Origin of the sequence: Algoriphagus vanfongensis DSM 17529 (genome assembly GCF_000429465.1) — a bacterium.
GTDB classification, from domain to species: Bacteria; Bacteroidota; Bacteroidia; order Cytophagales; family Cyclobacteriaceae; genus Algoriphagus; species Algoriphagus vanfongensis.
Window position 1 is genome coordinate 115,344 of the sequence record NZ_AUBX01000018.1, and the last position, 53,852, is coordinate 169,195.

At 42.0% G+C, this 53,852-nt stretch carries 41 protein-coding genes and 1 tRNA gene (1 of these 42 only partly in view); 19 read left to right on the plus strand and 23 right to left on the minus strand.

Features of this window, described 5'->3' with window-relative positions; genetic code table 11:
• Nucleotides 1–272, minus strand: partial view of a GSCFA domain-containing protein gene (locus G460_RS0118700; RefSeq protein ID WP_026956786.1) — the start only. It extends 712 nt beyond the left edge of the window; 272 of the gene's 984 nt are visible here — the first part of the coding sequence; it begins with the start codon at nt 270–272; its stop codon lies beyond the left edge, outside the window.
• A 120-nt stretch (nt 273–392) separates the two neighbouring features.
• Between G460_RS0118700 and G460_RS0118705 the strand changes: the two genes are divergently transcribed.
• Both G460_RS0118705 and G460_RS0118710 read left to right on the plus strand, forming a co-directional pair.
• Entirely contained in the window at nt 393–881 is a 489-nt protein-coding gene (locus tag G460_RS0118705; protein ID WP_026956787.1) for an RNA polymerase sigma factor, read from the plus strand.
• 12 nt (nt 882–893) lie between these two features.
• On the plus strand, nt 894–1,487 hold the full coding sequence (locus G460_RS0118710; protein WP_157366965.1) for a hypothetical protein: 594 nt from the start codon (nt 894–896) through the stop codon (nt 1,485–1,487).
• Nucleotides 1,488–1,508: 21 nt separating this feature from the next.
• Here G460_RS0118710 and G460_RS0118715 read toward each other — a convergent pair whose 3' ends face one another.
• The 9 genes from G460_RS0118715 to G460_RS0118760 form a co-directional block, all read right to left on the minus strand.
• Entirely contained in the window at nt 1,509–2,243 is a 735-nt protein-coding gene (locus G460_RS0118715; RefSeq protein WP_035464771.1) for a DUF1835 domain-containing protein, read from the minus strand.
• Entirely contained in the window at nt 2,240–2,665 is a 426-nt protein-coding gene (locus tag G460_RS0118720; protein WP_026956790.1) for a DUF1801 domain-containing protein, read from the minus strand. Before G460_RS0118720 ends, G460_RS0118715 begins: the two co-directional genes overlap by 4 nt.
• Nucleotides 2,666–2,667: 2 nt before the next feature.
• On the minus strand, nt 2,668–3,057 hold the full coding sequence (gene gloA2, locus G460_RS0118725) for an SMU1112c/YaeR family gloxylase I-like metalloprotein (RefSeq protein ID WP_026956791.1): 390 nt from the start codon (nt 3,055–3,057) through the stop codon (nt 2,668–2,670).
• Nucleotides 3,058–3,129: 72 nt separating this feature from the next.
• A complete protein-coding gene (locus G460_RS0118730; RefSeq protein WP_026956792.1) occupies nt 3,130–5,202 on the minus strand; it encodes a S9 family peptidase in 2,073 nt (690 codons plus the stop codon).
• A gap of 3 nt (nt 5,203–5,205) precedes the next feature.
• Complete coding sequence (locus tag G460_RS0118735; protein ID WP_026956793.1) at nt 5,206–6,513, minus strand: D-alanyl-D-alanine carboxypeptidase; 1,308 nt, start codon at nt 6,511–6,513, stop codon at nt 5,206–5,208.
• Nucleotides 6,514–6,573: 60 nt separating this feature from the next.
• On the minus strand, nt 6,574–7,986 hold the full coding sequence (locus G460_RS0118740; protein ID WP_026956794.1) for a SusD/RagB family nutrient-binding outer membrane lipoprotein: 1,413 nt from the start codon (nt 7,984–7,986) through the stop codon (nt 6,574–6,576).
• A 19-nt stretch (nt 7,987–8,005) separates the two neighbouring features.
• Nucleotides 8,006–11,092 carry a SusC/RagA family TonB-linked outer membrane protein gene (locus G460_RS0118745; protein WP_026956795.1) on the minus strand — a complete coding sequence of 1,029 codons (3,087 nt, stop codon included), beginning with the start codon at nt 11,090–11,092 and terminating at the stop codon, nt 8,006–8,008.
• Nucleotides 11,093–11,519: 427 nt separating this feature from the next.
• Nucleotides 11,520–13,727 (minus strand): sodium-translocating pyrophosphatase, encoded by a 2,208-nt coding sequence (locus G460_RS0118755; RefSeq protein WP_026956796.1) that lies wholly within the window; start codon nt 13,725–13,727, stop codon nt 11,520–11,522.
• A gap of 230 nt (nt 13,728–13,957) precedes the next feature.
• Nucleotides 13,958–14,827 (minus strand): serine hydrolase, encoded by an 870-nt coding sequence (locus tag G460_RS0118760; protein WP_245578756.1) that lies wholly within the window; start codon nt 14,825–14,827, stop codon nt 13,958–13,960.
• A 129-nt stretch (nt 14,828–14,956) separates the two neighbouring features.
• Here G460_RS0118760 and G460_RS0118765 point away from each other — a divergent pair, with 129 nt between their 5' ends.
• The 6 genes from G460_RS0118765 (at nt 14,957) to G460_RS0118790 (ending at nt 18,724) form a co-directional block, all read left to right on the plus strand.
• Nucleotides 14,957–15,235, plus strand: coding sequence for a hypothetical protein (locus G460_RS0118765; RefSeq protein ID WP_026956798.1), 279 nt, complete (start codon nt 14,957–14,959; stop codon nt 15,233–15,235).
• Nucleotides 15,236–15,364: 129 nt separating this feature from the next.
• Complete coding sequence (locus G460_RS22205; RefSeq protein WP_051316123.1) at nt 15,365–15,604, plus strand: hypothetical protein; 240 nt, start codon at nt 15,365–15,367, stop codon at nt 15,602–15,604.
• Nucleotides 15,605–15,667: 63 nt separating this feature from the next.
• Complete coding sequence (locus G460_RS0118775) at nt 15,668–17,254, plus strand: sulfatase (protein WP_035464773.1); 1,587 nt, start codon at nt 15,668–15,670, stop codon at nt 17,252–17,254.
• A gap of 56 nt (nt 17,255–17,310) precedes the next feature.
• Nucleotides 17,311–17,385, plus strand: a tRNA-Pro gene (locus tag G460_RS0118780).
• Between the two features lie 116 nt (nt 17,386–17,501).
• On the plus strand, nt 17,502–18,077 hold the full coding sequence (locus G460_RS0118785; RefSeq protein WP_026956800.1) for a Crp/Fnr family transcriptional regulator: 576 nt from the start codon (nt 17,502–17,504) through the stop codon (nt 18,075–18,077).
• A 62-nt stretch (nt 18,078–18,139) separates the two neighbouring features.
• The gene (locus tag G460_RS0118790; protein ID WP_035464775.1) at nt 18,140–18,724 is read left to right on the plus strand and encodes an NAD(P)H-dependent oxidoreductase; all 585 of its coding nucleotides are present in this window, start codon (nt 18,140–18,142) and stop codon (nt 18,722–18,724) included.
• A 203-nt stretch (nt 18,725–18,927) separates the two neighbouring features.
• On the opposite strand, the gene G460_RS22210 is transcribed toward G460_RS0118790, so the two are convergent.
• Together G460_RS22210 and G460_RS0118800 are read right to left on the minus strand one after the other, a co-directional pair.
• The gene (locus tag G460_RS22210) at nt 18,928–20,439 is read right to left on the minus strand and encodes a S41 family peptidase (protein WP_051316124.1); all 1,512 of its coding nucleotides are present in this window, start codon (nt 20,437–20,439) and stop codon (nt 18,928–18,930) included.
• 382 nt (nt 20,440–20,821) lie between these two features.
• Entirely contained in the window at nt 20,822–22,048 is a 1,227-nt protein-coding gene (locus G460_RS0118800) for a hypothetical protein (protein WP_026956802.1), read from the minus strand.
• Nucleotides 22,049–22,453: 405 nt separating this feature from the next.
• Here G460_RS0118800 and G460_RS0118805 point away from each other — a divergent pair, with 405 nt between their 5' ends.
• Together G460_RS0118805 and G460_RS0118810 are read left to right on the plus strand one after the other, a co-directional pair.
• Nucleotides 22,454–23,557, plus strand: coding sequence for a sensor histidine kinase (locus G460_RS0118805; protein WP_157366966.1), 1,104 nt, complete (start codon nt 22,454–22,456; stop codon nt 23,555–23,557).
• Nucleotides 23,554–24,000, plus strand: coding sequence for a response regulator (locus tag G460_RS0118810; protein ID WP_026956804.1), 447 nt, complete (start codon nt 23,554–23,556; stop codon nt 23,998–24,000). Before G460_RS0118805 ends, G460_RS0118810 begins: the two co-directional genes overlap by 4 nt.
• Before the next feature lie 126 nt (nt 24,001–24,126).
• Here G460_RS0118810 and G460_RS0118815 read toward each other — a convergent pair whose 3' ends face one another.
• The 4 genes from G460_RS0118815 to kefF form a co-directional block, all read right to left on the minus strand.
• Nucleotides 24,127–24,540, minus strand: a complete 414-nt coding sequence (locus tag G460_RS0118815; protein WP_026956805.1) for a response regulator — start codon at nt 24,538–24,540, stop codon at nt 24,127–24,129.
• Nucleotides 24,530–27,136 (minus strand): ligand-binding sensor domain-containing protein, encoded by a 2,607-nt coding sequence (locus G460_RS0118820; RefSeq protein ID WP_169817533.1) that lies wholly within the window; start codon nt 27,134–27,136, stop codon nt 24,530–24,532. The genes G460_RS0118815 and G460_RS0118820 overlap by 11 nt, the downstream gene beginning before the upstream one ends.
• Nucleotides 27,137–27,583: 447 nt before the next feature.
• Nucleotides 27,584–29,482: a monovalent cation:proton antiporter-2 (CPA2) family protein gene (locus G460_RS0118825; RefSeq protein ID WP_035464777.1), complete on the minus strand. Its 1,899-nt coding sequence runs from the start codon at nt 29,480–29,482 to the stop codon at nt 27,584–27,586.
• A complete protein-coding gene (kefF, locus tag G460_RS0118830; protein ID WP_026956808.1) occupies nt 29,479–30,054 on the minus strand; it encodes a glutathione-regulated potassium-efflux system oxidoreductase KefF in 576 nt (191 codons plus the stop codon). The genes G460_RS0118825 and kefF overlap by 4 nt, the downstream gene beginning before the upstream one ends.
• 281 nt (nt 30,055–30,335) lie before the next feature.
• Between kefF and G460_RS0118835 the strand changes: the two genes are divergently transcribed.
• On the plus strand, nt 30,336–30,707 hold the full coding sequence (locus tag G460_RS0118835; RefSeq protein ID WP_026956809.1) for a hypothetical protein: 372 nt from the start codon (nt 30,336–30,338) through the stop codon (nt 30,705–30,707).
• Nucleotides 30,708–30,732: 25 nt separating this feature from the next.
• On the opposite strand, the gene G460_RS23240 is transcribed toward G460_RS0118835, so the two are convergent.
• The 3 genes from G460_RS23240 to dinB all read right to left on the minus strand — a co-directional run bounded on the left by G460_RS23240 (nt 30,733) and on the right by dinB (nt 35,162).
• Nucleotides 30,733–30,909, minus strand: a complete 177-nt coding sequence (locus G460_RS23240) for a hypothetical protein (protein ID WP_342667618.1) — start codon at nt 30,907–30,909, stop codon at nt 30,733–30,735.
• 136 nt (nt 30,910–31,045) lie between these two features.
• Nucleotides 31,046–34,060 carry a DNA polymerase III subunit alpha gene (locus tag G460_RS22215; RefSeq protein WP_245578757.1) on the minus strand — a complete coding sequence of 1,005 codons (3,015 nt, stop codon included), beginning with the start codon at nt 34,058–34,060 and terminating at the stop codon, nt 31,046–31,048.
• A complete protein-coding gene (dinB, locus tag G460_RS0118850) occupies nt 34,014–35,162 on the minus strand; it encodes a DNA polymerase IV (protein WP_026956810.1) in 1,149 nt (382 codons plus the stop codon). Before dinB ends, G460_RS22215 begins: the two co-directional genes overlap by 47 nt.
• Nucleotides 35,163–35,231: 69 nt before the next feature.
• On the opposite strand from dinB, the gene G460_RS0118855 reads away from it, so the two are divergent.
• From G460_RS0118855 to G460_RS0118870, 3 genes are all read left to right on the plus strand, one after another.
• A complete protein-coding gene (locus G460_RS0118855; RefSeq protein ID WP_026956811.1) occupies nt 35,232–36,038 on the plus strand; it encodes an XRE family transcriptional regulator in 807 nt (268 codons plus the stop codon).
• Nucleotides 36,039–36,475: 437 nt separating this feature from the next.
• A complete protein-coding gene (locus G460_RS22220) occupies nt 36,476–37,717 on the plus strand; it encodes a purple acid phosphatase family protein (protein WP_169817534.1) in 1,242 nt (413 codons plus the stop codon).
• A gap of 11 nt (nt 37,718–37,728) precedes the next feature.
• On the plus strand, nt 37,729–39,333 hold the full coding sequence (locus tag G460_RS0118870) for a calcineurin-like phosphoesterase C-terminal domain-containing protein (RefSeq protein WP_026956812.1): 1,605 nt from the start codon (nt 37,729–37,731) through the stop codon (nt 39,331–39,333).
• A 298-nt stretch (nt 39,334–39,631) separates the two neighbouring features.
• On the opposite strand, the gene G460_RS0118875 is transcribed toward G460_RS0118870, so the two are convergent.
• Nucleotides 39,632–41,371, minus strand: a complete 1,740-nt coding sequence (locus tag G460_RS0118875) for a BamA/TamA family outer membrane protein (RefSeq protein ID WP_026956813.1) — start codon at nt 41,369–41,371, stop codon at nt 39,632–39,634.
• A gap of 743 nt (nt 41,372–42,114) precedes the next feature.
• Here G460_RS0118875 and G460_RS0118885 point away from each other — a divergent pair.
• Together G460_RS0118885 and G460_RS22225 are read left to right on the plus strand one after the other, a co-directional pair.
• Nucleotides 42,115–43,515 carry a sulfatase family protein gene (locus G460_RS0118885; protein ID WP_026956814.1) on the plus strand — a complete coding sequence of 467 codons (1,401 nt, stop codon included), beginning with the start codon at nt 42,115–42,117 and terminating at the stop codon, nt 43,513–43,515.
• Between the two features lie 249 nt (nt 43,516–43,764).
• Nucleotides 43,765–45,264, plus strand: coding sequence for a sulfatase family protein (locus G460_RS22225; RefSeq protein WP_084421420.1), 1,500 nt, complete (start codon nt 43,765–43,767; stop codon nt 45,262–45,264).
• 43 nt (nt 45,265–45,307) lie between these two features.
• Here G460_RS22225 and G460_RS0118895 read toward each other — a convergent pair whose 3' ends face one another.
• The 3 genes from G460_RS0118895 to G460_RS0118905 all read right to left on the minus strand — a co-directional run bounded on the left by G460_RS0118895 (nt 45,308) and on the right by G460_RS0118905 (nt 48,843).
• Nucleotides 45,308–46,132, minus strand: a complete 825-nt coding sequence (locus tag G460_RS0118895) for a hypothetical protein (protein ID WP_157366968.1) — start codon at nt 46,130–46,132, stop codon at nt 45,308–45,310.
• Between the two features lie 60 nt (nt 46,133–46,192).
• The gene (locus G460_RS0118900) at nt 46,193–47,659 is read right to left on the minus strand and encodes a DUF1254 domain-containing protein (RefSeq protein ID WP_026956816.1); all 1,467 of its coding nucleotides are present in this window, start codon (nt 47,657–47,659) and stop codon (nt 46,193–46,195) included.
• Nucleotides 47,660–47,769: 110 nt separating this feature from the next.
• The gene (locus G460_RS0118905) at nt 47,770–48,843 is read right to left on the minus strand and encodes a DUF1254 domain-containing protein (RefSeq protein WP_026956817.1); all 1,074 of its coding nucleotides are present in this window, start codon (nt 48,841–48,843) and stop codon (nt 47,770–47,772) included.
• 461 nt (nt 48,844–49,304) lie between these two features.
• Between G460_RS0118905 and G460_RS0118910 the strand changes: the two genes are divergently transcribed.
• From G460_RS0118910 to G460_RS0118920, 3 genes are all read left to right on the plus strand, one after another.
• On the plus strand, nt 49,305–51,557 hold the full coding sequence (locus tag G460_RS0118910; RefSeq protein WP_245578758.1) for an arylsulfatase: 2,253 nt from the start codon (nt 49,305–49,307) through the stop codon (nt 51,555–51,557).
• A 562-nt stretch (nt 51,558–52,119) separates the two neighbouring features.
• Nucleotides 52,120–53,283, plus strand: coding sequence for a tyrosine-type recombinase/integrase (locus tag G460_RS22230; RefSeq protein WP_084421441.1), 1,164 nt, complete (start codon nt 52,120–52,122; stop codon nt 53,281–53,283).
• A gap of 54 nt (nt 53,284–53,337) precedes the next feature.
• Nucleotides 53,338–53,742, plus strand: coding sequence for a hypothetical protein (locus tag G460_RS0118920; RefSeq protein WP_026953540.1), 405 nt, complete (start codon nt 53,338–53,340; stop codon nt 53,740–53,742).
• Nucleotides 53,743–53,852: the final 110 nt, after the last annotated feature.

Sequence of the window (53,852 nt, forward strand, 5' to 3'; positions counted from 1 at the left end):
TCCGAATGAACCCCATAGTGAAAAAAGAGTCCGTCTCTTTGCAAAATGCCATCCAGATCCATTTTGTCTTTGGAAATGGCATGATCCAATAAATCCGCCAAAATCTGAGGATGGAAGATAGTCCCAAACGGATTGACCAAGGTGTCAAACTTGGCATTTTTCATTTTTTCGCCGATCACATCTGCAAAGCAAGAGCCCATGCTGAGGATTTTGCTTTGATGCGTAATCTGAGAAGGAAGAGGAGAAATCGGGAAATCCAGTGACCATTGCATGATGTGAATTTAAGGGATTGTGGAAGCTCAAATCGAAATTTCTATTTAGTTTTTAAGAAAAATGAGAGGCTAGTGTGATTTTTTGCTTTTCCTTCAGACTAATATGTCAAAAGCTAATTCATGAAGCGAGAGGACGAATTTATTCAACTCATTCAGCAAAATCAGGGTCTGATCTTCAAAATTGCGACCATTTATACTCGTGATCGTGAGGAGCAGGAGGATCTGTGTCAGGAGATAGTCTATCAGACCTGGAAGTCTTTTGAGCAATTCAGAAATGCCTCTAAGCCGAGCACTTGGCTTTACCGTGTGGGAATGAATACTGCGATTACCAATCTCAATCGGTCCAAAAAACAGGTGACTGCAGTGCCGATGGATGGGTTGGAATTGAACCTGATGGATGAAGTCGATTCTCAAAAAGAAGAGCAGATCAAGCTAATGTATTCTGAAATCAGAAAGTTGGGTTTGCTGGATAGAGGGATTGTTTTTCTCTATTTGGAGGGGAAAAACCATGAGGAAATCGCGGAAATCGTCGGGATCAGCGTCAGCAATGTGGGAACACGGATTTCTCGCATTAAGGAAAAGCTTAGAAAAGGAGTTCAAACCTATTAATTCAACATGATCATGGAACTCGAAGAAATGAAATCCATCTGGGGCGAACTCAGTGGAAAAGTCGAAAATCAGGAAAAAATCAAGAAAGAAGAACTCATGAAAATGACGAGAGTTAGATATAAGAAAAAAATAGGAAAGATTGCCTTAGCAGAAGTTCTAGGAAGTGTGATCTGTTTTGCTTTTGCCATCTATTGGATTGTTAAATTTCCAGATTTGAAAAATCCAGTCAATCAAGTAATGATGATTTTCAACATCTTATTGGTGATTATTTTGCCAGTTTTTAGTCTGAAATCTATCTGGCAATTGAATCAACTGGATTTAGGGATCAGTCATCCTTCTGAGGTGGTCAATAAGTTTATCAGAGATAAAAAACGATTCTGGATAGTTCAGAAAGCGGGACTCTTTTTGTCTTGTATTCTTCTGATTACAATTTTGCCTCCTTTGGCAGAACTAGGAGGAAATCCTTCGGTAATGACAGAGCCTTGGTTTTGGTGGGCTTATGTGCTTTTCGGCTTCCTGTTTTTTGTGTTTTTTACTAGGATGGTAATCGGTCACTACAAAGGAACACTTAAGAAATCTGAAGATATTCTTCGGGAATTAGATTAGTAATTTGGGGGAGTCTGTTGATCAGCTCCCTTTTTTGATTTCGTTCCAAAGCTTCAGCACCTGAGTGTCTCCAAATCCATAAATGGGCAGTCGCTTATGGAATTCCCTGAAAACGGTTCCAAAGTTCTCAGTTTGAAGCTCCTGATGAATTCGTTTTAATTCTTCTTTTGGCAAACCCTCTGATTTCTCATTGGGGATCATTTGCTGCCAGGCGTTAATGGCTGGAATCAAGAAGGAGAATTTTCTTTCAAAATTTGGAGCTGATTCGAGCGCTTTTTCAGGTTCTGAGTTCTGATAAAAACCCCATAAACTTTGAAGCAGTTGGATGTCTTTTAAGTTTAATTCATTCGCATTTTCCCATTGAGAAATTAGACTTTCGCCCGTGACATGTGCAAAAGAATAGGGGGAATCACTTCCGGGCATTACCAAGAAAGCTTGATGAACGGAGGCTGGTAAAAGCGTGCAGGCTTTCCAGAAATTCACCTGACAAAAAAGGTCTTCCTCAAACCAGAAATAGACTTCTGAGTTGTCAGGAATCTCGGAGATTTTGAGAATTTCAGCTTTGGAATAGGAGTCATAATCCGCTTCTTGAAATTCCGATTCGATAAATTCCTTTCTGATTTCCCAAAAGGCCTCTTCCGAATCCGCTTTGACAGGACCATCCACCAAACACTCCCGGAAAATGATTTTTTCACCGGGGATTTCTTCAGGAAATTGGCCTGAAAGTGAGTCTCCGTTTAGGATGTGAAAAATCATTTTGTCGGATATTTCTCTTTCATGTAGATATAAGCTGTTCTGATCAATTCACGAAGAACCTTCTCATCGATATCAGCTAATTTATTTATATAGACACAGGATGCTCCTGTTTTGTATTTGCCCAGTTTAGCAAATAATTCTTCAAAACTGGTTTCCATACAGCCAAGAAGATAAAGGGATATGGCAGATTTCCTTGGAGCAAAACCAGTGATCAAAAAATCTCCTTCTCTTCCGGATTCATATTTGTAATGATATTGACCGAATCCTACAATGGATGGTCCCCACATCACGGCTTTTTCGCCTGTCTCTTCTTCCATGATTTGTTTGATGCGAAATGCATCTTCCCGTTTTTTGGGAGATTCTGTTTGATTGATAAAATCATCAACAGACGCGTCGGTTGGTTGGGTTTTGTTTTCAGCCATGATTATTCCTGATAGAGTTCTATGGGCAAATCATCCGGATCGGAGAAAAAAGTAAACTTCCTTCCTGTAAACTCATCAATTCGGATGTGTTCTACCGCTATGCCCAAGCTACGCAAATCTTTGACACTTTGCTCGATATCTTTCACACCAAATGCCAAATGGCGAAGGCCGCAAGCTTCTGGCCGCGAGATTCTTTCAGGAGGATTTGGAAATGAAAATAGCTCGATCAAGTATTCGCCATTGAGTGCAAGGTCCAATTTGAAGGAATCCCGCTCTGTTCGATAGACTTCCTGAATGATTTCCAAACCTAGAATTTCGGTATAGAATTTCTTGGATAGCTGGTAATCTGAACAAATAATCGCGATATGATGAAGAGAATTGAGATGTAGCATATTTTTATTGGAAAAAACTCCAGATCAGGTTGAAAAACAGTGGTCTGTTGACTGTGGTCTGTCGTCAAAATCTTAATCCATCAAGTGTTTTTTTAGGAAATCTGCTGTTGCTTGATCTACTCGAATCATATTTTCCCACTTCATCCAATGATGCGTATCCCCCGGAATCAAAATGGATTCGTAAGGTTTTCCCATTTCATCAAATCTTCGAATCAAATCCGTGGTTTGGCTGACCGTGACATTTCTATCGTCATCTGCATGAATGAACAGGACAGGCGATGTCCAAATTTTCAGATCAGGTATAGGGGAGGATTTCCAAGCTATTTCTTTGGCTTTTTCATAGTCAGGAGCCACCTCATAGCCTTCTGGCAGATCATATCGGCCATCCAAATCATGGACACCATGGATATCCACACCGACTTTGAAAAGTTGGGAGTCACGTGCCAATGCCAAGGCAGTCAAATAGCCTCCATAACTTCCTCCATAGATTCCGATTTTGTCTGAATTAACTTGGGCTAAGGAAGCCAAGAATTCTCCTCCGGCTTTGATGTCCTGATACTCGACCGCGCCCTGATAATAGCCATAAGCTGGTCTGTGGAATTCGTAGCCATATCCGATTCCCAAACGGTAATTAACGGAAAGAACTACAAAACCCAATTCCGCCAAATACTGATTGAGAGAATAAGTATTGGAATAATAATCCATATAGCTCCAGCCCAAAAGCATCTGTCTCTGCGGTCCGCCATGAACAAAAACAACTGCTGGTTTCTTGGCTGGTCCTCCTTCCTTTTCGAAAAGTTGTCCATAAACCGTCGTGCCATCCGGAGCCTTGAAACTCACTTGCTTTGGAGTGACTAATTGCTTTTGAGGGAAATCAGAAGGAATGATTTCTTCTTGTAAAAGTTGGGTTTCATTTGAACTTTTGACAGTGACCAAGTGAGATCTTTGAGCATCTGCTGAGAAATAAGCAAGAATTCCATTGTTTCCAACCGCGACTGGGTATGCCTCAATTCCGATTCCCGAAGTTTCCCAAGTAAGTTGTTTGGTCGCCAAATCAATACTACCGATGTGTCTTCTATCTAGGTCTTCTTTGCTTGCTCCTGTATTTGCTGAGAAAAGGACTTTTTTCTTGTCTGAACTTAACTTGATCTGCTCGACCATGTAATCACCCACAGTCAATAGTTTAGCTTCAGAGTTGTCTAAATTCAAAGAATATAGGTGTTGCCAGCCATCCTGATAAGATTCGAAAATCAGTTCCTTTTCGTTGGGATAGGAGAAAAAGAAATAGCGGTAAGATCCTCTCAGGGTTTCAGGAGATTTCCATAGCTTTTTACCTTCGCCTGAAGCTACATCAGCTATCCAGATTTCCCACGGAACATGTCTCGGTTCCAAAAGTGGGAAGGCTTCTCCCTGACCTCCTAGAGTTTTGATAAAAGCGATTTTGCTTCCGTCTGGAGACCATTTGGGCTGTGAATACCTGTGAAATGAAGGCGCAATCCAATGAATAGGAGTCTCTTGATTTTCATAGATTCCCAATAATTGATGGCCTCCTCTGCTGACTGTGAATGCCAGTTTTTTCCCATTTGGAGAAAATTCCAATGAATTAACATTTCCCTTTACCTGGAAAAGTTGGGATGGCTTTTCGATCCCTTCTAGATCAGCTTTCCAAACTTGCCCTCCTTTGAGAAATAGAAGTTGATTTTGAGGTCCAAGAGTATAATCATCTCCCTCCAAAATCGGAGTCGGATGAGGGTCATTGATCGCTATTTTCCAGATCTCTACTTTGGGAAGGGTAGGTAGGTTTTGAGCGTTGACTGTTGAGGAAGCATTTCCCCCTCCATGATCTCCACCTCTTACAAATACTAACCAATTTCCGTCCGCGGTGAATTGCAAACTACTGATTTCCTGCCCATCATCTTCGTTGAATTGAGTCATTTTGACGGGCTTGAAATCTGGGCCTTCGGCGAAATAGATATTCCGTTTTCCCTGTTCATTCATCGCCCAAGCTATTTTTTCACCGGCTGGAGAACTGGTAAGCTCGGAGGGAAAAGAGAATTTTCCCACTTGCTCCATGGTGAATCGTTGAGCCAATGAAGCCATAGAAAAGAATAGGAGGAGTAGGAGGAGTGAGCTGAGCTTTTTCATCAATTAATAGCTGTCATGAATTTGATAAAGTGCCTTTTGTAATTCGGTTTTCAATTCGCTGGATGGAATAACGTAATTGTTGAAAATGCAGGAAAAGTGAAGGATTTTTCCTGATTTGGTGATTAGATAACCACTTAATGCATTGGTCATGCTTAGTGTTCCCGTTTTTGCATAGATATAGGGTTCCTGGCCTTCATCGGCTGGATACCAACTTCGGATCGTACCGGATTCTCCACCTGCCGGAAAATAGGCTTTGATTTTTTCTAATGGAACCTCCGCTCTGATCTTACCCAAAAGTGCAATGATAGAACGCGGCGTAAACATATTTCTAGATGATAAACCCGAGCCATCATACCAAATCGGTTCGTCAGGAAGATCTTTCAACAAGTTTTCTTTTGCGTAGGCAATTGCGTCTCTTGTACTTTGTTTATTGTTCAGCTGATCAGACACCAAAAGCATCAATTGCTCGGCCAGGAAGTTGTCAGAGATTTTCATCATCTGAGCATAAATGCTGTCTGCGGGAGCCGTTTGAAGCTTTTTTGGATCCATTTCCAGATAAGAGGAATTATTAATCAAATTGATTTTTTTACCGCTTTCTTCAGAAAGAAACTGAGCTGCCAATTCCGCTGAGGTGATAAAAGGAATGTCTGTTTCAAACTCTTTGGTATAAGCTTCTGTAGGGATTTGGAAAGTGAAATCATTCGTAAGATGCTCTCTTCGAAATCGGTATCCGTTCCAGTTTTCAGTAGCTTTTCCTTCTACCTTCGAAATGAATTGTTCCGGAATTACTCGGAATTTACTTTCACCTTCTTCTTGCTGGAATCGAACGATATTTCCATAAATCGGCAAAGCTGATCTTTCTGTGGCATAGTAGGCATTGTACCAATCCCAAGACCAACCGGGACCAAATGCATCCACTTGATCAAAATTATCCAGCATATACAATTGTTTGTCAGACTTTTTTAGGAAGTCTATGGCCACATCGTTTTTCAGGTCTGGATGTAGCAAACTGGGGTCGCCTGTGCCCCAGAAAATCAAGGAATCACCTCGCTCGAGATAGTTTAGGCCATTGACCAATTCATCTCCCAAGACGGTGTAGGAAGTGTAAAAAGTAAAAAGTTTGGTATTGGATGCAGGGATGAAATATTTATCCGAATTGATATCCACCAAGACTTTGTCTTTGTCTGGATCCAAAAGCATAAAACCCAAATGGCCTTTGTCGAAGACATCAGATTTGGTGAAAGACTTATTGATTTTTTGAACGGTACAGGAGCTGGCCAATACCGCTAGGGCGAGTAAAACTTTTTTCATACTGTGAAAATAAAAAAGTCTCCTGCACTAATACAGGAGACTTTGATGTAGTGTTAGAATTTATTGATCCCACCAGATTCTGTCTAGTAGAGTCACGGAAGGCACGTTGTTTCCGTTTCGGCTGACTTCACTGGCAGGGTAGGCCAACCTTCTGATGTATTGGTTGTTCAAATCGGGATTCAAGTTTGCAGGCAAATCCATGTCTTTGTATGCATAGTCAAATCTTCTGGCATCATTCCAAGTCTCTGGATGTAAAAACATCGCTACCCACTTTTCTTTCATGATCAGGTCAAGAGTCAAAGCGTCTGCACCAACACTGACACTTGCATCAGCAAGATAGGCGGCTTTATCTTCATCAGAAACTCCCAACATATCCATGTGAGCCTCAATTCCGGCTAAATATGCAGCATAGGCTCTATCCTTATCTGCGTCTAAAGCAGCTTCCGCTTCGATAAACTTCAATTCTGCGAAGGTTGCGATCAACAAAGGAGAAAGCGTAGAAGTATAGTATTGGCCTGGGACCAGTGTAGATCTGGCACCTTGCTCTGGAGCATCTCCACGTCCAGCTCCATTCACAGTTCCGATAAATTCGCCATCGTCAGTTGTACCAATCATCAAAGGAAGTCTAGGGTCGACAGTAGGATAGGTAGTGCCGTCCAAAGCCTGCACAAACTGCTCTGAAATCCAACCTCCTAAGAGTAGATTTTCATTGTTGATTGCTACTTGGGCCCAAGGATTGAATCGTTGCTCAAAGAACACTACTTGCGCATCATCGTCATTGGAAGTAAACCCAGCATCTATTGCAGAAAGAATTTCGCTCGCATTGTAAGCACTTGACCCTTTCGTGTGGAGTAAGAACCTTGCTTTAAGAGAATTTCCAAACTTAATCCATGAAGCTACGTCGCCTCCATATATGAAGTCATCAGCTCCCATAGAAATAGCGGTGCTTCCTTGAAGGTTCGCAATGCCTTCGTCAAGCATGGTCAATATTTGAGAATAAAGCACCTCGTCGCTATCATATGCAGGTGTTACAGTCTCAAAGTTGAAGCTTTCAGAGAATGGAACATCCCCAAAGAAATCAACAGTCATTCCCAAGTTTAGGGCCATCAGGATTTGCGCCGCACCTTTGTAATGACTGGCATCCTGCTCTTCACTTTTCTTGATGATTACGTCCAGATCAGTCATTACATTATAAAGACTGAACCAAGTGCTACTGAAATCAGTCGGGTCCATTATGTCAGAAGAACTACTTGGATTCGGAGAAGCCAGGTATTGAACGTAATTACTGATAGCACTCCCTCCTCTATAGACATTGAGAGAAGTTTCATAGGTACTATTGGTCAACAATCCGGTAATGGGTGCATCTTCCGGGTTGTTGGGGTTTTCATTGACATCCAAAAAGGAGTCGCATGCAGAAGTCATCAGCATCACCGATGCTCCCAATATTGCCGTTAATTTATTTCTATATTTCATCGTTTTCGTGCTTTAAGGTTTACAGTCCCAAGTTCAAAGTGAAGAATACGCTTTGTACGCCTGGGAAGCCCAGACCGGTAAATCCTACGGCATTTCCACCAGCACCGGCAGAGAATGATTCAGGATCAAATCCATCCCAAGGAGTGTAAAGGATGATATTGTTGGCAGCGACAGATAGTCTTGCAGTTCGGAAAGGTGTTCTTTCCAGTACATTTGGCTGAAGATTGTAAGCAAGTGTTACATTTCTCAACTTGATATAGCTAGCGTCATTGACGAAGTTTTCAGAAATGGCTCGGTAAGCATTTCTCCAATATCCAGCGCCATAATCTACGCCGTCAGGTCCAACTCCTTGGCCCAGCCAAACTTCTTTGGTGTTTTCAGACCCATCTGCCAAGACACCAGGAAATACGACGGTATCGTTTCTTCTTTCTGAATCTTTCTGTTTACCAAATGCTGCTAGGAAGTTTCCGAACTGATTATACTGTTGCAGACCAGCTCTGAAATCAACCAAGAAGGAGAATTCGAATCCTTTATAAGAAAATTCATTTCTCAAGCCGCCGAAGAATTTTGGAACTGCATTCCCGAGGATCAATTGATCACCGGTTCTCACAGGGAATCCGTTTGCTCCAATCAACATCGGTAGATCACGGTCCAACTCAGTGGCTCCTTCTGGGGCATCCGGTCTTACATAGCTTGATCCGTAGATGTTGCCATAGGCTTCACCTTCTTTCAAGATCATAGTTACTGTACTGCCCACATATCCGAATTGAGATCCGACTACAATTTGATCGATTCCTTCACGGATAGCTTTGATTTCATTTTTATTGGTCGTCAAGTTTGCTGTCACATCCCAACGGAAGTCACCGCTTTCAATAGGAGTTCCTCCCAATACGATTTCCCATCCTCTGTTTTCGATTTCACCGGCATTGGTGATATAGGAAGAAAATCCTGTTGCATCAGAGATAGGAACAGGGATGATTTGATCCACAGCATTGGACTTGTAGTATGTTACATCCAAATTCGCCTTGTTGTTGAAGAAGGCCAACTGGGTACCAAATTCGATGGAAGTGGTCAATTCAGGCTTCAATTCTGGATCTCCGAAAGTGGAATTTCTTGAGAAACCTACTTGTCCATTTAAAGGGAAGACACTTGGAGAAACGAAGGTAGCTCCCAAGATGTGGGGGTTGGTATCTTTCCCTACTTGAGCCCAAGATGCTCTCAACTTACCAAACGTAATCCAAGAAGGAAGATCAAAGTTTTCGCTGAAGACATATCCCAAGTTTACAGAAGGATAGAAGAAAGAATTGTTTGATTTAGGCAGTGTGGAGGAAATGTCATTTCTACCTGTTACGTTTAGAAACAAGAAGTTTTTGTAGTCTACCATCAGATCACCATAGAAACCAACCAGTCTACGGATGCTTTTGCCTTGGCTTGCAAATACCTGAGTGGTGTTATTTACATTATAAAACCCTGGGATTACGAAGTTGCTTCCTGAAAGCGAAACTCTGTCGTACTTTCTTTCAAAAACATCATTCCCAAGTCTCAATGTAGTGTTCCAGTCTGAATTCCATTGCTTCTTTAAAGTCACGTAGAAGTTGGAAGTAAGGTCTCTAGATACAATTCTGGTTTCCTCAATAAAACCTGTAGAGCTTAGGGCAACTTCACCATCGATGCCTGTAGGACCTGGAGTGATTTCTTCTCTGGAATCGGTGTAGTTGTCAATTCCGACTCTGTAAGACAAAGTCATCCAATCCGTTGGACTGTAGTTGAAGTTCATATTACCAATTACACGATTCACATCATCTTTATAGGTTGCAAATCTTGCGTCATAAATTGGATTGGTGTTTCCGTACGTTTTCATAGTTCCGTCAGGATTGATGTAATCTCTGACATCGGTGGATTCTGACCAATACATCATTCTTTCCAAGAATCTGTCGTGAGGAACACGGTTACCGCCAGAATTGGTGTAATTCATGGATCCTGAGAAGTTGAATTTCTCACTTACTTTGACCGTTCCAGAAAACTTTGCACTTGTTCTATCCCAGGTAGAGAAAGGAATAATTCCTTTTTGGTCAAGTCTTCCTAATGAAGCATAGAATGTAGCTGATTCATTACCACCTGATACACTCAGGGAGTTGTCCACTTGTAGTCCGGTGTCGAATGCTCGGTTCCAATTGTCCTGATAGACATAATTAGGGTCGTTTTCCTCAGCAAAACTTGCTCCCCAAGAAGGCCAAAAGCTTGAATCATCTCTTACTCCGCTGAATCCTTGACCATATTTATCCTGTAATTCTGGCATTTTCACAAGATTGTCTAGACCTACAGAGGAGTTGAAGTTTACTCTTACCTGACCAGCTTTCCCTTTTTTGGTAGTGATGATTACTGCTCCGTTTGCAGCTCTTACACCATAAAGAGCAGTTGCTGCAGCCCCTTTCAATACGGACATCGATTCGATATCATTTGGGTTGATATCTGCAATTCTATTTGACATGCCTCGAGGAGTTCCTGAAGCTTCCACTGTTGAGTTGTCAACGGGTACACCATCTACCACAAATAGCGGCTGGTTGTCAGCTGAAGGATCCAATGAGTTGATCCCTCGGATGATGATTCTGGCTGATTGTCCTGGAGCTCCACCTGAATTGGTTACCTGAACACCCGCAACCTGTCCTTGTAGCGCATTGACGACATTGGGTTGTCGAGTTTTGGTGATTTCATTGGCATCGATGCTTTGTGCAGCATAGCCAAGCGCTTTTTTCTCTTGGGAAATACCAAAAGCCGTGACGATAAATTCATCTAGCTCAGATTCTTCGACACTCAAGACGACATTCAACTGAGTAGATGAGCCGACTGATACCTCCTTGGTCGAATATCCAATAAAGGAATAGACCAGAACTGCATTTGGACCAGGGACAGAGATGGAATAGTTGCCATCGATATCAGAGACAGTCCCCGTTGACGTGCCTTTGATAATGATACTGACTCCAGGTAGACCCGATCCGTCTTCCTGAGCCGTTACTTTTCCAGATACATTCTGCTGGGCATACAGTGGGATGTATGCCATCAAACCTATCAGGAAAAGCAGCATTGTTTTGTAGCTGTTTTTCATAAGAGTTGAGTTTATAGGTACTAAAATTTGAATTCTTCGAAGGTCAATTGCATTTTTTTTCTGTTTTTGATTCTGATAGAATTAGTTTCAAAAACATTTCCAGCATCTAAATGCAATTGAAAATGGCATTTTTGAGATCGTAATCAGGAAAACGTGCTCAATTTCTCACCATAAATACAGCTCTGTTTGACTTTTTTTATAAAACAGAATGCTATTTGAGCTTAATTTAAAAAGATTGATGCAGTAAATTCAAGTCCTTACTCATCTTTTTTATAAAAGGAGGCTGAAAAATTAAGTCTGCCAAATAATATTCTTATTTGCAGTTTTATGCAATAATTTATTTAGGATCTTTGCAATAAGCTGATAATCTGTATAAAAAAAGAAAGACTGCCATTTGAGGCAGTCTTTCATAGCAAAGGCTTCTTAATTACCGTGTGATCCTTTTGGTTTCGGTTACGATTTTCTTTCCGCCTTCATACTTGATTTCTTTTTTGACCTCTATGCGTTGTGCCATTGCGGAGCTATGAGGTTTTTCACTGATGTGGGGGGCAATAATCAAGGCTACGATAGACATGAGCTTGATCAGGATATTCATCGAGGGGCCAGAGGTGTCTTTGAATGGATCTCCCACTGTGTCCCCTGTTACGGAGGCTTTGTGAGGCTCAGACTTTTTGTAAAAAGTCTCTCCATCTATATCAACCCCTTTTTCGAATGATTTTTTTGCATTGTCCCAGGCACCTCCGGCATTGGACTGAAACATCCCCATGAGGACACCTGACACAGTCACACCTGCCAACAATCCCCCTAATACTTCTGGGCCGAAAGCAAAACCGACCAGCAAAGGTGTGATCAGCGCAATCGCTCCGGGAGCAATCATTTCTCTAATAGAAGCTTGGGTGGATATTTGGACGCATTTGTCATACTCTGGCTTGGATTTGTATTCCATGATTCCGGGAATTTCTCGGAATTGTCTCCTTACTTCATTCACCATGTCCATTGCTGCTCTTCCTACTGCGGCAATTGCCAGGGAGGAGAATATAAACGGAATCATACCTCCCACAAACAATCCGGCTAGAACGGGAGCTTTATAGATATCGATCGCATCGATTCCGGCTATTCCTACAAAAGCAGCGAAAAGTGCCAAGGAGGTGAGGGCTGCAGAAGCTATAGCAAACCCTTTGCCTGTGGCAGCAGTAGTGTTGCCGACAGCGTCCAAGATGTCTGTTCTTCCTCTAACTTCTTCAGGTAGCTGACTCATCTCTGCTATTCCACCGGCATTGTCTGCGATAGGACCAAAAGCATCGATGGCTAGCTGCATGGCGGTAGTAGCCATCATCCCAGCCGCTGCGATAGCCACTCCGTAGAGCCCGGCAAATTCATAAGCTCCATATATCCCGCCTGCCAATACCAAAATGGGAAGCACGGTAGATTCCATCCCAACAGAAAGCCCGCCTATAATGTTGGTCGCATGACCTGTGGCGGACTGTTTGACGATGGACGAAACAGGACGCTTGCCCATGGCGGTGTAATATTCTGTGATGATCGACATGAGCGTCCCGACTACCAGTCCCAAGATAATAGCGTAAAACACGTCCATGTTCGTAAAAGTATATCCTCTGATTTCGAGATTTTCTGGGAGCATGTGTTTTACTACAAAAAAAGAGGCAATACCTGTGAAAATGATCGAAGACCAGTTGCCCATATTCAGGGCTTTTTGAACATCTCCTCTTTCATCCTTCACCTGCACAAATGCCATTCCCATAATTGAGAATACAATGCCGAGACCTGCCAAGACCATGGGAAGTAAAATAGGGGCAATACCTCCAAAGTTGTCATTGGAGATGATCTCTCTTCCCAGTACCATGGTGGCTAGGATTGTGGCTACATAAGATCCGAATAAGTCAGCTCCCATGCCTGCGACATCGCCTACATTGTCTCCTACATTATCAGCGATGGTCGCTGGATTTCTTACATCATCTTCCGGAATTCCAGCTTCTACTTTTCCGACCAGATCGGCTCCCACATCTGCTGCTTTGGTATAGATCCCTCCGCCAACACGTGCAAAAAGAGCGATGGACTCAGCTCCCAACGAAAAGCCCGCCAAAACCTCCAGCGCTTTCTCCATTTCCAGACCATTGACACCAGCGCCAACACTTACCACATACATTTGATAAAATAGAATAAATAGCGCTCCCAGACCTAGTACCGCAAGTCCGGCCACTCCTAGTCCCATGACAGATCCTCCTGTGAAAGAAACTTTGAGAGCTTGCTTGAGGCTAGTTCGCGCCGCTTGGGTAGTTCTGATGTTTGCTTTGGTAGCGATATTCATCCCGATATAGCCTGCAAAGGCCGAGAAGAAAGCACCGATCAAAAAAGATCCGGCAATGATGGGACTGGAAGTCTCCACTGTGGTACCGGACCAAGCCAATAGGATACTGGCAATAATCGCAAAATAGATCAAAACCTTCCATTCCGCCTTGAGAAATGCCATGGCGCCATTGGCTATGTGAGTTGCCAATTCTACCATGTTTTTGTCCCCGGTTTCTTGCTTGCTGACCCAGGCTGATTTGATCGCCATGACGACCAAACCTAAAATCCCGAGTGCCGGGACCAGATAAATCACCGCTTGTTCCATAAAATTTGCTTCGCTGTTATTTTGGTTAATTATTAATTGAGTAAATATATAATTTCTAATAAACCTGCCAAGTCGAAATAATTTTAGGTAAAAGCCTAAGTGTTGCGGTGTTATCTAGTTTATTTTCAATGATTGTCCTAATAATTTATGTCGAGAAGTGTTTTGAGGCGTTTTTGATGTGGAAATTGTAATTCACTAATAATCAGTATTTCTGTGAATTCGTGTAAAAATCAGTAGCCTAGTCCTTCCCAGTATTTTTTGATACCCGTAGGAGGGGAGTAAGGTGCTTCAGAATTGAAATGATTCCAAACCAACGAAGATAGCTTTCTGGTAAGTACCCATGCTTCATTTTGGTACGTCCAGCTTTGGTCTTCATTTTCATCAGTAAACAAAGCAAAGACGTAGTCCCCATGGTGACCATTTACAAGCATCACTTCCGATCGGGATGCATTGACCATGCCCTGCTTGCTGGCTACATTGATGCCAGGAGGGATCTGACTGGCTGCATAGTCGTTGTAAAATGTATTCGATAGCAGACGGTACATCATTTCGGAAGCGGACTCCGATACCAATTCCTTGCGGTAGATTTTTGTAAGGATGGATGCCATTTCACGGGGAGTAGTCTGACCCCAGCCGAATCGTTCCCAGTCCTTTTCTCTCCCAGGAGTACGGCTATTGACCCGGGTATGCTGATATCCCAGTGTATTGAGAAGTTCATTGATGGTAGATCCACCTCCTGCAAGTGATTGGTTCCAAAGCGATGTCGTGTTGTCCGAATAGCTCAGCATCAAAGCCAGCAGGGTTCGCAGATCTGTCTGTACCGAGTCTTGGTAGTGCTGCATCAGGCCCGAACCCCCGTATCGGATGCTATCTCGATAGATGAGAGGCTGATGAAATTGAAGATCTCCTTTTTCAATTTTGTCAAAAATTCCCAGCATTATTGGGATTTTTACAATACTGGCGGTCGAAAAAATACTGTCAGCTTGATAGGTAAATTCTTCTCCAGACTTCAAATTGAGAATATAGAGGCCTGCTTTTCCATGGAATTGTTCCAATAGCGGTTGGATCTTTTCCTGTAAGGGATTCTGTTTTTGAGCCATGCAGGGAGAGGTCATAATCCAGCAGAAGCTTAAAAAAGCAAAAAATGATAGGGCTAATGGTTTGATGTTCATGAGAAGGGGATTAACAGAAAACTGTAAATTTGGGATGTTTGATTAATTGGGGAATTTATGGATTTAGAAGATTTTAAAAAATTGAAGGCACCTTTGGACACATTCTCTGCGGAGCAAAAGGCTTTGTGGTTTGATGTGAAAGGAGACTGGGATCAGGCGCATGATCAAGTGGATCAATTGGGTGGCAAATCGGCAGCTAGAATTCATGCGTATTTGCATCGCAAGGAAGGAGATATCTGGAATGCGGATTATTGGTACAGGAGAGCAGGAGAGAGTAGACCCTCTAGTTCATTGGAGGACGAATGGGAAGAGCTGTTCCAGCGCTATATGCTCTAGGAGGAATACAAGGGTATCTAAGTTTTGAACTATTAATTTTTTGAGTGAACTGAAAAATACCCAGTTCCGGGTATTTTCTTCTATTCACTAAGCATGTAATTTTGAAGAACAAGCCTAACTTTTAAGCCTATGAAATTCTTTTACCTTTCATCTACTCCCAATCCGGAGGGAAAGTTTGAGATCCACGATAGAGAGTGCAGAGCCATCCCGGGATCCTTAGATCGTGATTACCTTGGGCCTTTCAATAATGGTCCAGAAGCCATGAGAAAGGCTGTCAGCATCAATCCTGAAGCATGTCTTTGCGAGGATTGCTGCAATACTCCTTTTCATCCAATTAATTTCAGAAATAGGAATTCTGAAGGAATTTAACTTGGCTTTTTATCGAGAAAGGAAATTCTTATACTTTTAAGGATTCGATACCATCCTTTTCATATGAATTTCTCAAAAATTGCCTTAAGTATTTCGGTATGTTTCATTTTTGCACGCTGCGCTTCTCCTGAGGAAAAAGTAGAAACGCCTAATTTCCTTTTCATAGTGGTGGATGATTTGGGTTTCTCAGATCTTGGAGTCAATGGCAGTACCTATTATGAAACCCCTCATATCGATCAACTGGCTAGAATGGGGGTGAATTTCACGAGAGGGTATGCAGCTTCTGCTGTCTGTTCGCCTTCTCGAGCCAGCTTATTGACAGGGAAATTTACAGCATCTCATCAGATCACAGACTATATTGGAGCCCCTGAGGGAGAGGATTGGAGGAAGTTTAACAGGTTTACCCCCTTGCTTCCGGCAAGCTATTCTCATTTTTTGCCTCATGAATTTGTCACTTTTCCAGAGGCCTTGAAGTCTAAAGGCTATCAAACTTTTTTTGCGGGTAAGTGGCATTTGGGAGGCGAGGAAAACTCTTCACTCCCAACGGATCATGGGTTTGACATCAATCAGGGAGGTTTTCACGCAGGAGGTCCATATACAGGGGGGTATTTTTCTCCTTTCAACAATCCTTACTTAGAAGATTTGGAAGAAGAAAAAGGTATGTCACTTTCCATGAAGCTAGCAAAGGAAACCAAGCAGTTTATAGTTGAAAACAAGGAGAAACCTTTTTTGGCTTATTTGGCATTTTATGCCGTACATGCACCGATCCAAACTACCCAGGAAAAATGGCAAAAGTATCGGGATAAGGCAGAAGAAATGGGGATTCAAGAGGAGGGGTTTGAGATGGAGCGAATACTTCCAATTCGCAAATATCAAGACAATCCGGTGTATGCAGGACTCTTAGAGCAAGTAGATGAAGCTGTGGGCTCAGTGATGCAGACACTTAAAGATCAAGGTCTGAATAAGAATACCGTAGTGGTATTTACTTCTGACAATGGCGGTGTGGCTTCAGGGGATAATTATTCGACCAATAGCCTTTCGCTAAGAGGAGGCAAGGGCTATCAATGGGAAGGTGGGGTCAAAGTACCTTATATGGTCTATGTGCCCTGGATGAAGCAAATGGGAAAAACTGTAGATATACCTGTCTCTGGTGTAGATTTTTTTCCTACAATTTTGGAGCTGGCGGGAGTGGAAGCACAGCAGGAAGGCAGGATGGATGGGCAGAGTCTTGTGCCACTACTGGAAGGAGAAAAATCTCAGGAGAGATCTTTGTTTTGGCATTATCCACACTATGGCAACCAAGGTGGCGAGCCTAACTCTATGGTGCTGAAAGGAAATATGAAGCTGATTCATTATTGGGAGGATGAGCGAGATGAACTATACGATCTTTCTAAAGATCCTGGGGAGAAATACGATCTTTCACAAGAATTTCCCAAGCAGGTGGAAGAAATGAGGGGTCAGTTGCAGGCATGGTTGGATGAGACAGGCGCTGCGAAAGCGGTACAAGACCCATTGTTTGATGGTGATTCTTTAGCATGGAAGCTGGAGCAAAACAGGACAGTGCTATTGCCTCGGCTGGAAAAACAAAGAAGGGAGATGCTGGATAAAAACTGGCAGCCTAATGCTGACTGGTGGGGAAGCCAAAAATGATATTGAATAGAGCGTTAGTAAAAAAATAAGAAAACTGTAAATTCGCTTTCGGATTTCGGGGTGTGGCGCAGTCCGGTTAGCGTACACGTCTGGGGGGCGTGTGGTCGCAGGTTCAAATCCTGTCACCCCGACTTGATAAACAAGGAGTTGCGAAAGGTAAAATCGTATCTCCTTTTTTTGTGCAAAAAAAGTGTTTGTTATTACATTTTTAGGGAAACCAGGCCTAATAAATGAACCTTGAATACTCATGAAAGAAAAATTAGAAGCTGAACTCCGAAAGTTTGAGGGTTTTTCAAAAGATGAAATTGCCAAGGGTTTAGATTTTTTTGAGCATAAAAGCTTTAGAAAAGATGATTTGCTCATAGAAGCTGGAAAAACCTGTGACTGGATAGCCTTTGTTTGTTCCGGGATCGTGAGAAACTATTGTATTTCCAGCAAATGGGATGAGGTGACTTACTGCCTGACTTTCCCAAACAAGTTTATTACTGCATATTCTTCGTTTATTTCAAAAGTGGAAACGATGGAAAATATTCATGCCATTACTGATCTTGAAGTATTGATGATCGGTCGAAAGGGCTTTACTGAATTAGTCAATTCAAGCGAAAATTGGTTGAGATTTTCCAAGCATTTTTCGGAGCAGTCATACCTCTTGATGGAGGAACGCTTATTGGCACTGCAAATGGAAACTGCCGAAAACAGATACAGAAAGCTAATGGCGAATTACCCAGAATTCCTCCAAAACATTCCACTCAAGTATATCTCATCCTACTTGGGGATTACAGACCGGCACTTAAGTCGGCTCCGTAAAATGACTACGGAATAGGACATTTGTCCTTTTTGAAAGTTTAGCACATCTCTACTTTTGGGTCATTCAAAATAAGTGACATGACCAAAGCTGAAATTTTAATCGTCAATGGACACCCGGATAAGGAAAGCTATAATGCGGCACTTTCCGAAGCTTACAGGCAAGGTGCAGAACAATCAAATGCCAATGTATCAGTGATCCACTTACGGGATTTGGATTTCAATCTAAATCTTGAATTTGGATATAGAAAAAGGTCTGATTTGGAACCTGATCTTGTAACGGCCATAGAACAGGTGAAAAGGGCGAATCATATCGTTTGGGTGTTTCCAATGTGGTGGTATGGTTATCCTGCACTCATGAAGGGGTTTGTTGAAAGAACATTTCTTCCAGGGATATTTTTTGAATTTGAAAAAGGAAAGTCATTACCTAAAAAACTATTGAAAGGAAAAACAGCGAGAATTATAGTGACAGCTGATACTCCAAAATGGTATGACACACTTTTTATGAGAAGTCCAGCAATTAACCAGTTCAGAAAAGGGACATTACAATTTTGTGGAATCAACCCTGTCAAAGTAAGCTATATCGGACCTATTAAAAGCTCTTCAGATGAGTTTCGAGCTAAGTGGCTATCCAGAGTACATAGGTTAGGAATGTCAAATAAATGAGGTGGGCCGGGGTTTGAGTTTTAAAGTACTTCTTGTGGAATTTAAAATAGCAATACTTGATTCAAACCATGAACAAGCAAAGGAATTGCTTCGCAGGAATACCTCTATAGTAGGCTTTCATGTCGCGTTTATCCGTTGCTTGAAAGTTGGAATGAAGTCTTTTTGACCCAGATTAGTGACTTGATTGTTCTTGTTCTCGATGATTACTTGGTGGGATGAGAATGGAGGATTAGCTCTTTCAGCTTTTGAAGTTGGTGGTCTTCTGTCCCGAATACCTGGTCTAGACTTCTTGGGATCTCTAAATCGGGCTTGGTGCCGATTCCATCCAGAATAGATCCATCTTTTTGGAAGGATACCATTGTGCTGAGTTTGATTCGAAGTTGGGAATGAGGGAGTTCGAACCGCATGCTATTGCCACTGGAACCATCTGTAGTCTGGCCCACTATAGTCACATTGGGTAGGTTTTTTAGCGTAGATACGAGTACGGATGCAGCGCTAAAGGTCCTTTCATTGGCTAGAATGTAGACGGGACGGTTATAGTAGTACTTGTTTTGCGAAAGCTTATAGCCATTGAAGAGGTAATAATAATAGTCGCTATACCTAACTTCATCCAGTCGATACATGGGGCGAAAGGTGTGCATGAATTTATCCACTTCTTTTTTCTCCAGACTGTCCAATTCACCTCTCGAGACTAGATACCGACCATGGAGACTTTCTACTTGCTCTGAGTTCAAAACGCCATCTGTTCTTTGTTTGGCAATATTTACTACATAGATAGAGTCTGGATGGATCAGGTATCCGGCTAATTCCTGAATAAGGTCACGAGTACCGCCTCCGTTATTTCTTACATCGATGATCAGCGCCTTACTATCTTTGATATTCTTCATAAAATCATTGAGATAAGTGAAAAATAGAGGGCTGTCTTCTTTGCTGAGCATTTCTGTCAATTGAATATAAGCAATGTCTCTATCCAGTTTGAAAAAGTCATGCACAATAGCTGGGTTTGCATAGTCTTCTTCTGAGAGGAAAAAGTGACCGTCTCCGAATCGCTCATCCCAGAGATATGCCTTTCCTTTGGTGTCTGCTAGCGTGACTTCGATGGTTTTCTCTAGTCCGTTTTCGTTTTCTACAGTTACCTGAATAGGATTAGGCACTTTCCGGCCCATTTTGAAAAAGACTGTTTCTATATCTCTAAGTTCTCTTAATGCCCGCAGCCGATAAGATGATTTGGGAGCAAGAATTTCCTCAGGTAGGACTTGGGGTAAGAGTTCTTCCAGCTCGATATGGTGGATAGCCTTGAGGTATGGGTAACTTTCATCCCATGGAAGATACATTTTGGAATCTTTGTTGTATTGAAGAACAAGTACTTTTTCACCAAAAGGGGCAAAAGTAAATGGGAAATAAAGAGATTCAGGCAGGTCGTAACCTCTTACACTGGCATGCCTGTCGCCTATTTTACCTATTGTTTTGGCCAGAAACAGTCCAAAATCCTCTGGCGCAATACCCAGGCTAGAGGTCTGGTCAAGAAAATTTTCAAAATCCTTTTGGTAGTCATACCCATTGAGTCCTTGATAGGAAGAGTGCTTTTGCAGTAGATCGTCCAAAAAGCTGAGGTCATTTTTCAGTTCTTCTTGAGTCAGTAGCTGGGCATGGGCTACATGTGCTATTGGAGAGGTGAAAAGGAAAAAGAAAAGTAGAATTCGGGGATATTTCATGGTGAGATCAGCTATGTGGTAAGACCAAGATTAGACATGAAACATGCGCTGATCAACTAACTGGGATGAATAGCCAAATGAGTGGGATGGAATTACTGCTTGTATTCAGATATGTGCTGTATCCTATTAGAGGATGAATAATAGACTTTCGGATAGTGATTACCAAGCTTCTGAATTCCTCGCCATTTTGTCTCTGATGCTTTGGGTAACCAGAATTCTCTAGCATAAAACCATTGTTTATCCCCGAAGGTCGATTCAGTTACTTTTTGTGCTTTGGTCTGCTTCAGCCTGGCATCGGAAGTTTTAGGTTATCACAGTTGTTTATTCTTTATTCCTAAGGTCAAAAATCCATTTTTAGACTTTCAAAAAAACAAGTGATCATTTACCTGTTGTAGGGGTATTCATTGATCCAATGAAAGCCTCGTTTAACCAATTCATAACTGGATTTTATTTTTCTGTTTGCAGTTGCTTTTACTTGATCGTCGTCGATGAGAAGTTGGATTTCATAATGATTTCCAGCGTTTTCCTTGATTCTGAGTTCATATGGCTTGGTCTCATCTTGTTGATTTTTGATCACCAGCACTCCTTCCTCCTTGATTTCCTGGATATTCCAGAATTCCCTTGGGCCATTCTCTGATTGTAAAACCAGCATATTCTTTTCCAAAATCATCTTGTTCCACGGATGCTTTGGGTCTATTTCAGTGAAGGTATATAGCCCCTCCCAAGTGTTTTCCATTGTTCTGAATTTCTGACTTTGCAGATGCGAGACAATCATCGTCAATGGGATAAAGCCGGCCAAATACAGCACGACTATCAAGCGGATTAGTTTATACCTCGTTTGTGTGAAGCGAGGTTTTATTTCACCCAAGGTGCTTTCTCGATGTAGGATGAAAAATTCAAAAATAGGCTTGATTTTAGGAGCTAGGATCAAAATGGAAAAGAGCAAGAGATGGGATGAAAATAACTTGACGGGGACATCAAATGAAAAATTTACCAAGACGATATTTAAACAAACACTGATGGAAATCAAGGCTCCAAGAATTGACGTTCTACGAAAGAGTAGCAGCATGCCCGCTGCCACTTCCGACAAACCCATGAAGATTTTGTAGGTGTCAGAATAGCCGAAAAAACGCCAAGCCAAACCCATAGGAGAGATATTTCCAACGAGTGTTTCCATGCCATAGAAAGAGGGACCTGGAAACTGTCCTTCCAAAAACTTGGCGATGCCATAAGATATCAAAGTCAATCCTACATAATACCTGGCATAGACCAGCATCCATTGAAAGAAGGCCATTGCATTTGAACGAAATCTTTTGATAAGGCTAAGAGGGAAGGCAAGTGAAAAAGAAAGGCTGAGTAGTGCGGGAATCCGCACATAGTCATAGGTAGTATCACCACTTCCGGTTCTCTGGATTTTCTCAAAACTGCCTACTCCTAAGATATCATGTCCGAAAAACAGTACGTACTTTTCCTGTAAGGCCATGGCATATTTGGAGAATAACTCATGCGAGTAAGGAATGTGGTTTAATGGGAAAGGGAAGGCATATAAGAGGATATAGATGCCTAAAGAAAATAGGATCAATCGCTTGATCGGAGCAGCGTTTCTCATGGTCGAATAGAAAAATTAAAAAATCTAATATAGGCCTTGAGTTAAAATTCGAAGATTAATTATAATTTTTTAAGGTTTTAGAATGCCTTAAGTGATCCTAAAGAATCTTGTTTTTGCTGCTTTACTGAAGGTGAAGCCTGCCGCTAAGCTTTTGTCGTACGATGAATCATTTCGAGGAAAGGGGGGCAATCGGTGATTTGATTTTGAACTAATTTCTCTAAAAGATGAACAATTCTCTAAGATTTTGAATTACAATGATTGATATTAACCCGGACATATGAGGATGAGTTTGGAGAGATTGGTTTTAAACTCAGAATTAATTAGATACATTTGATTTTCATATCCTTAAAAGATGAACCTGTCACCCTAAGCAAAATCTTTTATAAGGACTAAGTAGATTTTATAGTGAATACCACGCAACCCAGTTTGGATTACCTGAGTCGGGCAATCCATGATATCGAAGACTATGCTATTATTTTTATGGATTCCAGTGGGACTATTCTGGATTGGAATCTAGGTGCCAAACGCATCAAAGGGTACGAGGCAAAAGAAATCATAGGTCAGAATTTCAGGATTTTCTATACCAAAAAGGATCTGGATCTCAAAAAGCCTGATAGGTTGATCCAAGAGGCTTTGAAAAAGGGAAAGGCAATAGACGAAGGGTGGAGAGTGAGGAAAGATCAGAGCTTGTTTTGGGGAAGTATCACGATCACCTGTGTGCATGGCGAAAATGGAGAAGTGATCGGCTTCAGTAAAGTGACCAGAGACCTGACCGAAAGAAAGCAGGCAGATGACCTGAAGGAGATATATATCAAAGATATCATCCGCAAAAATAAAGACTTAGAGCAGTTTACCTATCTCGCTTCTCATGATCTACAGGAGCCACTTCGGACGATCAATACATTTACAGATTACTTGGTAGAAGAGCTAAACGGCGATTTTTCTAAGGAAGATTTGATCCAGTATGCAGAGTTTATTTCCACATCTTCGAAGAGAATGCGAGACTTGGTTTCTGGATTGTTGGAGTACTCTCGTCTTGGCAAATCAGAAACATATCGAACGGTCGATTGTGTAGGACTCATCAATAATATTTGGTCGGATATATCCGATCTCGTCAATCGCCAAAATGCCTGGTTGAAAGTTGGTGTATTGCCTCAGGTAAAAGCCTATGAGACAGAGCTTCGGATTTTGTTTCAAAACTTGATAGCAAACGCGATTAAGTTTAACAAAGACGAGCAGCCTGTGGTGGAAATTTCCGGTGTGGATCGAGGCAGGTCGATTTTATTTTCGGTGAAAGACAACGGGATCGGAATTGAAAAAAAGGATATGAATAAGATATTTCTCATTTTCAAAAGGTTACACAACAGGAGCGAATACGAAGGATATGGGATTGGGCTGTCCCATTGTAAAAAAATAGCAGAACTGCATCACGGTAAATTATGGGTCGAATCTGAAATAGGAAAGGGCAGTACTTTCTTTTTGGAGTTGCCGAAATCAATTAAAATATGAGTTACAAGTTAAAATCCATCCTATTAGTAGATGATGATGATGCTACCAATTTCATCAATAGGAAAATATTGAGCCGACTCAATATAGCTCAGCAGATTCATGTAGCGCTGAATGGAAAAGAGGCAATTGAGTTTTTGGAAAACCAAGAAGGTTCGCAGGCAGAAGATGCAGAAGTAGTCACTCCACAGTTGATATTGCTGGACATCAATATGCCTGTGATGGATGGTTGGGAGTTTATGGATGCGTATCACCTCTTGCCACAAGAGAAAAAAGCAGAAGTGATAGTCGTCATGCTGAGTACGTCAGGCAATCCTGATGACATTAAAAGAGCACAATCAAATCCGGAGATTTCAGGTTATAATACCAAGCCATTGCATCCTGATCTGATGCTAGAGATCATTGAAAAGCACTTTCCTACCAAAGATAAGGCGGCTGAGGTATAAGCGACATTTCTAAAGAAGTCCTAGGGTAAGGGAGCACAAGTTTCCTTACTTCATTTTTGTTTTTAGATTTTCAGGTCAATTATGTAAGGTGATTGAAAAGATTGGCTTTGTCAGCCAAGACTCATTTTACCCAATTCCCGAAATCCAATCTCCCAATCGTTCTTTTAGCTGTAGTATTTGATCTGGGGCCATTGGTTTTTCCCAGAAATCAATCACTAAGTCAAATTCTGCTGATTTTTCCTTGTCGGATTTGCTGAGTGAGGAGGTGACGATAATTACCTTGATATCCAAGGGAAATTGTTGCTGCTGTAGTTGCGTTAAAAATTCCCAGCCGTTCATTTCGGGCATATTGAGGTCCAAAAAAATCAATAATCTCTGATCTTCTCCAACTAAAGAGTGGAGGGATTGCAAGGCTATTTTGGCGTCCAAAAATGCATGGATATCCTCGGCCAATTCTTGTCTTTTGATATGTAAGGTGTGAAGTAATGTGACCACCTGGTCATCATCGACGATATAGACTAGGGCGGGTTTAACCTTCATTGTTTTTGATGTTTTCAGACATTGAGTGGGTCTCCCTCACCACCTGATCTAGCTGTTCAAGTGTTTCCAAAAGTTCTTTTTCCAATTCTTCCTTACTGAGTCCTATGTCCTGAAAATCGGACTGACTGTTTAATACCTGCACTATTCCTATCGCTTTGGTCAATGGTCCCCGTACCAAGTGGGACTGAAACCAAGTGATATCCATGAGAACTTTGTTTTTGCTCTCAATTTCACCGATCGCTTTTTTCAGTTGTTGATTGGCAGTACTCAGGTCGGCAGTTCTTTGATCGACCATGCTTTCCAGTTTCCGCTTCATCCGAATATGGGAATAGTATTTTACGAAAAAGTAAATCAAGAACCCAAAAATCAGTAAAACTAAAATTTTGAAAACCAGCGTTTCAAACCAAGCCGCTTTGACCCGGATCGGCAAGGAATTGATCTGCTCAAGTGTGCCATGGCGATGGATTTTTACCTGAAGTGTATATTTCCCAGGTTTGATTCCTGTGAAATTCAGCTGTCTTTGCTCTTTGATAGGAAGCCAATGTTCCGAGTTTGGATCGATGCGGTAGTAAAGGGAATATTGATCCGGGTTTTCAAAATCAATGAGACTAAAGGATACCTGAAACATCCCTACTCCGTGCGGAACGACGATGTCATTTTCGATATCGCTTTTTTGATCACCAATCTGCAGATTGTCCCAAATGAACAAAAAGTCATTGGACTTTTCTTCTGAGATAGGAGTGCCCTGAATGATGCCGACTCCCTCTACAGTTGGGATCCAAATTCTTCCCGTTTTGTCTTTTAATGAAGATGGAAAGATCAGTCCATTGGCTTCTGAGTTGGGCATCCCATGACTTTCATTGTAAAAACTGTTGGCGATGTGAAAATCCTCATTGGATGTGTTCTTGAATTTTTCAAGCTCTGAATCCGGGATAAATTGAACACCAAAATTATGTGATATCCAAACGCCAGAATTGTCGTCTGGGGTGATGGAATAGACACTTCGGGACTTCAGTCCCTGATGCTTTCGCATGATTTTAAAATTTCCATCATGTAGTAATGCAATGCCTCCATGCGTGGCAAACCACAGATCTCCTGCCTCGTCTTCGTACATACTATAGATCAGGTCTTCCCCGGGTGTGAGCGGCAAAGTTTGATTTTCGATCAATTCTTCATTTTCAAACCGAAAAAATCCCTGACTGATAGATCCGATCAAAATCTGCTTGTTGCGGAGCTCCAGAATACTGATGAAGCCAGTATTAGAATACTTCTCCGGCAAGTTTACCTGATGGAAAATGCCCTTTTCATCAAAATAGTGGATGCCTCCGTAGCGTGTCAATATCCAAAGCCAATTTTTGGAATCTTGAAAGATGGCATAGACATAATTACTTCTGAGGCCGTTTTCTTGAGTTAGATATCCGGTGATTTGGCCGCTAGTCTGATCAATGATTGTGATCCCAGCAATGCTTCCTACATAGACCTTCCCGTTTGCTGAACCAATCGTGTTGATCCTGTTTTGCAATAAGCCGTCATGATCCTTCCATGAGCGCACCGCTTCATGCTTTATCCTATACAAGCCATTGGACTTGGTGCCGATCCAGATACTACTGTCATTGGCTTGGTAGATGGGTTTGATATTTTTTTGATCCAATGCCCCAATCCCCAGCTGCTTGATTTTGGATGGCCTTAGGATCGCAAGACCTTTGCCCAAAGTACCCAAATAAAGATTGTCTCTTTCCTTGATGATTTTCCGTACAGTGTAGGATTGGAGTTCTGGCAAGGTCACTTTGGTGGCATTGCCATCCGAAAATTTGATGATTCCATTTTCAATGGAACCAGCCCAGATCGTATCATCCGAATCAGCAATTAGGCTGGAGATATTGACGTCGCTGGCTTGATCAAAGGAAAATACCTTCTCGAGATGGTAGTCTTTGCCTAGTCTAAAAATTCCCTGGTCAAGGCCATAAACAAAAGTCGATTTTGAGTTGCCAAAGATTTTTGAGGCAGTGAAATCCTGCTCAGTCACCAATTTTACTTGGTTGGATTCTAGGTCGAGTTCGTAAATTCCTTGAGTAGTACCAACCAAAATTAGAGAGTCCGAAATCGGGTAAAAATTGAGGATTTCCAACGGAACTGTTGGATTCCAATAGGAGAGAGGGTTGAAGACTCCTTCGTCCCATGAGAAAATTTCACCTTTTTGATTGCCTACCAATAAGCCACCTTTTCCATTTTCAGCTATTGCCCTGATCCAAGTCTCGTCGGTTATCTCCGAGCAATCGATCACAGTTTTGATGTTTTTGTCTATCAGAAGAATACTCCGATCTCCGCTTGCCCAGATGCCACCCTTGGTTTTGTGAAAAATGAAATAGGTTTGCTCCAGCATTTCCGGAAAATGATCCTGATCAAAAATCATGATTTTTTTTCCGTCAAATCTCACCAGGCCTTCCTCAGTAGAAGCCCATAAAAAGCCGAAATTGTCTTTTTCCATCGCAAAGACGGCATTTTGAGGCAGCCCTTTGGAATTGTCCCAGATTTCCATCACATAGTTTTGGCCAATTCCCACATCCTGAGATGATTGAGGAAATGCCTGTGCCATGGTCAAACAAATCAAAAAAACGGAGAACAGGAAAGAATAGAAAAAGCAAAATGTACCCTTCTTCATAAAAAATGGAAGTCTAATGGGTGGGTAACAATTTTAGTAAAAATTACCCCAGCTAGACTGAACGGACGCAAGAGCCACATCGGATGTCTCATCTTAAGGGTTGTTGATCAATATGAAATATAGGATCATTTTTTTAGCAGTCAATAACCATACGTAAAAAGAACTGGGGAGTCATTCCTTCTTGTTTTTGAGCTTGAGCCAGCAGATTAGCTGTTGATAGTTAGTCATAGTGCCCCGTTGAAATCACTGTAGAGATCCCTAGGTGTCTGTATTTCAAGTTCTTTGAGGGGTTTAGAGGAGTTGCCTATTTTAGGTTTTACATTAGGTGTTTAAAAGCTGACGTAGAACATATCTGTACTTTGATTGTTTTCAAAAGTTTTTTTAGCGCTCATCTTCATTTGATTTTTCTACTTCTTTGATGCCGTCGCTATCCCAGGTGTGGTCATTGACAGAGAATTTTCGCATCAGTTCTCCTGAAAGCAAAGATTCCTGCAGCTCGATTTGTTGCTTGTTTTTGGAGATGTATTCATCTCTGTTGTTTTTATAATTGACCAATACTTTCAGAGCTTCCTCATCATAGTCATGAAATTGTTTGGCCATGCGATGTACCGTATGAGCTCTGAACCCTAGTTTTTTCAGCACATCTTCTCCCATTTTGATGGACGTATCGAGATGTTCTCTGTAGATATTGGTCACACCCTTTTCCATCAATTCAAATGCGTCATATCTGTTTTTTGCACGGATCATGACTTCCAAGTGAGGGAATTCCTGCTTGCATAGTTCGACTAGTTTGAGACTATACTCCGTATTGTCTATGGCTGATATGAGGATGCTGGCTTCCTCCGCACCCGCAGATTGGAGAAGTTCTGATCGGGTGCCATCTCCAAAATAGACCTTGAAACCCATTTTTCTCAAATATTCTATCCTCTCTGGATCGGAGTCCAAGATAGTGGCCTCTACACCACTTGCTCTTAGAAATCGCCCCAGAGTTGATCCAAAGTGTCCAAAACCGATTAAAATCACTTTATTATGTTCATGGAAGCTGTCCATTTTTTGATCTCTGCTTTCATTGTTTTTTGATAGCGCAGGAATGATCCACTTGTCAAATATCAACATGAGTATCGGGCTGATCGTCATACTGAGAGCTGTCACAGCCATCAGCGTATCCGCGAGTGATTGCTCAAAAATACCTAGCTGCAGGGCAAAAGCATAAGTCACAAAAGAAAATTCTCCGACCTGAGAAAGTCCGATTGCAAATTTCAGGTTAGTGGAAAATTGAAGATTTTTGATTTTTCCCAAGACCAATAAGACCGAGGTTTTCAACAAGATGATACCAAGTGTCAGCGTGAGGATAGTGCTGGCTTCATTGTAAATCAGTGAGAAGTTGATCGTCGAGCCCACAGCCATAAAAAACAAACCCAATAGCAAGCCTTTGAATGGTTCTAAGTCAGATTCCAAGGCATGTCTGTAAGGAGAGTTGGCTAAAATCACCCCCGCCAAAAAAGCTCCAAGAGCGGGACTCAACCCGACGAGCTCCATCAAATAGGAAATACCTACAACAATCAACAATGCTGAAGCTGTAAACAATTCTCTCAGTCGGGTTTTGGCAACGAAGTTCAATAGCGGTCCAAAACCATATCTTCCCAACAGAATAACGGCACCGATGGCTGCAAAAATAGACAAGGTCTGAGCCCAAGCTGGAAGACTGTCTATGAGTCCGTGCATGCCATCCGCATGGTCGGCAGACAGCTCTGGTACAGCTACTACGAGCAAGGGTAATACTGCCAATATCGGGATCACTGCGATATCCTGCATCAATAATACTCCAAATGACATTTTGCCGAGAAGAGAATTCATCTCATTTCGCTCTTTGAGTGATTGGAGAACGATAGCCGTGGAGGAGAGCGCCATGGATAGCGCTATGGCAAGTGCGGTTTGCCATTGAATGGGAATCAAAATAGCGATGATAAACACCAATGCAGCTGAAACCAATACCTGACTGAGTCCAATTCGGATGATTAAATCCCGGATTTTCCAGAGATTTTTGGGTTCCAGTTCCAATCCGATCAAAAACAACATCATCACCACCCCAAACTCGGTAGCATGCATGATATCTTGACCTTGTCCCTCATTGGTAATGAAGCCCAAAAGGTAAGGGCCTATCAAGATGCCGGCAAGCAAATAGCCTAGGACAGATCCCATTCCCAATCTTTTTGCCAGAGGCACACAGATGATAGCTGCTATGATATATACGACAGCATTTGCTAAGAATCCATTCATGATAGGGACGTTTTGGGTCTTAGTGGCCTATCAATAACTTGTGAATCTCGGAGTTCTAGGATGAAATCCCGGTAATCGTTGGCCTTAATTTGCAATTCGGAATCAGTGATTTTGAAAGTACCCGACAGGTGAAAGGGAGCTAGATATTTCATCAGGCAGAGTTTCGCAGTTTGCTCAAAAGGAAGAAGAAAGTTTCCAATGGGGTGTTGATTTCTCCCTTCTGAAGAATATGCCAAGTCTGAGCCGCCAGATGTAATTGCATTTAATAGGTATTTGCCCTTTAAGTACACCCCGCCGGGACCATATGCCCAGCCAAATTCCAAGACAAGATCGATCCATTGTTTCAGTAGTGGGGGACAGGAGTACCAATAAATCGGATGATGCCAGATGACTACATCCGCTTGAAAAAGCGCTTCTTGCTCTAGCTGAATTGAAATATTGAAATCTGGGTACAATTCATACAGATCTCTTATTTCCACATTTTCCAGCCCACTGATTGCATGGATCATTGCTTGGTTTGCTTCTGAGTGCTCAAATTTGGGATGGGCAAATAGGATTAAAATTTTTCGCATTGCTATGGGGATAGATTACCCCCTAAATTAATTTTTTTGTGCGGTTCGTCGAAAAATGGTTTGTCTTGTTTGTGGGGGACTCGCTTGGATATTTTTTCTGATTCCAGTCATGCAAAGGAAGATGTAGGACGACAGGTTTGATTTTTTGTAGTTAGAGCCTAGTCACTGATGGGGGAGTGCGCTCTAGTTGAGTTTTGTTTGTTTAATAATTAGTTAAACAAGTAGCAAAGTGAAAAGCAGGAACGTTGGGATTGTAACTCCAAATTTTAATTCTTCTAAAAATGAAAAACTTTTATCGATCTTTTCTCTTTTGCAGTCTTCTGAGTTTGCTGTTTTTTGGTTGCAGTGAAGATACCAATCCAATTTTACTATGTGGATCTGTCAATCCAGTCAAAAATCTTGACTGGCTAAAACAGGAGATTGATGAAATCGAAAGTACTGATATCGGAAGAGAAACATTTTATATTTCCAGAAGTCGCTACAAAGGAGAAACTGTTTTTGTAAAGGCAAGTTGCTGTCAGTTGTGCAACTACCAGATTGTGTTTTTCAACTGTGAAGGGGAGCAGGTACAAGGGCTGGGCTTGATGGATTTTGAAGAAATGGACTGGAAGCTAGTATGGAAATCAAGCTCCAATCAATGTGAGTTTGACTAAAACGTCCCTTTTTTGGTGGCGGTGATCATATGATTTCTACAAGTTGATTTTTATTGAAAACATCGACAAAGACTGTTTGGGGAAATTGACCGATTCCATTCAGTTCGACTGTAAAAGGCTTCACGGTTTTCCCGAATCGATTGAGGTTTTCGATGAGTCGATCCTCCCTGAAATTTGATTGCAAGCAGTTCATGATACTGATGTGGGGTTAAAAAATATCGGCCATTGTACAGCCATATTTTTTCGCAAAGTGCTTTTTGTATGGTATGATCAGCTCACAAATTTTCTCACTTGGTGAGATAATCATAAAGTATTCATAGGTGTTGGTTTTCAAGGTTTTATACGAATGTGTTGGAATAGGAAGCACTTGGAGATACTGACTTTTTATCCTTCAGACCCACTTTCCACATAGCTTGGACATCGACTGCGTAGGTGCCGAAGTCTTCTACCACTTTGCCGCGTATTTTATAAAAGCCCTTGCCCTGAAAAGGGAAGCGCTTCAGCGAAGGTGGAAAATGCACCGTATCCAGCCAGTCGCCTTTGGGATCCAGAAAAGTCCCGAAAGCCATGTGCTCCTTATGGATGGTTCGCACGTCTTTGGTCACAACCAGCTGGCCGAGAACTTCCACATTTTTCCCTAGCAAATGGACCAGTTGGTCTGCCATGACCGTGCCTCTGCCATCATGGGCACAGAGCCGAAACATGTCCGAAAGAGCAAAACCTAAGAGATTGATCTCGTCCAGCGCATCTTCAAGTGGGTAATCAGGGAAGTCTGGTAGAGTAAAGTCCATGGGAGGTTCTTTGAAAAGTGCCGGAGAATCGGGAATAGACGTGAGATGCTTTTGGGCAAAGTTGGCTTTCCACAGCAGTTTCTTTTTCCCCAAACCCGTAAACCCGAAAGCCCCCACACTGATCAGAATGTTCAATTGCTCCGGGCCGGCATGTGTGCGCTCGATGAAATCTTCTAAATTGAGATAAGCTCCGTTCTTTTCCCGCTCTTCCAAGATCAGCGAGCAGAGCTTAGCTTCCAGTTGCTGCACATGGATCAGTCCTACGAAAACCTCATCACCTTGGATATGGGTGAGGTACTCACTGCGATTGACACATGGTGGATTCACCTTCGCTCCGGTGCGTTTGAGCTCGTGGAAATAGAACTCGGTGCCATAGAATCCTCCGAAATTATTGATCACCGCGACCATAAACTCCATGGGGAAATAGGTCTTGAGGTACAGGCTCTGGTAGCTTTCCACGGCAAAAGATGCCGAGTGAGCCTTCGAAAAGGAATAACCGCCAAAGGATTCCATTTGCCTCCAAACCTCCGCTGCGACGCTGTCCTCATGCCCCAGTTTCTTACAGTTGGCAAAATACTTTTCCCGGATCTCATTGAAGCGATTATGGGATCGGTACTTGCCGGACATGGCCCTGCGCAGAATATCCGCCTCGCCCATATCCAGTCCGGCAAAGTGATGGGCAACTTTGATCACATCTTCCTGATAGACCATGACTCCGTAGGTTTCCTCGAGCAATTCCTTCATTTTGGGATGGAGGTAGACGATTTTTTCCGGATCGTGAAATCGCTCAATATACTGCTTCATCATGCCCGACTGTGCCACTCCCGGTCGGATAATAGAACTCGCTGCGACCAGCGTCAGGTAATCGTCGCATTTGAGTTTGGTGAGGAGTTGCCGCATGGCCGGGCTCTCGATGTAAAAGCAGCCGATCGTGTCCGCCTTTCGGATCTGCTCGGCGACTTTCGGGTCGCTCATAAACTGCTCCACCTGATGGATGTCAATGTCTATTCCCCGATTCCGCTTCACCAGAGCGATAGTTTCTTTGATATGGCCAAGGCCGCGCTGGCTGAGGATATCTAGCTTGAACAGGCCTATTTTTTCTGCCAAAAACATATCAATTTGTGCGGTGCAAAATCCTTTCGGAGGCAGTTCATTGACGGTGTATTGATAGATGGGCTTTTCGGAAATCAGCATTCCACCGGGGTGGATGGAAAGGTGATTCGGGAAATTCTCCAGGAGCTGTCCGTATTTCAGAATCGTCCGCTGGATTTTATCCTCATTCATCGGCTGGTCTTTACTTCGCACGAGCTGGTCGATTTCTTCCTTGGGTAGGCCAAAGACTTTTCCCAGTTCCCGGATGATCGCTCTCCGCTGAAAGGTGCTGTACATTCCCAACAGGGAGACATGCTCTTTGCCATAGCGCCTGAAGACATAATCAATGACCTCATCTCGGTCTTTCCAGGAAAAATCTATGTCAAAATCCGGCGGGGAGGTTCGGTTTGGATTTAGGAACCGCTCGAAATACAAATCGAGTTTGATCGGATCTACATCCGTTATTTTAAGGCAATAAGCGACGATGGAATTGGCCCCGCTTCCCCGGCCTACATAGTAGAATCCCCGGCTTTGTGCATAGCGGATCACATCCCATACGATCAGAAAATAGGCGTTGAAATTCAGGTCATTGATGATTTTCAGTTCTTTGACTACCCGGGCTTTGGCTATTGGGTTGCTTCCATAGCGATATGCCAAGCCCTCTAGGGCAAGTTTTTCCAGCAGATGGCGATCATCTTCCTTGCTCGCACTGTAGTTTTTCTTGTTCTTGTCGCTGTGGAGCTCCGTCTGGATATGGCAGGAGTCAATCAGCTGAAGGGTATTAGTGATCAACCCGGGGTAATTGCGAAAAGCGCTCATGAGCTCAGCTTCCGGGACAAACATTTCATCTGGGGATGCAAAGTCCTTCTCTCCCAACTTGCTGATCAGGGTATTCTTACCAATGGCCCGAAGTAGCCTGTGCACATTGAAATAGGTCTTGTTTTGGAAAGTGACGGGATGTCGGATGATGTATCTCTGGGGAAACGCTTCCACTTCCTGCCTTTTCAGACGATTCAGCTCGCTGGCCAATACACCGATGAATTCGTACTTTTTTAGATTTTGCGCAGCAAAACTCCCCCAAGGATAGATGATAAAAACCTCTAAAAAGCAATCGGGTCGCTCAGGAAAAGTTTGTTCGGCCTGTAAATGTTGGGAGAGAAAACGGTTGATTTCGAGTAGTCCGGCATCATTTTTTGCCAATAAAGTATAGCAGAGAATGTCCTTATTTCGAATCTCTGCACCTGCGATGGGTTTGATGTTTTTTATCCTACAGAAATCCACAAAGTCCCACATATCTGCCGTACTGTTGATATTGGTGAGGCCAAGGGAAGTCAAGCCAAGTTCTGCGGCAGTATTGACCAGTTCCTCCGTGCTGAAGGTGCCGTATCGATAGCTGAACCAGGTTTTACAAGTGATAAACATCTTAAGCGGGAGTGAGGGTGATGGCTCGGGTGAGGCTTTTTTCGCCATAGCGGTTTTTGATCCAGTCAATCGCCTGATACAGGCTTACACCTTCTTCGGTGTCCTGAAAAAGGTCGATTTGCTGATGTCCCTGCACGAGATGACTGACTTTTACCCCGATGAGCCGTACCAGCATTCGCTTTTCATAGAGCTTCGCAAAGAGTTCTTTGGCTCTTTCTAAAAGCACTTCATCCGAACTGGTGTAAGAGATAATGCATTGACGGCTGACGGTGTCGAAATTGGCATAGCGGAGCTTCACCGTGATGCAGCCACAGAGCTTGCGCTTTTGGCGCAGTTCAAAGCCAACTTTCTCCGTCATCCGTACGAGCTGGCTATGGAGAAAAGCCATATCGATGGTGTCGCTCTCGAAGGTGTTTTCGGTGCCGATGCTTTTCTGCTCGGTGTAGGGAATCACGGGTGATTCGTCGATGCCGTTGGCTTTTCGGGAAAGGTCGATTCCCCATTTTCCCAATAGATTTTGCATCATCCGGGGTGGGATTTCACTGAGAAGTTTGATGTTTTCGACGCCCATTCGCTCGAGTAGCACGGAAGTTTTCTCACCTATTCCCGGCATTCTTCGGATGGGAAGCGGAGCGAGATAGGGCTTTTCGGTGCCAAAAGGAATCGTAGTCTGCCCGTTGGGTTTGGCGTCATGCGTGGCGACTTTGGACACGAGTTTGTTCACTGCCAAAGCACAGGAAATCGGCAAACCTGACTCTCGGGTAATCTTATCCCGTAATTCTTTGGTGAATTTTCCACAGCCAAAAAACCGGTCCATTCCCGTCATATCGATGTAAAACTCATCGATCGAAGCCTTCTCCATGAGGGGAACCTGTTCCTGGATTATTTGAGTAACAATGCGCGACTGCTGGCTGTAGCTGTCATGATCTCCTTTGACGTAGAATGCCGAGGGGCAAAGTCTCCGCGCCAGCTTCATGGGCATGGCGGAATGCACGCCAAATTTCCGCGCTTCGTAACTGCACGAAGCCACCACGCCACGGTCGGAGCTCCCACCGATGATGACGGGTTTTCCTTTTAGCGCTTCGTTTTTCAACCGCTCCACAGACACAAAAAACGTGTCCAGATCCAAATGCACGATATGCCTTTCCATTTCTCAGATTACTTGCTATATTTGATAGTATTAGTATCAATTTATTGTCATTAATTGTATCAAATAAAAATGGGAAGTCAAAACTTTTTCTGGGCAGGCAATCTGAAATTTCTCAGAAAGCGACGCAAATTGAGTCAGGACATGCTGGCGGAGAATCTTGGCATGACTCGGGCCAAGCTGAATGCGCATGAAAATGGGCATAGCAAGTCCCCGGCTATCGAGGATTTGCTGCTGTGCGCGGATTATTTCCGGATGAGTGTGGATACGCTGCTGCGGGTAGATCTTTCCAAGCTGAGTGAGCTCAAACTCCGTGATCTGGAGGCAGGGAATGATGTGTTTCTGAGTGGTTCGAAAGTTCGGATTCTGGCGACTACTGTCAGCTCGGAAAATGAGGAAAACATAGAGCTAGTGCCAATCAAGGCGAAGGCTGGATATCTGGGAGGCTTTGGAGATCCGGAATATCTGAGTACACTTCCGGTATTTTCACTTCCCAATCTGCCGAAGGATAAGAAATATCGAATGTTTCAAACGGAGGGAGACAGTATGCTGCCCATCGCTGATGGATCGTATGTGATCGGTTCCTATCTGACCGAATGGCGGCTAGCCAAAGAGACTCCCTGTGTGGTGGTGACGGCAAGTGAAGGAATCAGTTTTAAGATGCTGAGCTTTCAGGCTGAGGAAAGGAGTTTTTTGCTCCGCTCGCTCAATCCCATCTATAGTCCATATAAAGTGCCGGCTGAGGAGATTCGTGAAATCTGGAAGTTTGAATACTTCATGAGTGATGAGCTGCCTCAAGAAACGTTGACACTGCAGCAAATCGGTATTGGTATTTCTGAGATCAATAGGAAGCTAGATGCAGCAGGGAAAAATTCTTAAGAAGATGAAAGGTGTCGCTGCTGAGCTTGAAAAATGTATCATCAAAAATCGATTTTCTAACCCTTCCATAGAATGGGTTTTATTCTGAAGTTGAGTGGGATCGGTCACTGTATCTTCTGGTCTTGAAGTGTCAAACTGATGCAATGTGGCAAAGTGGCTTTTAAATTTCGAAGATGTTGTGCCAATCAATAGTCTGATTTTCGAAAATGGGGTATTAAACAAGGAAAGAGGTAAGCTTTCCACGTGACTGTGGATGGGTGCGTTTGATCGTGTTTAAAAACTCTTTTGGAAAAAAATGAATGAGAATCAAGAGTGGCAATATCGCCACTCTTGTTCATTTACGACATATGAATTTGAAATTTAGAACATTGCTGTTCTTTGGGCTATTTGCAACTCTAGTATGTAAAGCTCAGGATGATAAACCGAAGTGTATAATTTTGACAGACTTTGCTGATCCTACTACTACCAAAGCTGTGACTTGGCAGACTGGAGGTGCTTCAGGGAAGCAACTTCTACAATTTGCCAAAGCTACCGCCTCTCCTTATGGAGAAGATGCTGTAAGTACGGTTTCGGCCAATTCAGAACAAGTCTCAAATAATACTTACGGCTTAAACTATTATCATTCTGTTGATATGACTGAATTGGAACCGGGCACAAAGTATCGCTACAGGGTGGGGTCGGACTCTGGTGGTTGGAGCGCATGGACTCAATTCAAAACCGCAGATGACGGTCAATCATCCAAGTCCTTGGACTTTGTGTATTTGGGGGATATACAAAATGACATCTATTCTTGGGGAACTCGGGCTGTCTGGGCAGCTCACAGCAAAATGCCTTATGCAGATTTTATATTGTTCGCTGGAGACTGTGTGGACAAAGGAAATGACAAAGAGCAATGGCAGGAATGGTTTGATGCTTTGGGAAGAGTAGCTGAGACGACTCCTGTCGTTCCTGTGGTGGGCAATCATGAATATGAAAAAATCAATGATACCGCTGAAGAAAGAGCTTTATCAGTCTATTGGAAAGCACAATTTAGCTTGCCTAAAAATGGATTGGCTAGTTTGGAGGAAACATCTTTTTTCCTTGATTACCCTGCCATGCGTCTTGTCGTGCTGAATAGTATGGAGGCATTAGCTTCCGAACAATATCTGATCGCCCAGACTGAGTGGTTGGAAGGGGTTCTGGCTTCGACAACTCAAAAATGGATCGTGATTTCCTTCCATCATCCCTTGTTTAGTGCTCGAGATGGGAGGTATGGAGATTATCCCGAATTGCGGGAACAATGGCAGCCCTTGTTTGAAAAGTATCAAGTGGATTTGGTACTGACAGGGCATGACCACATGTATGGGAGATCAGGAAATCAACCCGGTACCTCAGATTTAGAAAATGGTGAAGTTGGTCCAGTCTACGTGGTATCGGTTGCAGGACCAAAAATGTATGGGATTGATGAAGAAAAGCGCTGGATGGAAAGAGCTGCTGTCAATACCCAACTTTATCAGACGATTTCAATTGTTGGTGATCATCTGAAGTTTCGCACATACACTGTCACGGATGAGCTTTACGATTCTTTTGACTTGTTCAAGCAAAAAGAAGGAGTAAACAGAATTGAGGAACATCTGCCATTTGATCGAGCATCCGAATTAAGATTCCCCAATGGGAAATATACCAATAAAACTAACTAAGAGTCACTCCCATGTTTTTTGAAATAAATAATAAGAGATCAGTTGTCATCCTGTTACTACTTTTTATATGGCAGTTGTCTCATCTTACACACGCTCAAACGCCTTCAACTGTATCCGGCTACGTATTTGAAGATCTAAATAAAAATGGCAAAAGGGATAGCGACGAAATAGGCTTGGTGGATATAGGAGTGACCAATGGTGTACAGGTTGTTTTAACTGATAGAGAAGGAAAATACACTTTGCCCGCAAGCGAGGATATGATCGTCTCAGTGATCAAGCCGAGTGGTTTTTCTTTGTCTTTGAATGAGAAAAATCAACCTGAGTTTTACTATATCCATAAGCCTAATGGTTCGCCGGAAACTGGAGAGAAGGGAGTGGCTCCCACTGGAGACTTGCCATCTGCTGTTAATTTTCCCTTGTATCGGACCGATGAGTCTGATTCATTTTCTGTATTGCTTTTTGGGGATCCGCAGGCAGATGATTTGACCAATGCAGGATATTTTGAAAAAGCAATTGTAGATGAACTTATTGGAGGTAACGGGGCAGTTTTTGGGTTAAGTCTAGGAGACTTGGGCGCTCGGGATTTGTATCCAGTTTATATTTCCAATACTGCTAAAATAGGAATCCCTTGGTACAATCTTTTGGGAAACCATGATATGAACAAGGGGGATCGGGATGAGTTGACTGACGAAACTTATGAGGCGAGTTTTGGTCCTGCCAGCTACTCTTTGAACTATGGAAATGCACATTTTATCATTTTGGATGATGTGGTGACTCCAGATCCTTATGGGAGGAGTAGTTATGTAGGAGGTTTCCGGGAGGATATACTAGCCTTTGTAGAAAATGACTTGAAATATGTCCCTAAGGACAAATTGGTTGTCTTGGCATTTCATATTCCAATATATGAGTTTGAAGTCGGACCAGACCAGTTTCGGGAAGGAGACCGAGAGAAGCTTTTTGCTTTGCTAGAGGGATATCATTATACTCTTTCTCTTTCAGGTCATACTCATTCGGAAAATCATCATTTTTTCACCCCTGAAGAAGGCTGGCCTAATGAAGGATTTCATCACCATTACAATCCCGGAGCTACTTCAGGATCTATTTATGTGGGGCCAAAAGATAGCTATGGAACACCATCCAGCATCATGAGGGATGGTACTCCCAAGGGTTATGCTTTTTTGACTATTAAGGGTAACCAGTACAGTTATGAATATGTGCCTTCGGGGGATAATGATTGGAAGATGAGTGTTCATATCCCTAAAATTGTGCCTCAGGTCAAAAAGTATAGGGGGGAGATCTCGGTCAACTTCTTTCAGGGAAGTCCAAGGGATATACTGGAGTTTCGAATAGATGGCGGGGAATGGCAGCTTTTAGAATTCAAGCCTGATTATGATAAATTCCTTTTAGATCTTCATTACGAATGGGATCATGCAGATACATTGCCTTGGGGTATTAGGCCTTCCACTCCCTTGATTTCCTCACATATCTGGAGTACAAGGATGCCTTCTGATTTGCCATTAGGTATGCACGAATTGGAAATAAGAGCTACAGACTGGCTGGGGAGAAACTATTCTACTCGAAAAACTTTTGAAGTAGTTCCCGATCACTTGCAATAGATAGATTGTACTAATTGAAAATGAAACAAAGTTACATGGGAAAGCTTGGTGCTAAGTTGATCAAAAAGCGGGTCGATACGAGTACGCAACCAATTCATAGATATGTACGCTTATGATTTTAAAAAAAGGCGACTCAATGGGTTTTTGGAGTGGTTTGAAAATGTGATTTGCTGAGAGTTACCTTCAGTTGGACGGCTTAGATTGTTGTACGTGTTTTTGTTGATCAATCCCTCCTTTGATGATTGGAATAGTTTTGAAGGTAAATCAGGATTCTAAGAGAGTATTGTCCATTCAGCAATTAATTATAAACGATCAGGTTTGGTTCGGTCACGAAGACGTCTGATTTTCTAAACCTTAGGTTCTTTCTCAAACTAAATACAAATTTGGAATCCCCTTCATCGTCGGTAGGTATGAAAGTGCTTTTCAATTCTATGGTTCCAAATATTAAGTTTTCATTTCTAATCCTCATACCAAGACTGATTCCCTGAAAATTCTGGTTCTTGTTTTCGCATGTAAAACATTTGAGTTTGGCCCAATAGTAGGAAGTAAATGGAGCTATCCTAAAACCAAGTAAAGACCAGGGAGTAAATAGACTGGATTCAAATCCAAAGGCAGTTCTCTTCGTTGCGTCCACCTCTTCCACACGTAAGCCAGGAATTAAATTGCCTCTGATAGTCAACCATTCGTTGGTGAGACGATTGTACAGATGGGTATAGATCAAGCTTGCAGAATTTCTGATTTTGTACTTTCCCAGAGAAAATGCTTGAGTGTAATAAGTGCCTCCTGCCTGAAGCACCGCATCTTCGATTCCTTTTCTCAGGTAGCTTGCTCCGTTTAGATTCAACTCATAGAAACTCCCATTCCTGGAGGCTTTCTTATAGTTGATGTTAATGTCTCCATAGGGGCGGCTATAGCCCATTGTAGTTGTATAGCCCCAGGTGGTAGAGATATTATATCCTGAAGGAATATCTTCTGTTCGTCCAAAACCATAGACGTACTGGGTTTTGAAAAAATCTTGTTCATATACTGTGAATTCAGCCAGTATTCCTTTGCTGTCGTTGTACCTGCTTTCATCGATTACATCTTCCTGAGACGGCTGATTGATGAAATACCCATCAAATACCCTGATGGCCAGGAACTCTCTCCTTCTATCCTGTAGGGTCTTATTTGAACCAAAATTGTAGCCCGTCCATAGATTCATAATATTGTATTTATAATCCAGAAATAGGGAGTCGGGTCTGGAATCTACATTTTTTGACCAATTTTGACTCCATCCAGCACCACCGGCAAATTTGGAATAGGGAGACACCAGTGGCCGGTCCAAACTGATTCCAATAGCATGCTCCTTCTCTTCTCCGGCGCTGATTCCAGAGTTTAGTTGGGTGAAATAGGCAGTAAAATCCGCAAAACTGCCCAAAAAGCTGCTTTTGGTATAAGCCAGAGCAATGCCTGTTTTTGGCTTGCGATCCAAGTCATAGAGTAAATTGAATTCAAAACCCTGACCTCTTCCGTCCAAATTCGCATTATAGACTTTGAGCAGGGGAGAAGTAGGGATTGTCCCTCCGATGGAGCCTCCAAAGCTAAAAACATCTCTTGTGACTACCGTCAAATCTACCGAGTCTGTCCCTTCGATAGGAGTGACTATGATTCTACTTTCAAGTATGAAGGACTGATCTCGTAGGTATCGTTCGTTGTCCCCCAATTTGTATGGATTGAGTAGGTGATTGGGTTTGATAAAAAGATGCTGCCGAATAGTTTTTTCTCGGGTATTGGTATGTAGCTTGTTTCCTATTTTCCCCACTTTTTGAATGATGGGGCTTTTTGCCCCATATATTGAAAATTCAAAGCCAAAATTCTCAACATTTATATTCCGGATGATTTTACCTTCATAAGGCAGGAATTTTTCTTCAGCTTTTTCCACTAAAATAGAGTCTCTGTTTGATCTGGAAATCAGGTCCATTCCTTTTTCCAAAGCTTTCTGAGTGATGGAGGATTTAGTGGTGTCATTCTCATTCTGGGCAAAAAGAATCTGATTCACACAGAGCAGTATGAAAAGCGAAAAAAATGCTCTGAGGTTCTGTTTGGCCACGTTGATGATCTTTTTTATGGATTAAGCTTGATCGCTGATAACTTGAAAACGCTAGCTGATTCCTTGCATTTTCTTTGCCATCCTTGCAAAGCTATCAGGAGTTTGATCAAGAAGTTTTCCGTCGGAAAGAGTTTAAGAGAAAATAACAGTACTTGTCGGCTAGGATTGATGAAAGAGGCCTACTGAAATCCAGCTAAAAAAACCTCTTACAATTGACTCTGAAAACTCGGGTTCTCTCCAGTACTTCCAATTCGCTCGACGCTGAACTGAATGCCATGATTTCCATTTATCAGAAGTTGGCTTCATGCTTGAAATTGTAGGGGATTTGTCCTAACAGTTGGGGGTACCTAGAAAACCTGTTGAGATTGATATGATTCAGCGCTTCTAGTTAATAGAATTTATACTCTGATTTTTTCTGCCTGAGGATAAATTGCTTTTACCCTAAATTTCAAGTTCGATCAAAATCGTCTGGATAGTTTTTGAGAAAGCCAGTCTCGGATTGATCTGACTATATTTTAAGAAAAAAGAAAAATTTAGATAGATCATGCTAATTTGTTGGTGTAGTTTAAACCAAAATAGCACAGAGGTATCTTGTGTGACTAAGGATTGCATGATGGCTGGATGCAACTGTTCCAAATGAGAAGTAATGTTCCTTGGTCTAGACCAGTTTCGGTACCTAAGAATAATTAGACATGAGAAATTTATTTAATAGAATCCTCTATTTCCTACTTTTCATAAGTTTAGTAGGAGCTTCAAATAACCTCAATGCCCAAAGTCAAAAACCGAATTTCATAATCATTTTTACCGATGATCAAGGGTATGGTGACCTAGGGGTTTATGGACACCCTACAATTAAGACTCCTCACATTGACCAAATGGCAATGGAAGGCCAAAAGTGGACTAACTTCTATGTAGCAGCTAATGTTTGTACACCAAGCAGATCAGCTATAATGACAGGAAGGTTGCCGGTTCGAACAGGCATGTATAGTAACAAAAGACGGGTGTTGTTTCCTGATTCAGATGGAGGATTACCTCAAACTGAAAACACCATTGCCCGACTATTAAAGCAGTCTGGTTATGCGACGGCGGCCATTGGAAAATGGCATTTGGGACATTTGCCTCAGTATTTACCAACTAGCCATGGGTTTGATTACTACTTCGGCATTCCTTATAGCAATGATATGGATAGAGTGAATGATCTAACATATATGGAATACTTTGCTGATTCTAAGACTGAAAATTTCAATGTTCCGCTCATGAGGAATGAAGAAATAATTGAACGGCCAGCTGATCAAAATACCATTACCAAAAGATATACAGAGGAAGCAGTTAAGTTTATAAACTCACACAAAGACGATCCTTTCTTTCTTTATTTGGCCCATTCTCTCCCTCACGTACCCTTATTTGCTGGAGAGGAGTTTTTGGGTACAAGTGAGCGAGGACTCTATGGTGATATTATTGAGGAGATTGATTGGAGCGTGGGAGAAATTCTAAACGCTTTAAAAAAGAATGGTTTAGATGAGAATACTTATGTTGTGTTTACTTCTGACAATGGGCCATGGTTGATTTTTAACGAACAAGGTGGAAGTAGTGGTAGTCTATTTGGAGGAAAGGGTACTAGTTATGAAGGTGGAGTTAGGGTTCCTACTGTTATCTGGGGGCCTGGAAATGTGAAGCCTGCTGTAATTACTGAAATTGGAAGTACGTTGGACCTCCTGCCAACTTTTTGTGGACTTTCGGGGACTGCAGTCCCAGACGATAGGGTCTATGATGGATTTGATATTAGTTCTGTATTTGTGCATGCTAAAGAGAGTCCTAGGCAAAGTATGTTCTATTATCATGGTGATCACTTGTTTGCAGTAAGAAAGGGAGATTTTAAATTATACCTCTACAAAAACAACCCTGTGGGCTATCCTGAGAAATTAGAAGTTCTTGAAAGACCTTCACTTTATAACTTAGCGGTTGACCCTTCTGAACGCTTTGATCTTTATGAAAAAAATCCAGAAGTTATTGAAAGTATTACCAAGCTAATTGAAGAGCATCAAGCGAATATGGTGTTTGGGGAAACTCAATTGGAAAGGGTTATAAATTAGAGATAATTGGTTTTGACCATATTTTTAAGAGGTTGTCTGGAATGTAGTACTAGACAACCTTTTTTTGAATCGACGATTGAGGGTTTTTCGGGATGGTTGCTTATAATTCTGATTGCAAATTGGATTTGAAAGCTTTTCAAGACAAAATCATCATTTAGATCAAACAAGAGATTGCTGATTTGGTCAATTTGATCGCTATATACAGTTAATTAGTGGTCTAGATGTTTATTCTAAAATATGATTAAATAAATGATAAATTCCATCCAGCGTTCTATCTGCTCGTTTCTCTTTTTCCTAGTTTTTACTCATTTCAGCATAGCTCAAAGTCGGCCCAACATACTGTTGATTGTTGCGGACGATCTTAATTTCAACTCTGTCGGTGCTTTTGGTTCTCCCGTAAATGAGATCACTCCCAATCTGGACCAGTTGGCAAATGAAGGTATACGATTTACCAATGCCCATATGAGCGTGGCCGTATGCCAGCCTAGTCGAGGTGCACTGATGACTGGGCAATACGGACATCAAAGTGGAATTGAAGGATTTGAGCATTACAAGGGCTCACAACTCACACTGACTGAATTGTTACGAAATGGTGGTTATGAAACAGCTATCCTCGGAAAACTGAATCATAGTTTGCCTAAGAGAGATTCCGAACTCAGCCAGTTTTATCTGGCTAAAGATCTTGAGGATTTAGGAATGGGGAGAGATCCTCAACTTTATTACGAATACAGCAATGAATTTTTTGAGCATGTGAAAGAAGTAGAAAAACCTTTCTTTTTTATGGTAAATTCCAGGGATCCTCATCGTCCTTTTGCAGGAAGCAGGAATGAGAAATCCGGTGAATTCAGAGCTTTTTTTGAAAGTGGAAAATCGTATCCTTCACCTTCTAAAACCTATACCGAAGAGGAAATTAGTATTCCTGGCTTTTTGCCAGATCTGCCTGATGTTCGAACTGAAATCGCACAATACTTTAGTTCGGTGAAACGCTTTGATGATATGATTGGGAAACTGATGCAGTCACTTCGGGAAAATGATATGGAGAATAACACCTTGATCCTGTTTGTTTCAGATAACGGCATGGCATTTCCTTATTCCAAAACGAATTGTTATCTCCAGAGTACTAAAACTCCATTTATTGCCAAATGGCCGGGTCAGATCAAAGCTGGATCCATGGATTCCATCCATTTTATCTCAGGGATTGATTTTCTGCCCACACTTCTAGAGGTTGGCCAAATCGAAACTTCACAAAAAATGGCAGGGAAGAGTTTTCTTTCCTTATTGAAAGGTCACTCTCAAGCGAACAGAGGTTTGGTATTCACGCAATTTTATGAGACCTCAGGTTTTAAAAGGTTTTTAATGCGGGCGGTGCAGACTAGAAAATACGGGTATATTTTTAATCCTTGGGTGCTTGGTGATAATGAATTCGCCAACGAATCGATGCAAGGTCTTACATTCAATGCGATGAAGGAATCTGCAGATCAGGATACATTTATCAAGAGTCGGGTAGATTTTTTTCTTAATAGAAGTTTAGAGGAGTTTTATGATTTTGAAAATGATCCAAATGCATTACACAACCTGATCGATGATCCTAAGTTTCAAAATGAGATTGAGCTGTTGAGAGAGGAATTGAAAAAACAAATGATAATCTCCGATGATCCGGTTTTAAAAATGTTTGAATTAAGGAAACAACCTGTGGAACTCAGGAATCTGGTCCTACAAGATCAAAAAAACACTGATGCAGAGAGATGATTTTATAATTGCTAAAAAGGGAGGCTGATTTAACAGTCAATTCTTAAAATATCACCTGTAATTGAAATACTCCTTCCCAATCTCCTACATAGGCAGGGGTAGCGGCATTGTAAAACCACTGTACAGCTGCACAATAGAATAATCCTCCCATTTTGAACATTTTACCTGGACCACCCCCGATAGGAATCAGCCATTTGTCAGATTCTTGTAGCCAATTGGCGACAATAGTGCTATTGCTTTCCAAAAACCAGCCATTGGGCAGGTTATAATAGGCAATGTATTGCATGCTAAAGGAGTTTACCTCATTTACTCCAGTTCCACCCAGAGACCAATAATTTTGCAGGACTACTCCTCCGCTCAGTTTATCACCACTGTAATAAAGCAATGCTGAAGGGCCCATGGCGACCTTATTACTTCCCAAGGCGGGGTTGGTCCGAGTGGGTATCTGAATAGCAGGTCCTACACCCCATCTAAATCTTCCAGGAGTATGAGTCGGAGAAAAATAACCATTGAATAAAATATTTCCCATTCCGGACTCCTTGGTCAGGCCCGGTTCCAAAGGAGGGATTTTCTGAAAGGGAATGATGGTATAAGTGATCAGTTTCAGATTCTCTCCAAGTTTAAATGGCCACACCGGCTGAATAGAAAAAGAACTGGCAGTACCATCCGCTACAGGAAGCAATACTTCCTGCAAAAAAACACTTCGTAGGCCACTGACTGGATCCTGTCTTTTTTTGACCATCTCTTCCACCGTGGTGGTGTCACTTTGAGCGAATAGATCTGTTGCAAGGAAAAGTAGGAATGCGCAAAGGAAATTCATTGTCCCTCGTCCTATATTCCTGTTGGTAAAAAGTGATTGGCAGTCCATAGAATTAAGCAGAAAAAGTACGGGGAATGACCTTCATTCCCCGTACTGAAATTTCTGATTTTAATTGACTTTTTTGATCTGAGGAGGAGTCCATGTTCCTTCGAAAATCGGCTTTTTCGGTCCATAGGCTCTAATATAAAGAGAGAACACACCTTCGCTCGGAGATGGAAGCCAGTTGTTTTTTAAGTCACCTTCGGGAGCAGTTGGCTGCACGTAGATCGTCAAGCTTCCATCCGCATTGTAAACGAGGCTTTTGTTTTTGGTACCCAAGGAATAGCGATCGATTTCATTTGGATGGAAAAAGTGCTGTTCATTGTATAAGGTTAAAGACCAGAACCCATTGACTGGAGGGATTTCATCCTTCTTGAAAGTGACTTCATACTTATTTCCACCTGTCAGACGACCCTTGTTCATATCAAAATCAGCCCCAAAATACATGGTCTCAAAAGGGATGTTCGAGAACATATTGCCTTTTGCAGTAGCAGTACGCTGGAAGTATCCATAGCCAAACTCTGCCGCATTCTTCTGCGTTCTCCAACCGTTTCCTGCCTCTACACCATTGTTTCGGAACTCAAACATGGGTTGAATAATGCTCTTTTCTGTTTCCACGGCAATATCCACCAGAGCTTGCTTCAGCTCAGGACTATCCTTGGCGGCATCGAGTACTTGTCTGATCCAAGCATACATGGCTTCCTCTCCCGGAAGGGCGGGAACTTCCTCCAAAACAACTGGAAGCTGATCGAAAAACTTTTCTGGTACTACCCAAGCAGTCTCTCCATCACCTCCTGCATTTGGATTGGGAATGTCCTTGAGTTGGCTCCAATCTGTTGTTTTTATTTCTCCTGTAAACTCACTCAGAGGATAGATTCTGATCTGATTGATGAGTGGCTGAACCGCGGCTTTGTCCGCCTCGGTATCATCCATGAATACGCGGGGGAAAATCGCTCCAATATTGGTCGGGGATTTGTATACCGCTTCAATTCCAGCTGGTTTTTCTCCCTTCCAATCTGGGCCCACAAACATGTAGAAACCAGGCTTGGTACCATACATGCTGCCCACAGTTGCAAAGGAATTGCTACGTTGATCGACTATCTGGTATACCCAAAAGCGATCTCCAAAATCAGGAATCTGTACAACGACTGCTGGATCTTTAGTAAAGTTCAGAAAGCTAAGTCCATAGACCACATCCTGATTGGGGCTCGTAATGAAGCGTTGCTCTGGAGCTAGGTAGTCGTGTAACATTGTATTTTGATTGCTTGGCGCTACTGGCAAGACCCCTCCCAGATATCCAGGGTAGGGGGTTTTACCTCCTATTTCCGCTTCTCTGTTATGCATATTGACCAAGGGCCATCCCCAGATGTAAGCCATCTGGCCGACGGCCTGCACATATTCTTTGGAGAGTGGTGCTCCTGGAATGGGAGATTGTACCTCAGAAGGTTTTGTAGGCTGTAGCACCTGGCCTCCCTGCTGCGCAAAAGCGCCAATTGAAAGACCTAAAAGTGAACTAAAAATCAGTGTTTTTTTCATTTCTATATTTTTCTCTGCAGTCTGAATAGTCAGAATGCTGGTTAAAAGAATTATTTAAACATCCATTGTGAAATGGATAATGGATAAATCAGTATAAAATAATTTAGGGCTTATTCTACTACCTCTATTTTGACTCCGTTTTTATCAAGATTCTCAACGTATTCTATTACTTGCTCAGGAGTTTCCGGTACATAGAGGCGAATAACCATGGACCAGTTATCCACAGTTTCTATGTTATTTGCCTGATCGGGGCAGTTGAAATAAAAAGTAATCGATCCGTCTGGGTTGGGTTCGGCGTTTCGGTCTCGGAGAGCGTATTTTTCTGTAGCTATCCATCCTCTGGCATCATAGGCAGTGACAGACATAAAGCCTCCTTTATCGTATTGCAACGGTGGTTTTGGCAAGGTGATTTTGGAGCAAACACTGCTTTTCTTCGCTTCTCCTTCAGGAACGATTTTAGGCCAATAGATCGCATGCTCTTTTGGTAATCCTGCCCACCCTCCGGCAGCAGCAATAATAAAATCTTCTCTGGTCACTGCATCTGGAGTCCCAAAAGCTCTCCAAGATCTAACTTTTGGTGATTCATATAAAAGGGAATCTCTGGTCTTGTCCAGTGATGCTTTTTCAAAGCCTTTGGCTTGATAGGGCTTTGCAGAATTGGCTTTGATGACATAGGCATCTTGATGCGCATGGGCATCGGCATAGCCTTCTTCATTTTCAGGCCTAACCTCTGTACGGATGTTTAGCCAAACATAATTGCCTTTTGTAAGCATGTCAGGGGTGATATACAGACTATCCCCTGGGTACAGCACTGCAAAGGTGTACTGGTTTTCATCGAAAACCTGAATGACTGAGTATTTGTCCCACTCGGGATTGACCAAAAGAGCACCTTCAGAGCAGTCTACCACAGCATGGCTGTATAAACAATCCTGGTTTTCACGAATGACCACCTGGGTCTCGATATCAGAGTATTCTCGATGATGGTTGTAGGTATTTACCGGCACTTCTTCCATCAAATCTGAGAAGTAATGATCAGTTTCAGCCTCAACAAAATTATCAACGGTAACCGGGATCGCTTGACTTTCTGTTTCCGCAGTATTCTCAGTTGATTTGCTATCATCACAACTGGTCAGGGCGAATCCCCCTATTAAAGAAGCAAGGAAATAAGTAGGTATGTTTTTCATATTGAAAATGGGTATAAAAGTGTAAATCTTTAAAAGTCTTATGCTAAAATAGGATTTTCTTTTTTTACTAAAAAAGGAATGTTTTATCTTTCTATTGTTATAAAAACATTGGATAATTCTATTTCAGGCAATAATTATTCGTCAGTGGAATCAACTGCTGGTGACCAACATTTTTGACTGATCAACAACCAATATTTTGTATTCTTCAGGTATATGTTGATCCAGATCAGGAATGAATAATCTTCCAGTTTTTTGCTGGAGTTATGGTGGTAGTTTAATTGAAATTCATTTTTAATAGAATTTAATCATATCAAATGTTACAGGTCCATTTAAAACATCTAAAAGTGATTTTACGAACTGTTCAAGTATCAAGTCTTATACTAGCTTTTTTCACATCCATTGTGGGGACGGCTCAACAAATTTTACCCTTTCCTCCAACGCCATCATCTTCCAAACCCGGTGTGACGATCGAAACATCGACATATCAAAAACGTGTCGATCCACGTAGGTTGCCAGAAGACGCGCCAAATATTTTGGTTATTTTGATAGATGATGTGGGGAATGGATTACCTACGACGTATGGAGGGGAAATCCATACTCCTACCTTGGACCGTGTAGCAGGTAGCGGTATTTCTTACAACCGTTTTCACACGACTGCCATGTGCTCGCCCACCAGAGCAGCGATTCTGACCGGTCGAAATCATACCCGAGTAGGGAATGGGCAAATTTCTGCCATCGCAAATGACTTTGACGGGTTTAGTGGAATTATTCCCAAGAGTTCGGCTACCATGGCAGAAGTTCTAAAGGCCTATGGCTATAATACGGCGGCCTTTGGAAAATGGCATAACACTCCTGAAGATCAGATTACCTCCAAAGGACCTTTTGATTATTGGCCTACCGGCTATGGATTTGAATATTTTTATGGGTTTCTTGCAGGAGAAGCTTCACAGTTTGAGCCAACCATGGTTCGCAATACAACATTTGTGGATCATCCAGAGACTTCGGGAGGTAATGATCATTATCATTTATCCGAAGATATTGCTGATGATGCGATTACTTGGCTCAGGGAGCAGAAAGCATATGCGCCAGATAAACCCTGGTTTGTCTATTGGGCACCAGGTGCTTCTCATGGGCCTCATCAGGTGATGAAGGAATGGGCGGATAAATATAAAGGGAAATTTGACGACGGTTGGGATGCTTATCGAGCGCGTGTTTTTGAGAATCAGAAGAAATTAGGTTGGATCCCGGAAGATGCCAAGCTCACGCCGAGGGCAGAAACTATGGCCTCGTGGGAATCCATTCCGGAAAGTGAAAAACCTTTTCAACGTCGCTTGATGGAAGTTTTTGCTGGCTTTACCGAGCACGCAGATACTCAAGTCGGTCGGATAGTCGATGAAATTGAAGCAGCGGGTGACCTTGAGAATACCATTATTTTTTATATCTGGGGAGATAATGGTTCCTCATCAGAAGGTCTATACGGGACGATCAGTGAACAATTGGCTCAAAATGGAATTCCCACTCAGATCTCAGAACATATCGATGCATTAAATGAGTTGGGAGGGCTGGATGTTTTGGGTTCTGAGCTCACTGACAATATGTACCATGCAGGTTGGGCTTGGGCAGGAAGCACACCGTATCAGGGAACTAAATTGCAGGGAGCATATTTTGGAGGTACCCGAAATCCAATGGCTGTGTCATGGCCAAAATCAATTAAGGCAGACCCAATACCAAGATCCCAATTTCATCACTGTATTGATTTGGTTCCTACTATCTATGAACTTCTGGACATTCAATATCCGAAAGTAGTGAATGGATTCACTCAGGATGCAATTGACGGAGTCAGTTTGGCTTATTCTTTCAATGATTCTGATGCTGAAGGACAAAGAAGTACCCAATTTTTTGATATCATGGCCAGCAGAGGCATTTATCATGAAGGCTGGTTTGCTTCTGCCCCTGGGCCTCGAACTCCTTGGGTAGGAGGGATCCCCAAAGGGATCAGGGAATGGTCTCCCTTGACGGATCAATGGGAGTTGTACCATATCGAGGAAGATTGGTCGCAAGCCAATGATGTGTCTGCAGAATACCCCGAGAAACTAGAGGAATTGAAAGCCTTGTTTCTGACAGAGTCAGCCAAAAACAAAAATTTGCCGATTGGCGGAGGTCTTTGGTCGACGGCACTATATCATCCCGAAGATGCTCCTGCGCCTGATCGTACTGAGTGGATTTTCAATCATCCAATAACTAATATGCCTGAATCGACAGCCCCAAAATTGGGCAAGGTGAGTAGTTCGGTGGAAATGGAAGTTCATGTCCCTGAAAATGCCAATGGAGTTTTGTATGCACTCGCTGGAATGGGGGGAGGGGTGACTTGTTTTTTCAAGGATAACAAACTGAATTATGAATTTAATCTTTTTATGGTGCGGAGGACTAAAATTCAATCTGAAGCCATAGCAGCTGGGAACAGGAAAATCGAAGTAGAATCCAAACTTGTAGACAAAATAGGAGGTCCTATGGATATCATTATCCGGGTAGATGGAAAAGAAGTGGCATCTGGACGAGTTCCTAACGGTATGTCTCTACACTTTACCAGCAATGCTACATTTGATATTGGGACCGATCGTGATTCACCTGTTTCATTGGATTATTTCGAAGAAGCCCCGTACACCTTTAATGGAAGCATAGGAAAAACATCGATCAAATATAGTGGGCGTTAATTCTATCGCTCGAGGAAAAATACATTCTGAATAAAATTCCTAGAAAATAAAAAGGGTTACTGATTTATGATTCAGTAACCCCTTGGCTTTCTAAGCCTTTTTGGCAGAGAGTGGGGGGAATGAACTCTGTGTTTAAACGATTGAAAATCAATTAAATACAGCTTAAAATAAAGTCAACTACACGAATTACGTTTCTTTATTTTGTTCAATTTTACCTGCTTTAATACAATATTTGAAAGAGCTTATATTAACAGTTAAAGATACTTTTTTTTAAGGAGTTTTTCTATGAAACATTCAGTTTTATTGACTTAATAAATACGTCAATTTTATTGGAAATCAGGGTGCTGAACTGTTTGTCCAATTGTAAGTGGGACTATTTAAATGGATATAGAATTCAATAAGGGTTAACCATGATATGGATTACTCGATGGACAATCAATGAACTCTAAAGGATTTCAATCCGACAACAAACGACAACAAATGGTAACAAACGACAACAAACGATTAATTACCGAATAAATGAGGAATTGAATCATAACCTTGAGTTCAAAAGAAAATGGGTATGAAAAATTCTATTGTCATCTTTAAACCACATCCAAAAGCAGCCAGAATCAAAGTTTCAATTCCTTTTTCTATGAAAATTGAAAGGGGCCAATTCAAAAGCTTAAATACTAGTTTTTATCATCCTCAACAAAGGCTTTGGAGTATTGTAAATTCAAAACAGAATTGGATGCTTCTTCTGGACTTATTCAAAGGGAAAGTAGTTTTTCAGGAACCAAGTAAGAAGTTGGAGATTCCCACAAAACGCTTAAATGCGGCGTCCTGTGAGGTTTTGGTGGAATTAGAACAGAAACTTACCTTAAAGGCATTTAGCAGGTCTACAATTAAAAGCTATTGTTCTGCTTTGAAGCCTTTTCTTTCATTTTTTGAATCCAGAAGCATAAATGAACTCAGTAAGGAGGAAATTGAATCATTTGTCTACCATCAAATCTCAAAATACAAGATTTCTGAAAGTGCCCAAAATACCTTGATCAATGCCATTAAAGCCTATTACGAGCATGTGCTTGGAAGAGAACGGACGGTATATGAAATTCAGCGGCCCAAAAAGAGCATTACGTTGCCCAATATTTTGAGTCAAGAAGAAATCAAGGCACTATTGACAAGTGTTGAAAATTTAAAACACAGGACAGTTTTGATGTTAATTTATAGTGCAGGATTGAGAATAAGTGAAGCCATTAAATTGAGAGTAAGGGATATTCACTCTGACCAAGGCTATATTTTTATTAAAGGAGCGAAAGGGAAAAAAGATCGTAAATCGGTATTGTCTCCGATAGTACTGACGCTTTTGAGAAAGTACTATTTGGCGTATAAACCATCCTATTGGCTATTTGAAGGACAGGAGGGAGGACAGTATTCTGCCTCAAGTATTCAGGCAGTATTCAGAAGGGCGGTGGAGAAAAGCAATGCAAATCCCTGGGCAACGGTACATACTTTAAGGCATAGTTTTGCTACTCACTTACTGCAAAAAGGCACCAATTTGCGATTTGTTCAGGTTTTGTTGGGTCACGAAAGTAGTAAGACAACTGAAGTATATACCCACGTCCTCTCAATTTCGAATAAAAATATTCAAAGTCCACTCGACGGAATTGACGAAATTCTTAATTTGGTGTCAACCACCTCTGAAAGACCTGTGGACAATGCGGATATAAACGCAATAGGAAGCTAGGACTTGGGTTTATCGAGGTGTTGGGTGCAAGCCAATGAAAAATAGATTATCAGAATGAATAAATATTTAGGCTCGTTTTTTCTACTTTTTGGAGTTTTGTTAGTTATTCAAAACATCAAGTTGTTAATAGATAGGAATCAAATTCGTGATATTAAGTTAAATGGAGTTAAGGTAGAATCTGTTGTTAAATCAAATGATTGTGAAAATACTGGATTTGTTACATTCGAAACATCTTCTAAGAAGCTAATTGAGATGGAATTTGATAGTGATTGTTGGATTTTTGAAGTTGGAAACACACAAGTTTTTTATTACAGTGAGAAATACCCTGGAAGGTATATCTTTCCAAATGAGTCAATAAGTACTATTAATGACCTTTTCATCTTAGGCTTAGCAATTTTATCTATTGTGGTTGGAACATCATTTATTAAGAAAAGAAGGCCAGCACCCAACAATAGCTAAAATCCATGGCGAGAAAGTTGTTCAGTTGGCACACAAGAACAAGTTATACGATTAGAAAAATTAGAACGAATAGAAACCCGATGCGCCACGGCTTTTAGCCCGAACGTTGT

Bases quoted from the DNA above. Each gene is read 5' to 3' on its own strand.
- G460_RS0118705 (WP_026956787.1), top strand. From the start codon at position 393: ATGAAGCGAGAGGACGAATTTATTCAACTCATTCAGCAAAATCAGGGT.
- G460_RS0118710 (WP_157366965.1), top strand. From the start codon at position 894: ATGGAACTCGAAGAAATGAAATCCATCTGGGGCGAACTCAGTGGAAAA.
- G460_RS0118715 (WP_035464771.1), bottom strand. From the start codon at position 2,243: ATGATTTTTCACATCCTAAACGGAGACTCACTTTCAGGCCAATTTCCT.
- G460_RS0118720 (WP_026956790.1), bottom strand. From the start codon at position 2,665: ATGGCTGAAAACAAAACCCAACCAACCGACGCGTCTGTTGATGATTTT.
- gloA2 (WP_026956791.1), bottom strand. From the start codon at position 3,057: ATGCTACATCTCAATTCTCTTCATCATATCGCGATTATTTGTTCAGAT.
- G460_RS0118730 (WP_026956792.1), bottom strand. From the start codon at position 5,202: ATGAAAAAGCTCAGCTCACTCCTCCTACTCCTCCTATTCTTTTCTATG.
- G460_RS0118735 (WP_026956793.1), bottom strand. From the start codon at position 6,513: ATGAAAAAAGTTTTACTCGCCCTAGCGGTATTGGCCAGCTCCTGTACC.
- G460_RS0118740 (WP_026956794.1), bottom strand. From the start codon at position 7,986: ATGAAATATAGAAATAAATTAACGGCAATATTGGGAGCATCGGTGATG.
- G460_RS0118745 (WP_026956795.1), bottom strand. From the start codon at position 11,092: ATGAAAAACAGCTACAAAACAATGCTGCTTTTCCTGATAGGTTTGATG.
- G460_RS0118755 (WP_026956796.1), bottom strand. From the start codon at position 13,727: ATGGAACAAGCGGTGATTTATCTGGTCCCGGCACTCGGGATTTTAGGT.
- G460_RS0118760 (WP_245578756.1), bottom strand. From the start codon at position 14,827: ATGGCTCAAAAACAGAATCCCTTACAGGAAAAGATCCAACCGCTATTG.
- G460_RS0118765 (WP_026956798.1), top strand. From the start codon at position 14,957: ATGGATTTAGAAGATTTTAAAAAATTGAAGGCACCTTTGGACACATTC.
- G460_RS22205 (WP_051316123.1), top strand. From the start codon at position 15,365: ATGAAATTCTTTTACCTTTCATCTACTCCCAATCCGGAGGGAAAGTTT.
- G460_RS0118775 (WP_035464773.1), top strand. From the start codon at position 15,668: ATGAATTTCTCAAAAATTGCCTTAAGTATTTCGGTATGTTTCATTTTT.
- G460_RS0118785 (WP_026956800.1), top strand. From the start codon at position 17,502: ATGAAAGAAAAATTAGAAGCTGAACTCCGAAAGTTTGAGGGTTTTTCA.
- G460_RS0118790 (WP_035464775.1), top strand. From the start codon at position 18,140: ATGACCAAAGCTGAAATTTTAATCGTCAATGGACACCCGGATAAGGAA.
- G460_RS22210 (WP_051316124.1), bottom strand. From the start codon at position 20,439: ATGAAATATCCCCGAATTCTACTTTTCTTTTTCCTTTTCACCTCTCCA.
- G460_RS0118800 (WP_026956802.1), bottom strand. From the start codon at position 22,048: ATGAGAAACGCTGCTCCGATCAAGCGATTGATCCTATTTTCTTTAGGC.
- G460_RS0118810 (WP_026956804.1), top strand. From the start codon at position 23,554: ATGAGTTACAAGTTAAAATCCATCCTATTAGTAGATGATGATGATGCT.
- G460_RS0118815 (WP_026956805.1), bottom strand. From the start codon at position 24,540: ATGAAGGTTAAACCCGCCCTAGTCTATATCGTCGATGATGACCAGGTG.
- G460_RS0118820 (WP_169817533.1), bottom strand. From the start codon at position 27,136: ATGGCACAGGCATTTCCTCAATCATCTCAGGATGTGGGAATTGGCCAA.
- G460_RS0118825 (WP_035464777.1), bottom strand. From the start codon at position 29,482: ATGAATGGATTCTTAGCAAATGCTGTCGTATATATCATAGCAGCTATC.
- kefF (WP_026956808.1), bottom strand. From the start codon at position 30,054: ATGCGAAAAATTTTAATCCTATTTGCCCATCCCAAATTTGAGCACTCA.
- G460_RS0118835 (WP_026956809.1), top strand. From the start codon at position 30,336: ATGAAAAACTTTTATCGATCTTTTCTCTTTTGCAGTCTTCTGAGTTTG.
- G460_RS22215 (WP_245578757.1), bottom strand. From the start codon at position 34,060: ATGGCGAAAAAAGCCTCACCCGAGCCATCACCCTCACTCCCGCTTAAG.
- dinB (WP_026956810.1), bottom strand. From the start codon at position 35,162: ATGGAAAGGCATATCGTGCATTTGGATCTGGACACGTTTTTTGTGTCT.
- G460_RS0118855 (WP_026956811.1), top strand. From the start codon at position 35,232: ATGGGAAGTCAAAACTTTTTCTGGGCAGGCAATCTGAAATTTCTCAGA.
- G460_RS0118870 (WP_026956812.1), top strand. From the start codon at position 37,729: ATGTTTTTTGAAATAAATAATAAGAGATCAGTTGTCATCCTGTTACTA.
- G460_RS0118885 (WP_026956814.1), top strand. From the start codon at position 42,115: ATGAGAAATTTATTTAATAGAATCCTCTATTTCCTACTTTTCATAAGT.
- G460_RS22225 (WP_084421420.1), top strand. From the start codon at position 43,765: ATGATAAATTCCATCCAGCGTTCTATCTGCTCGTTTCTCTTTTTCCTA.
- G460_RS0118895 (WP_157366968.1), bottom strand. From the start codon at position 46,132: ATGGACTGCCAATCACTTTTTACCAACAGGAATATAGGACGAGGGACA.
- G460_RS0118900 (WP_026956816.1), bottom strand. From the start codon at position 47,659: ATGAAAAAAACACTGATTTTTAGTTCACTTTTAGGTCTTTCAATTGGC.
- G460_RS0118905 (WP_026956817.1), bottom strand. From the start codon at position 48,843: ATGAAAAACATACCTACTTATTTCCTTGCTTCTTTAATAGGGGGATTC.
- G460_RS22230 (WP_084421441.1), top strand. From the start codon at position 52,120: ATGAAAAATTCTATTGTCATCTTTAAACCACATCCAAAAGCAGCCAGA.
- G460_RS0118920 (WP_026953540.1), top strand. From the start codon at position 53,338: ATGAATAAATATTTAGGCTCGTTTTTTCTACTTTTTGGAGTTTTGTTA.